The sequence below is a fragment of the Deinococcus sp. QL22 genome (genome assembly GCF_023370075.1).
In the GTDB taxonomy this organism is placed as follows: Bacteria; Deinococcota; Deinococci; order Deinococcales; family Deinococcaceae; genus Deinococcus.
The window spans coordinates 1,920,001-1,974,122 of the sequence record NZ_CP097149.1 but is presented as its reverse complement, the minus strand read 5'-3'; the positions used below and the strand labels follow the sequence as shown (position 1 = coordinate 1,974,122).

The following is a 54,122-nucleotide window of genomic DNA, read 5'->3' as shown; positions in this document are numbered from 1 at the left end:
AGACCACGGTAAGCGCCGATATCCATCAGGCGCTTGATGTTCTGGCCAACTTCGCTGCGGAGATCGCCTTCGACCTTGTAGGTCTTCTCGACGGCTTCACGCAGGGTGGACTGCTCGGCTTCGGTCAGGTTCTTGACGCGGGTATCGGGGCTGATTCCGGTACGCGCCAGGACTTCCTTGGCACGGGTCAGGCCGATGCCGTAGATGTAGGTCAGACCGATTTCGATCCGCTTTTCGCGGGGAAGGTCGACGCCTGCAATACGGGCCATTAGCCTTGCCTCTGCTTGTGCTTGACATTGGTGCAGATGACCAACACGCGCCCGTGGCGGCGGATCACCTTGCAGTTGTCGCACATTTTCTTGACACTGCTGCGAACTTTCATGCTTCCTCCTCGCGCCGCCGAACCGCCACCCATCTTGGTGACCGCTTAGCTGCGCTCGACCCTCTGGCCCTGCACGCTGGCAGAACGAAAGAATCTATTTGGGCAACAAACCCCTGAACCTACGTGTGCGCCGTTTTCAGTGGGGGCTTTTGGCTATGGCCTAGGCCCCAACTGCAACCGCGCCTCCTCAAATCCCGCCCTAAGCCGAAGCTTGTGGAGCGTTATTTGCGGTAGACGATGCGCCCACGGCTGGTGTCGTAGGGGCTGATTTCCAGAACCACACGGTCTCCGGGCAAAATACGGATGTAGTGAATTCGCATTTTGCCGCTGATGTACGCCAGCAGGTCATGTCCAGTGTCCAGCTTCACGCGGAACGTGGTGTTCGGCAAAGCCTCCTCCACGACGCCCTCAGCCCGAACGGTATCGGACTCTTCCTTCTTACGCTTTTCCCGCTGTTCCGGCATTTTTCGTCTTGCCACGCAACCTCCAGGCTTGATGCAAGCCAAACGTAAAGGTATCACAGGTAGGCGCAAGGGGCAAGAGTGAAGGAAGGTTAAAGTGAAGCGGCATGGGGGTGTCCAAACCAAACGGACATCCACGCGCCCAGCATCAGAGAACCAAGGTCATCCCGCTTGCCAAACGTCCTGCATCACGCGCCACAGCAGTTCCGGCACGGTTTGAAAGCTGTACGGCGCGTGAATCCGCTCTAACCGCTGGTGATAATCGCGTCCCCAGGGGCCAATATTGACGATGGGAAACTCTAAGGCGTCAGCTGGGACGGGGTCGACGTGGGCCGGATGCGGCGTGTGCCCCCGCAGGCAATCCTGTTCGGGCAAGTTGGCGGCCTGTCCCAAAAAGCTCATGTCGGAGATTCCGGCGAAGTGGCCGCGTACCCGAAGAGTCAGGCCGGTTTCCTGTTCCAAGTCCTGTGCGTGCCGCACGATGGCCGCCTTCAGTGCAGTGTCAGCGGCATGGTCGCCCAGATGAGTATGCGGGTAGTGCAGCGCCCCGAATCCGAGAATGATCGCCGGGCCGTCCAGCCCGGCAAGGCCCATCAGCGCCACTGTAATTTCACGGCTGGCCCGCAGGGGGTCAGGGCCAGACAGAGTAGATTCGATCCGCACTTGCACGGCGTCTGCTCCGACTCTGGCGTCGGCCAACGCACGCAATTCGCCGTAAGTCAGCACTTTGGGGTGCTGCACCATCAGGCGCGGGGCGTTCAGACTGCCCGCTCCCGCTGCCCGCCGTGCAAATTCGGCCTGTGCCGAGGCCGCCACTTCTTCGGCAAGGCTGCGGAACAGGGCCAGAACCTCACTGGGCTGGCGCTGAACGGTCAGCACATTGAAGGCGCACCAGACCCAGGCGGGCGTGGTTACGTCGTACTGGGTGCGGCTGTCGCGTAACTCCAGGCACGCGGGCGCGGCGGCCTCGCCCAATTCCGAGCGGTCGGCCAGTTCCGGGTTGGCTTCCACACGGCGCAGCAATTCAGCGGTCATCAGGCTGGCACTCACGCCGTCGAAGGGATAGGCGGCGTGAGTGGGACAGCCCACCACCAGCGCCGACAGCAGCACTTTACCCACCGTGCCGAGGTACGCCGCCCGTCCCTCCGAGCCGTCTCCCACATCGGCGGTGGCGTCCAGATTCAGGCCCGCAACGAGTTTCAGGTTGCGTCGTACGGCAATGTCGGGCAGGTCATGGGCCACCGCCCGCGCTCCGCTGGAACGGCCTTCTTCGTCAGGAGTCGTTACAAAGAGCAAGTTGCCGGGCCGCTGCTCTGGGGGCAGTTGGCTGTAGTGTTCCAACACAGCCAGCCCCGCCGCCAAGCCACCTTTCATGTCCAGCAGGCCGCGTCCCGGCAGGAATTCACCAGATTGAAGATCAGCGAGAGCCAACCGTTCCGACGCCTCCAGGCCCCGGCTCACCGATTGGGTTTCCAGGGTGTGGCACATGGCCTCCTGCAGCGCCTCGGCTTCTCCGGCCAGCGGTTGCCACGCGCCGTAATCGTCGGTGCTGACCGTGTCGTAATGGCCTGCCAGCAACACAGTCTGCGTGCCATGGCCCTCTACCAGTGCGTACACGTTCCAGGCGTCATGACCGGAACGGGCGCGGCCCAGCCACACGTTCTCTGGGTGGGCGGCAAAAATGGGCCAGCGCCTCAGCTCGGCTTCCAGCAAGCCTGCAAAAGCCGTTTCTCCAGGTTGTCCGGTCACGCTGGGCCAACTGGTCAGCAGCAGCGCCAGTTCGCGGGCACGCACAAACCAGTCGCCCTGCACGGTAGGGGTCAAGAGTAGCGCAGTCATACCGTCCGCCTGCCGCCACGCCACGCCCACACATTCGTCAATGGCCCGCTGGCACTCACGAGCAACCCTAAGAGGAACATAAAGCTTAGTTTAAGCGTTCTGTATCATTTCTTCTAGCGCCTACCTATTCGACTGCCGCGTCATTAAACTTTAGTTCTCCCCAGGCGACCCCATGGACAGGCGGGCAGAGGAATCTCCCCCACCCGCTGATTTACGATTCACTTCCAGAAAAACTCAGTGCAACGTACTCAAAATCCGGCTATAAACGTCGTCCATCGTGCCCACGCCGTCTACCGTTTTCAGGTGGCCCCGCGCCGCGTAGTAATCGATCAGGGGGCGGGTCTGCTCGCGGTACACGTTCTGGCGTTCACGGGCCACCGCTTCGGTGTCGTCGTCGCGGCCACTGGTTTTGCCGCGCTCTACGATGCGGGAAATCAGGAGGTCATCAGGAACCTCCAACAAGGGCACAGCGCTGATCGGTGCGCCAAGTTCCTCCAGCAGCATGTCGAGTTCCTGTGCCTGTGCGGTGGTGCGCGGAAAGCCGTCGAAGATCACGCGCACGCTGTCCATGCTGGCGAGGCGATCACGGATCAGGGCCATCAGCAGATCATCGGGCACCAGTTTTCCGGCCTTCATCAGTGGCCCGGCTTGCTGTCCCAGCTCGGTGCCGCGCTCGACATGGTCGCGCAGAATGTCGCCCGTGCTGATCTTGACGAGGTGTTGCTCCTGGGCCAATCGCTCGGCCTGCGTGCCTTTGCCTGCACCGGGCGGGCCGAGGAAAATCACGACTTTGTTTTTGGATGTGGTCAACGTAGTCCCCCTTCTTTGGGTGTACAGCATAAGGTGAACTGGGCACTTATGGGGCGGGCCTGACCAGAAGTGTTCCCCGATAGGTGACGCAAAGCAGTATGGGCCAAGGCAAAACCGCCCACCCAGACCAGGGAGAGCGGTTGTATAGAGCGCGTATTCAGTTGTTCAGTCTGCCGCGAATCCGGCCTTTGGTAATGAACCCGTCGTAACGGCGAACCGTCAGTTGGGCTTCCAGTTGCTTCAGGGTTTCGAGCGCCACACCGACGATAATCAGCAGGCCCGTCCCCGAAAATTGGAAGGTGGTGATACCGGTAGCCCGCTGCACGATCTGCGGAAACACCGTCAGGACAACCAAGAACACCGCGCCCCACAAGCTCAGGCGGCCACTGATACTGCCCAGATACTCGGCAGTCGGCACGCCGGGACGCACCCCCGGAATGAACCCGCCCGCTTCACGCAACTGCTCGCTGATCCGCTTGGGATCAAACTGCACGCTGTTGTAGAGGTAGGTAAACCCGAAGATCAGTAACGCCTCAAGTGCCAGATAAAAAGGCTGACCAAACACCAGATTCGATTGAATCCAGGCGTTCACGGCGGGCGCACGGGTGGCCGTAGCTGTGGCGATCAGGTTGGGAATGATCAGCATGGCACTGGCGAAAATGACCGGAATCACGCCCGCCTGATTGACCTTGATGGGCAACCAGGTGGCCTGCCCGCCCATGTTGCGTGCGGCCCCACCTGTGGGTGTACCGCCCCGCGCACGTGCGTAGGTGACAGGTACACGCCGTTCGCCCTGATACACATACACGATGCCTGCGATGGTAATCAGAATAACAGCTGCGAAAATCAAGATACGCAGGATGCTGGTCTGCTCTGTGTTGAGCAGTTGCCCAGTGGCCGCAATTTCACGCGGGTAGTTGGCAATGATGCCCGCCGTGATGATTAGGCTGATGCCGTTGCCCACACCCACTTCGGTAATGCGCTCGCCGATCCACATGGTGAAGGCAATGCCCGCAACCTGCGTCAGTACCATCACGACGGTGGTAAAGATGCCAGGATCCCAGCCGACGGCCACATACGCCGGGTTGCTGGTAATGAACAGCGAGAAGAACAGGGCCTGCACCGCGCCAAGGCCAACAGCGGCGTAGCGCGTGAACTGGTTGATCTTCTTGCGCCCTTCCTCGCCCTCTTTACTGAGCTTCTCCAGGGCGGGCACGGTGGTGGTCATCAGCTGGATCACGATGCTGGCCGTGATGTACGGCAGCACGCCCAGCGCAAAAATCGAGAACTGCGAAAGATTGCCGCCCGAAATCAGGCTGATTAACCCGAAAAGGCCACCTGAGGTGGCCGATTCGAGTGCTGCGGTGTTGACGCCGGGCGTAGGAATGGTGCTTCCCAAGCGGTACACCGCCAGCAGCAGCAGGGTGAAGACAATCTTCCGCCGAAGGTCCGGAATCCGGAACGCGTCGCGGAAGGCGCGGAGCATTTAGCCCGCCTTCTCGTCGTTTTGGGCTTCGCTGCCCTTGGCCACAGGCAAGATAACCTTGCCGCCCGCCGCTTCCACAGCTGCAATAGCTGAGGCGCTGGCAGCGTCCACATATACAGTCACGGCGCGGGTCAGTTCGCCACTGGCGAGCAACTTCACTGGCCAGTTCTTGCGGCGCACCAGACCGGTCAGTTCCAGCGCCTCGCGGTCCAGCACGTCCATGCCGGTTTCCTCAAGGTGCGAGAGCTTCACGATTTCGTAGGTGGTGCCGACGTTGTTGAAACCACGCTTGGGCAGACGGCTGATCAGGGTGCTGCGGCCACCTTCAAAGAAGGAACCTTTGCCAGCACCGCTGCGCGACTTCTGACCCTTGTGACCGCGTCCGGCGGTCTTATCGGTGCCGCCGGGGCCGCGTCCAACGCGTTTGCGGTTCTTGCGGCTGCCTTCTGAGGGCTTCAGTTCATGGAGCTTCACCCTTCCACCTCCAACATGTGCTGCACGGTCTTGACCATGCCGCGAATGGCGGGCGAATCGTTGAGGACACGGGTGTCGCCAATTTTACGCAGGCCCAACGCTTTTACAGTAGCGACCTGACTGGCGCGGCGGCCAATCACGCTGCTCTTCAGAGTGATCTTGATGGATGCCATTATTGAGCACCTCCGGCGGGTTGCGCGGCTGCGGCAGGGTCGCCGCGCAGGGCGCGAACTTGCTTGGCCGTACGCAGGTTCTTGAAGCCGTCGAACACGGCGTACGCCACGTTGATTCGGTTCCGGCTTCCGAGTTCCTTCGAGAGCATGTTGGTGATCCCGGCCAGTTCGGCAATCGAACGGGGCACGGTGCCCGCGATGACGCCCGTACCGGGGCCAGCCGGTTTCAGCAGCACGCGGCTGGTCGAGTTCACACCGACGATGTCGTGCGGAATGGTTCCGTTTTCGACAGGTACAGTGATCATGTTCTTGCGGGCAATCGCTTTGGCTTTCTCGATGGCCACAGGAACTTCTTTGGCCTTGCCGATGCCCATGCCCACGCGACCATTGCGGTCACCGAGAATCACGAGTGCGGCGAAGCGGAAACGGCGTCCACCCTGGTAGGTTTTGGACGTGCGGTTCACGAACAGCATCTTCTCTTCGAATTCGCTGGTTTCGCGTTCGCGGTCATTGCGACGATTAAAAGTCAAGGCCACCCTCCCGCGCCGCGTCTGCGAGCGCTTTCACGCGTCCGTGGTAGCGGTACTGACCACGGTCGAACACAACCTGCTTGACGCCTTTGGCGGTCGCGGCTTCGGCCAGGGCCTTGCCCACTGCGGCGGCGGTGTCGGTTTTGGTGCCGGTTTTGAGGGCGCTGCTGCTGGCCGAAGCCAACGTGGCGCCACTGGCATCATCGATAATTTGAGCGTAAATGTGCTTGCTGGAGCGGAACACGCTGAGGCGTGGGCGCTCGCCAGCAGCGACGCGTACCTTGCGGCGGGCGCGAAGCTTGCGGCGGATGGTGGTCTGGGCTGCCATTATTTCTTCCCTTTCCCGCCCGTCGCACCGGCTTTACCGGCCTTCAGGGCAATTTGCTCGCCAACGAAACGCACACCCTTGCCGTGGTAGGCGTCGGGCTTGCGAACTTTGCGGACATTGGCGGCCACTTGGCCCACCAGTTGCTTGTCGATACCGCTCACGTCGATTTTGGTGGGTTCAGGCACCGCAAAAGTTACGCCAGCAGGAGGATCGATGATGACGGGGTGGCTGTAGCCGATAGCCAGTTCCAGCACCTTGCCGTTCAGCTTGGCACGGTACCCCACGCCACGCAGCTCAAGGTTGATGGTAAAGCCGTCGCTCACGCCTTTGACGGCGTTGGCAACCAGCGTGCGGGTCAGGCCGTGGAGGGCGCGGTGCCGCTGGGCGTCGCTGGGACGCTCGACGAGCAAGGTACCGTCTTCGTGCTTGATGGTCAGGTCTTGATTGAAGGGAACGGTCAGTTCACCTTTGGGGCCCTTGACCTTGAACACGCCATTGGCGGTGCTTGCGGTCACGCCGTTGGGTACGGCGATGGGTTGTTTACCGATACGGGACATCTTGTCTCCTTAAATGCAGAGCCGGGGCTTGCTGTGTGGCTCCGTGGTCAGGGGGTGAGGTAAAGACCGAACAGCGATGGATCAGGTGAATTGGCAGACGCTGGAGCGTTTACCAGAGCACACAGATAACTTCGCCGCCGATTCCCTGTTTGCGGGCTTCGCGGTCAGGGAGCAGGCCTTTGCTGGTGGACACGATGGCCACACCGAGGCCGCGCTGGATGCGGGGCAGGCTGTCGGCGCTCACGTAAGCGCGGCGGCCAGGACGGCTGATGCGCTCAATGTGCTTGATGACCTGTTCACGCTTATGACCGTATTTCAGGGTCACGCGCAGGACATCAAACTTTTGGCCTTCGGGACGGGTGCGCTCGACGGAAGCAACGTAGCCTTCCTTGACGAGCAACTTGGCAAGCTCTTCTTTGAACTTAGAGGCCGGGATGTCCACGGTCTCTTTGAACGTGCGCGTCGCGTTGCGAATGCGCGTGAGCATGTCGGCGATAGGATCACTCAGCATGTTTTTCCTCCGGGGGCGTATGAGGGCACAGAGGCCCCGGCGGGTGGCCCGTCACCTGTCTGATGGCGGGCCGAGTCTTCCCTTGAAAATTAGGTTCGGCAGCCAAAAAGACACCTTTACCGTTTCTTCTGTTGGGTCATATCCCAGTCCCAGACGATCACCGCCCAAATGCCCTGTCTTGCTATTCAGCCTGTTGGCCTTATAGCTACGGGGCGGGCGGTTCGTATCCGGGTGGGGCCTACAAGGTTCACATTCCAGCTGGGGTTAAACCCGTGCCAGAGTGCGAGGTCTTACCAGCTGCTCTTTTTGACGCCGGGCAATTCGCCCTTGTGTGCCAATTCGCGGATGCAAATGCGGCACAGGCCAAAAAACCGGTAGTAGCTGCGGGCGCGGCCACAGCGGGAGCAGCGGTTGTAGTTTTGCACGGCAAATTTCATGCCGCGCTCTGCCTTCACAACTTTAGAGGTGTTCGCCATATGCTTCCTTATTTACCGGAGACTTACTTCCGGAACGGGAGACCCATCGCCTGGAGCAGTGCGCGGGCTTCCTCGTCGGTCTTCGCGGTGGTTACGATAGTGATATCCATACCGCGCACCTTGTCTACCATATCATAGGTGATCTCTGGGAAGATCAGCTGCTCTTTGATGCCGAGGTTGTAGTTGCCACGTCCGTCGAACGCGTTGGGGTTGATCCCACGGAAATCACGGATGCGGGGCAGGCCGATGTTGATCAGCTTCTCGAGGAAGATGTACATGCGCTCGCCACGCAACGTGACCTTGATCCCCACTGGCATGCCCTGACGGAGCTTGAAGTTGGAGATGCTCTTCTTGGCCTTGGTGATGATGGGCTTCTGAAGGGCGATCAGCGCCAATTCCTTGGCGGCTTTGTCGATGGCCTTGCTGTCTTCTTTGGCAGCGCCGAGGCCCTCGTTGATCACGATCTTTTCGATACGGGGGGCAGCCATTATGGACGAATATCCAAACTGCTGCACCAGCGCGGGCCGGACTTGCTCGTTGTACTTGCCTTTCAAGGTCTGCATGCTGCCTCACGGGGTTCGGGCGATACTCTTACTCACGTAAAAGCCGCCCAGGTCACGCATTGGGCGCGTGACCCTGAGATTCAGTCGATGACTTTGCCGCTGCCCACAGCGACGCGGACTTTCTTACCGTCCACGATCTGCTTGCGGATGCGGGTCGCCTTGCCGGTTTCGGGGTCAACGAGAGCCACTTTGCTGGCGTGCACTGCACCTTCGCGCTTTTCGATGCCGCCCTGAGGGCTGCTGGCGCTGGGTTTCACGTGCTTGGTGACCATGTTGACGCCTTCCACGACGACTTTGGCGTCACGGGGCAGGGCCATCAGAACCTTACCGGTCTGGCCCTTGTCCTTGCCGCGCAAAACGATGACGGTGTCACCCTTTTTAACGTGCAACTTGTCGTTGTGGTGAGAGCCTGCGCTGGGAAGAGGCATTACAAGACCTCCGGAGCGAGCGACACGATTTTCATGAAGCGGCGGTCACGCAGCTCGCGGGCCACTGGCCCGAAGACGCGGGTGCCGCGAGGCTCGCCCTGATTGTTGATGATGACGGCGGCGTTCTTGTCGAAGCGGATGGTGCTGCCGTCGGCACGTTTGATGGCGTGGCTGGTACGAACGACCACAGCCTTCACCACGTCACCGGCTTTCACGGCACCACGGGGCGCGGCGTCTTTGACGCTGGCCACGATGATGTCGCCGACGCCGGCGTAGCGTTTGTTACCGCCGCCGCCCGTCGTCAGGCCTTTGCCGCCGATACCGCTGTTCAGCACGCGGATGCACATGATTTCGCGTGCGCCGCTGTTGTCCGCCACGTCAAGGCGGGATTGGGGCATGATCATGCTTGGCCGCCTTCGGTTTCAACCGCCGTGGTTTCGATGCCGCGGGGGCGCTCGATCAGTTTGGTGACCTTCCAAGTTTTGGTCTTGGAGATAGGGCGCACGGCGATAATCTCGACGCGGTCACCGGTCTTGTATTCGTTGGCTTCGTCGTGGGCAGCGTATTTATGGCTGCGGGTCACGATCTTGCCGTACAGGGGGTGGGCGAAACGGCGCTCGACCTTGACGCTGACGGTCTTGTCGGCCTTGTCGCTCACCACGACGCCTGTGAAGGTCTTTTTCATTTCTGCTCTCCAGCGGCGCTCAGCTGACCACGGATGGTATTCAGCTGGGCGACTTCGCGGCGGAGTTGCGTGACGCGGTGGGGCTGGGCAAGCGTGCCCATGGCCGCCTGAAAGCGCAGCTCCATCAATTCTTTCTTGCGGGCGTCGATTTCTTTCTTGAAATCGGCAGCCTGCAAACTACGCATGTCACTGGGCTTCATCGTAAACCTCGCGCTTGACCATCTTGGTCTGGATGGGCAGCTTGTGTCCGGCCAAACGGAAGGCTTCCTTGGCCTGCTCTTCAGTCACGCCCGACACTTCGAACATGACGCGGCCCGGCTTCACGACACTGACCCAGAATTCCACGGCGCCCTTACCTTTACCCATTCGGGTTTCGGCGGGCTTCTTGGTCACGGGCTTGTCGGGGAAGATACGGATGTAGATCTTGCCCCCACGGCGGAAGTGACGGCTCATCACGATGCGGCAGGCTTCGATCTGGTTGGAACGAACCCAGGCGGCCTCGAGGGCGATCAGGCCGAAGTCGCCGAAGGCAACGTAGTCGCCGCCCTTGGCGTCACCGGTCATCCGGCCGCGGTGCTGCTTACGGTACTTGGTGCGCTTCGGGAGAAGCATCACTCACCTCCGCGCCGCGCGGTAGGACGGCGGCGGTTCGTGCGGGGACGGTCTCCGCCTTCGGGGCGGCGATCATCGCGGCGGGGGGGACGGGCCAGCGTTTCCGTGCGGCCACCGATGACTTCACCGTTGAACACCAGGACTTTGATGCCCAGGATGCCGTAGGTGGTGCGGGCCAGCGCGGTGCCGTAATCGATATCGGCACGCAGGGTGTGCAGGGGCACGCGGCCTTCCAGCACTTTTTCGGTGCGGGCTTGCTCAGCTCCGCCCAGACGCCCGGACAGGATGATCTTGACACCGCGTGCACCAGATTCCATCACGCGCTGTGCGGCCTGCTTCATGGCGCGGCGGAAGGCAAAGCGGCGCTCGATCTGCTCGGCGATTCGCAGGGCCACCAGAGGCGCACTGATGTTGGGATTGGGGATTTCCGCGACGTTGACAGCCACAGTGCCAGCAGACACCAGTTTCTCGATGTCGCCGCGCAGACCCTTGATGGAGTCGCCGCCCTTGCCGATCACGATGCCGGGTTTAGCGGCGCTGATGATCACGTTGACCTGTTGGCCAGCGCGCTCGATTTCGATGCGGGCGATTCCGGCGGCAGCCAGCTTCTTGTTGACGAGGTTACGAATCTTCTCGTCTTCTTTCAGCAATTTGGCGTACTGCTTTTTGCCCGCGTACCAGCGGCTGTTCCATCCACGGGTAATACCGAGGCGAAAGCCGTTCGGGTTAATCTTGTTACCCATTACTTGTTCCCCTTCCCGGTGCTCTGTTTCCCAACACTGCGAACCGTGGCAACCCGCTCGCCCACGATGATGGTGATGTGGCTGGTGCGCTTTTTCAGGATGTTGGCGCTGCCACGGGCACGGGGAATCAGGCGCTTGAGGGTCGGGCCGACGTCGACGTAAGCCGCCGTGATGACCAGACGCTCTTCGAGCATGTCGTCGTTGTGCAGAGCGTTGGCTTTGGCACTGTTCAGCACCTTGGCGACCGGCTCGCTGGCGGCGCGGGGAATGAAGCGCAGCAAGTCTTCGGCGTCACGGACGCTCTTGCCACGGATCACGTCAACGACCAAACGCACTTTGCGGGGGCTCATGCGCACGTAACGGGCGATGGCCTTGCCGGGGGTGCGCAGTTTGACGTTCTGCTTGCGTTCCTTCTTGTTACGGAAGGTCTGTTCTGGGGCGCTAGGAGCGGTCATTTCTTCTTGCTCCCCTTGGTGTTCTTGTCTGCGCCGTGACCCCGGTAAGAGCGGGTGGGCGAGAATTCACCGAGTTTGTGGCCGATCATCTGCTCGTTCACGAACACGGGCACATGCTGCTTGCCGTTGTGCACGGCAATGGTGTGACCGATCATTTCGGGAACGATGGTGCTGCGGCGGCTCCACGTCTTGATGACGCGCTTTTCCTTGCGGTCGTTCTGGGCGTCCACCTTTTTCAGGAGGTGGTCATCCACGAACGGCCCTTTCTTCAGGCTACGGGGCATGTTCTACCCTCCTTACTTCCCGCCGCGGCGGGTGATGATAAAGCGGTCGCTGACCTTGCGCTTACGGCGGGTCTTCAGACCCTTAGCAAGTTGACCCCAAGGGCTGACGGGCTGGCGGCCTGCACCAGTACGGCCTTCGCCACCGCCGTGTGGGTGATCCACCGGGTTCATGGCGCTTCCTCGTTGGTGGGGCTTGCGGCCAAGCCAACGGCTGCGTCCTGCCTTACCAAGGTTGATGTTCTTGTGCTCGGCGTTGCCGACTGCGCCGATAGTGGCGTAGCACTCAGTATGCACGCGGCGGAGTTCACCGCTGGGCAGACGCAGGATGACGTACTCGCTTTCCTTCCCCTGCAACTGAATGCTGGTTCCGGCGCTGCGGGCCATCTGTGCGCCCTTACCGGGAACGAGTTCCACGGCGTGAACGACTGCACCCACAGGCACGAAACGCAGGGGCAGCGCGTTGCCGACCTTGGGTTCTGCTTCGGGGCCGGTGCCGACTGTCATACCGACGACCAGACCTTCGGGAGCCAGGATGTAACGCTTTTCGCCGTCGGCGTAAGCCAACAGGGCAATGCGGGCGCTGCGGTTGGGATCGTACTCGATAGAGGCGACCTTGGCGTTCACGCCCGACTTGTCACGGCGCTTGAAGTCGATGATGCGGTACAGGCGCTTGTGGCCGCCGCCGATGAAACGGCTGGTGATGCGTCCACGGTTGTTGCGTCCGCCGGTCTTGGGGAGGGCTTCTGTCAGTGCCTTTTCGGGGCGCTTTTTGGTCAGTCCGCTGAAGTCCGCCGTCGTCATCTGGCGACGCGACGGGGTATAGGGACGGTATTTCTTGACGGCCATATTCAACGTCTCCTTAGATCTGGCTCTCGAGCGCGTCGATCTTCTGGCCGTCCGCGAGGCGCACGATGGCCTTCTTGCGGTCTGCACGGTGCCCGATAAACTTGCCCACACGCTTACGCTTGCCGGTCACGTTCATGGTGCTGATGCCCACGACTTTTACGCCAAACACGTTCTGTACGGCGGCCTTGATCTCGGTCTTGGTCGACGAAGGATTCACCCAGAAGGTGTATACGCCGCGCTCCATGCCCGCGTAGGCTTTCTCGCTGACCACAGGCTGCTTCAGGATGTCGTAGTGATTCACTCTGCTACCCCTTCTTCCATTTCTTCTTGGGCAGGCTCAAGCGCCACAGCATCGATAATCAGACGGTCATGACGCAGGATATCGTAGGCGTTCAGGCCTGCGACAGGCATCACGGTGGCCCAGGGCACGTTGCGAGCGCCCTGACGGGCCTGCATATCATCGGTCACGAGCAACACGCGCTCGGTTCCGTCAAGGCCGTTCTGAGCAGCCCAGGAGACGAAGCTCTTGGTCTTGCCGTCGAGGTTGAAGCCGTCTACAGCCATCAACTTGCCCGTTTCCTGGCGGTCAGCGAGGGCCATAGCGAGGCCCAACTGACGCACCTTGCGGGGCAGGGTGTACTCGTAGCTGCGGGGCTTGGGGCCGAAGGCCGTACCGCCGCCCACGAACGTAGGCACGCCACGGTCGCCGTGACGGGCATTACCGGTGCCCTTCTGGCCGTACATTTTCTTGCCGGTCGCGCTGACCTGAGCACGGGTTTTTGTACTGGCGGTGCCACGGCGGCGGCTGGCAAGCTGCCAGGTCACCACATCGTGCAAGATATTGACATTGACTTCGGGCAGGTCGAGGTCAATGGTGCGACCTCCGTTCTGACCGATCACGTTGATCTGCGCCACGTTACTTGCCTCCCTTGGCGGCTTGGCGCAGCACCACGAGTCCACCGTTCGCACCGGGCACTGCGCCCTTCACGAGGATGATGTTCTCACTGGCACGCACTTCGACCACTTCGAGGTTTTGCACGGTGATGCGCTCCATCCCCATGTGGCCCGCCATTTTCTTGCCCTTGTACACACGGCCGGGCGTTTTGCGCTGGCCGATGGAGCCGGGGCGACGGTGCCATTTCTTGGAACCGTGGCTGGCCGGGCCACCCTTAAAGTTCCAGCGCTTCATGACGCCCTGGAAGCCTTTACCCTTGCTGGTGCCGGTCGCGTCGATCTTCTCGCCTTCAGCGAAAATATCCACGTTGATGGTGTCGCCGTCGGGGTTGAAGTCGCGGAATTCACGCAGGAAGCGCACGGGACTGACCCCGGCTTTCTTGAAGTGACCCGATGCGGGGCGGTTGACGCGCTTCTCGCTCTTGGGCGCAAAGCCGATCTGCACGGCCTCGTAGCCGTCACGCTGCGCAGTCTTGCGCTGCACGACGGGGCAGGGGCCAGCCAGAACAACCGTCACGGGAACGGCGCGGTCGCCCTTCCAGATCTGGGTCATGCCGATCTTGGTACCGAGGATGCCCTTGGTCATGCGCGGCCACCCACGGTCTTGATCTCGATGTCCACGCCCGTAGGCAGGTCGAGGGTCATCAGGCTGTCAATCGTCTTTTTGGTGGGGTTCATGATGTCCACCAGACGGTTGTGCGTGCGGATTTCGAAGTGCTCGCGGCTGTCCTTGTTCACGAAGGGCGAGCGCAGCACGCAAAAGCGGCGGATGCGGGTGGGCAGCGGCACAGGTCCGCTGACATCCGCCCCGGTGCGCCGAACCGTGTCCACGATTTTGCTCGCGGACTGATCCAGCGCCTTGTGGTCGAAACCACGCAGTTTGATACGAATCTTCGGGGCGACCATGATTTACTCCAGAACCTTAGCGACGACGCCGGCACCGACGGTACGTCCACCTTCGCGGATGGCGAAGCGCAGGCCTTCTTCCATGGCGATGGGCTTGATCAGTTCGACCACGAAGGTCACGTTATCGCCGGGCATCACCATTTCCACGCCTTCGGCGAGTTCCACCACACCGGTCACGTCCGTGGTGCGGAAGTAGAACTGGGGGCGGTAGCCACCGAAGAACGCGCTGTGACGGCCCCCTTCATCCTTGGACAGGATGTAGACGCTGGCTTCGAACTTGGTGTGGGGCTTGATGCTGCCGGGCTTGGCCAACACTTGACCGCGCTCGACGTCATCCCGGGCCACACCACGCAGCAACACGCCGACGTTGTCGCCGGCCATGCCGGAGTCGAGCAACTTGCGGTGCATTTCGATACCGGTAACCGTGGTCTTCTTGGTGTCGCGCAGGCCGATGATTTCGACATCGTCCTGAACCTTGACGATCCCGCGCTCCACACGGCCGGTGGCGACAGTGCCGCGTCCGGTGATGGTAAACACGTCTTCGACGGGCATCAGGAAGGCTTTGTCGGTGTCGCGCTCAGGGGTGGGGATGTAGCTGTCCACCGCGTCCAGGAGTTCCCAGATGTAGTCGACCCATTGTTGGTGCCGCGCTCCATCTTGGGGTTGGCGACCAGGGCGTCGAGCGCCTGCAGGGCGCTGCCTTTGATCACGGGCAGGTCGTCGCCAGGGAACTCGTACTTGGAGAGCAGCTCGCGCACTTCCATTTCCACGAGTTCGAGCAACTCTTCGTCGTCGACCATATCGACCTTGTTCATGAACACGACGATGTGGGGCACACCGACTTGCTTGGCCAGCAGGATGTGCTCGCGGGTCTGGGGCATCGGGCCGTCAGCGGAGCTGACGACCAGGATCGCGCCGTCCATCTGCGCCGCGCCCGTGATCATGTTTTTGACGTAGTCGGCGTGCCCGGGGCAGTCGACGTGGCTGTAGTGGCGCGCCGCGGTGTTGTACTCGACGTGGGCGGTGTTGATAGTGATGCCACGGGCCTTTTCTTCGGGGGCCTTGTCGATCTGGTCGTAGCGCTGGGTCTCGATGCTCGGATCAGCCGACGCTGCCGTGAAGGTGATCGCCGCCGTCAGCGTGGTTTTGCCGTGGTCGACGTGTCCAATCGTGCCCACGTTCACGTGGGGCTTCGTGCGCTCAAACGTTCCCTTTGCCATGATCTGTACTCCCTCCAAGAGGTGGATTCACACGCAAAACCGGCCCTTTGATCGGGTTTCCCCTGCGCATACCGCAGGGTTCGGGTGGTGTGTGCCCACATTGGGTTGATTCTCGCCAGGGCAGTGTCCCGCCATGCTGGCACGCTGCACCGGAACCGCGCGGATAAAACTACCCGCGAAAGCTCACGGCGCACCGACTAAAAATGCTACCAAAAACTTGGTCAAGGTTCAAGGCCCTCTTCATGCGGCGCTCGGACGACCGCCAGATCGACGATGACTCCCGGCTCATCCGTGTTCGGCCTTTCAAACCAACTCTCGAACAGAGCCAGACCTGCGGCATCTATCAGAAAGGTTCCTGCTTCTGCCGCTGCGTTCCGGGCCTCCAAGCGGCGCTGGAGTTCTGGCAAAGGCACATCCAGGAAGACGATCTGGCAGGACGCGCCCAGTTCTCTGGCACGTTGTCGGTACAGGTCGCGTTCGGCCAAGCGCCAGAATCCTTCGTCCAGCACCACATTCAGCTCCAGCCGCAGCAGACGGGCAGCCAATTCCCATTGCAGATCACGGATGACGGCCAGCCGGGCATCGAACACTTCTCGCGGCATGTGCTGACCAAAGAGCGGCACCATCCAGTCATCAGAGGACAGCCGGAGCGTTTGTCCCCCCCTCTCTGATCGGGCCTCCAATTGCCGGGCCAGCGTGGTTTTGCCGCTTCCGGGCAGGCCACATAACAGCGTCAGCGTGGGTGTCATCGAGCAACCTGCTACTTATTGGTGTAGGCCTGCACATCCTTGTCAAAGGCTCCGATGAGCATAAAGATGCCCAGCACGGTGCCGATGGGAAATAGCAGCAGACTCAGCACGCCGATGACGATGCTGGAGACTCGGCCCCAGCTTCGGCCTTCCAGTAGGGCGCGGCGCGTGAAATACAGCAGCAGCACGATGGCGGAGGTAATCGCGAAAGACACCCACAGCACTGTCGTGACCAGTTCGGGTGTCATGGGCGTCATGGCCGCGCCCAGCGTTTTCTCGACTTGCAGCACCGTTTCGTTGATGGTATCGCCGGAAAACGGCAGTGTCAGCAGCGATATAGCGTTGTAGATCAGCGCGATGAGCAGCGGCGTGGTCACGAAGGTCAGCCGAGAAGGGCGGGTCGCAGTGGGCGGGGGCGTAGGCAAACTCATCACGCCCAGCCTAGCCTATGGGGGATGTGCCGGTGAGGAGGTCGCCCGACTCCAAACGGAATGAGGCGGCCCAGCGGGTCAGCACGGTTTAGCGCCTGTGTTTACCGTTTACCGGCTGGCAAAGCTTTGCACGTCCGGGTCAAACGCGCCGATCAGGATCAGCACACCCAAAATGGTGCCGATGGGGAAATTCAGCAGGCTCAGAATGGCAATGACGATGGCGGCGACTCTGGCCCAGCCTCTCCCCTGCCCCATCGCCCGGTAGGTCAGAAAAGTAAATGCTGCCCAGGCCGCCGCAATAACAAAACTCACCCAGAGTGTCGCCCCTGTAAAAACCCGCAGCAGGCTCAACTGATCTGCAGTGATGCCGCTGGTCGGATCGGTGGCCGCCTCGCTCGTGATGCTGTTAATCAGCGGAGCCAAGAAAGGCAACACGGCCAATCCCAACAACTGCAAAATGAACATGATCAACAGTGGCGTGGTGACCCAAGACAGTTTTTGCGGCTTCATGGCGTCAAAGTAACATGCAGTAAGAAGGGCACCGGCGCAGAATCATCAAAAAGCCCCCACCAGTTAAGGCAGGGGCTTTTTATCTAGACTGAGCTAGAGCTTGGTGTTTACTTCTTCATCAACTGCTGAGCAATGTTGTTGGGCACCTGGCTGTAGTGGGCGAAAAACATGGAATAGCTTGCGCGGCCCTGCGTCATCGAGCGCATGTCGGTGGCGTACCCGAACATTTCGCTGAGGGGAACGAAGGCACGGACGATCTGCGCGTTGCCGCGTGCTTCCATGCCCTGAATCTGACCACGGCGGCTGTTGAGATCGCCGATGATGTCGCCCATGTAGTCGTCAGGCACGGTCACTTCGACGCGCATGATGGGTTCGAGGAGAGCAGGTGCGCCCTTCTGAACGGCTTCCTTGAGGGCCATCGATCCGGCGATCTTAAACGCCATTTCGGAGGAATCCACTTCGTGGTAAGAGCCGTCGTACAGGCTGACTTTCATGTCCACCACGGGGAAGCCCAACATGGGGCCGCTCTGCATGGCTTCTTCGATGCCCTTCTGGGCGGGGTTCACGAACTCGCGGGGCACGGTGCCGCCCACAACGGCGTTCTCGAAGATAAAGCCTGCACCGGGTTCCAAGGGCTCGGCCTTGATCTTGACGTGACCGAACTGGCCGCGTCCACCCGACTGACGAACGAATTTGCCTTCCACGTCTACGGCGCGGGTGATGGTTTCGCGGTAGGCCACCTGAGGTGCGCCCACGTTGGCTTCCACTTTGTACTCGCGCTTGAGGCGGTCTACGAGGATTTCGAGGTGAAGCTCGCCCATGCCCGAAATGGTGGTCTGGCCGCTCTCCTGATCGGATTCCACGCGGAAGGTGGGATCTTCTTCGGCCAGCTTCTGAAGGCCAATGCCCATTTTTTCCTGGTCGGCTTTGGTCTTGGGTTCAATCGCCAGCTTGATCACGGGCTCCGGCACGTCGATGCTTTCCAGCAACACGCGGTCATCGCCGTCGCCGATCAGGGTGTTGCCCGTTCCGGCGTCCTTCAGCCCGATCACTGCGCCGAGTTCGCCTGCACGCAGCTCGGTCACTTCTTCACGGCTGTTGGCGTGCATACGCAGCAAACGGCCCACGCGGTCGCGCTTTTCCTTGGTGGCGTTATACACGTAGCTGCCTGACTGCATGGTGCCGGAGTAGATACGCACGAAGGTCAGGCGGCCCACGTAAGGGTCGGCCATGATCTTGAACGCGAGGGCGGCCAGTTTGCCGTCAGGGTCAGCGGGGAACTCGACCGTCTCTTCGCTGTCTTCGAGCTTGCCCTTGATGGCAGGCACTTCGAGCGGGCTGGGCAGATAGTCCACCACAGCGTCGAGAAGGAGCTGCACGCCTTTGTTCTTCAGGGCGCTTCCGCACAGCACAGGGAAAATGCGCTTTTCGATGGTGCCTTTGCGAATGGCGATGACCATTTCTTCAACGGTCGGCTCTTCGCCTTCCAGGAACTTCATCATCACGGTTTCATCGACTTCGGCAGCCGCTTCGATCAGTTGGGCACGCATTTCGCGCACTTTGTCCATGTACTGCTCAGGAATATCGGATTCCGTGATGTCGGTGCCGAGGTCGTTGGTGTAGGTGTGGGCACGCTGGCGAACGAGGTCGATGATTCCCTTGAAATCGCTTTCCTGACCCATGGGGTACTGGATAGGCGCGGGGATGGCGCCCAGACGCTCTTTGATGTCGCTCAACACGAGTTCAAAGCTTGCGCCGGTCTTGTCCATCTTGTTAGAAAACGCGATGCGGGGCACGCCGTAACGGTCGGCCTGACGCCATACGGTTTCGCTCTGAGGCTCGACGCCCTGAGAGGAGTCGAACACAGCCACTGCGCCGTCGAGCACGCGCATGGAACGCTCGACTTCAATGGTGAAGTCCACGTGTCCAGGCGTGTCGATGATGTTGACCGTGTACTCTTCGCCCGTGGCGCTGTGCTTCCACTTGGCGGTGGTGGCGGCAGCGGTAATGGTGATGCCGCGCTCGCGCTCCTGTTCCATCCAGTCCATCGTCGCTGCGCCGTCGTGCACTTCGCCGATGTTGTGCGTGCGTCCCGTGTAGTACAGGATGCGCTCGGTGGTGGTGGTTTTGCCTGCATCAATGTGCGCGGCAATCCCGATATTGCGGAAGTGGTGAAGGTAGGTCTGGGATTTGGTGGTCATAAGACTCCCTGATTCTGAAGGGCAACGTGTCACGTCACCGCAGTGTTAACACAATTCTGAATTGATCCAAGTTTAAGCCATAGGGGTCAGTGAAGTGGATCAGGGCTGACTGCTGGTACAGATCGGTAAAAAAAGATGGAACAGCGAGGCTGACGCGCCGCTGTCCATCTTCGTCCCCGTTTGAACCGCCTCGCAGCGGCGCAAGGGTGGGGTATTACCAGCGGTAATGCGCGTAGGCGCGGTTGGCTTCCGCCATGCGCTCGATATCGTCTTTCTTCTTGATGGCTCCGCCACGGCCCTGTGCGGCGTCCATGATTTCACCGGCGAGGCGCTCGATGGCGGTGCGCTCGGGGCGACCATCCACGGCGCTGATCATCCAGCGGAGGGTGAGGCTTTGCTGACGGCGCACGCTGACTTCGACGGGCACCTGGTAGGTGCTGCCACCCACGCGGCGGCTACGAACTTCAACGCGGGGCTTGATGTTGTCGAAGGCCTGCTTGAAGACCTTGAGGGGCTCCTGACCGGTGCGCTCCTGAACGAGGCGGCAGGCCCCGTAAAAGATGCGGCTGGCCAGGTTCTTCTTGCCGTCTTCCATGATGCGGTTGATGATGGCGCTGACCAGGACGTCCTGATAAACAAGATCGGGCTGGATCGGGCGCACTTCTGCTTGGCGGCGACGTGCCATGTTGACTCCTTAAAAGCGCCTGTAATCAGGCAAACTGAGAGTGGAACTGAAACTGCTGTATTGGCCTCACCTCTGGCATAACGCCGAAGTAGAGGGGCGGCACCTGCACAAAAAGAACCCGGTGGGCGGAGCTGCAAAGTCACCCTTGCGCTTCTACACCCGGTGGGGATTACTTCTTCTTGCCGCCGGTGGCCGGTGCGCCCTTGCCAGCCGCGCCCGCTTTGGGCTTCTTGGTGCCGTACTTGGAGCGGCTCTTGTTGCGGTCTTTCACGCCCTGAGTGTCGAGGCTGCCGCGCACGATGTGATAACGCACACCGGGCAAGTCCTTCACACGTCCGCCGCGAATCAGAACTACGCTGTGTTCCTGAAGGTTGTGGCCTTCGCCGGGGATGTAGGCAGTCACTTCGAACTGGCTACTGAGGCGCACACGGGCAATCTTACGAAGTGCCGAGTTGGGCTTTTTGGGCGTGGTGGTCTTAACGACCGTGCACACGCCGCGGCGGAAGGGGCTGCCTTTGAGGGCAGGAACTTTGCTCTTCTTCTGAAGCGCGGTGCGCCCCTTACGAAGCAGTTGCTGGGTGGTAGGCAGGGTAAATCACTCCTCTGTAGAACCAGATCAAACTTCTGAGATTGCGTGCGTGGAGTCCCGCCCACTCCTGGGGGCAGGTTCGGGTTGGCTGTGGGGCCTGAGGTGATCTGCGCGTACTTAGACGGGCCGCTGGCTTGGAGAAGCCGTCAGCATCGGCCTCCTTGCAGGGCCAAACATTCGTAAACCGCGCGTGCCGAGAAACCCCCCGGTGCAACCCTGTACCGAGGCAGTTTTCAACCGAAGTAGCATAGCGCGAGAAGGGGCAGGGGCGCAAGGCGTGGTCTAACTCAGTGTGGTGAGCATAAGGCTGTGAGCAGAGAGGTCATATAAAGCAGCTTTTAAAATTTAGAAATCGCGCTCCATTTCAACGATTCGCTGCTGACTGAATCTGTGTACCCAACCGTCTTCAGGATCGTATTCAGCTTCAAGTGCGTCCGTAAAGTCGTAGGGCGATCTTTCTACCCCTTCTTCCTCTACCTTCAGCAGAATCCTGTCCAGCCGCTCGTCAAGCAATTGTAAGACTATCCTTAAAGTCTCGTCTACGATGCAAGGTAAAAGAGCCGCAAAAGCCTCTTTGGAATCATCACCTATGCCTTGATATATGCCATTAATAAATTGTCCATACTTTCCACCCGGCTTATCTGAAGTGTATCTATCGTAGTTAGATATAGTTGCATCCCTTGCATCCACAAATAAACGTCCAATTCTATCTAGGACTGCATCCGATACATCCATCACATCTCCAATGCAAAACAGAGTGTTTTAACTTATTACTTGCCTGCAATCCGTCTACGCTTCACCCTGCCGCTTCCCCCACGCCCCCTTCTTCATCCACCCAGATCTTCGCCGCGCCGAAACGCACCTCCAGTTTCAGGCCCGCCAGATACGCCTGCAAATAGTCGGGCAATTCGGCCACGGTGAACGGCGTGCGGGGCGCGGCTACCAAGCGGTACAGGCCCACTTCACCCGGAATGTGGTCGTACACGTAGGCTCCCCGGCGTTGGGGCGGCGTCAGGTGTTCGTCGAAACCGCCCGCTGGCGCGTTGGGTTCCTCGGTTTCGGGGCGAACGTCGATCCAGACGTGCAGGGCTTCCAGCAGTTCCTCGGAAGCGAGGGCGGCGGCGGGAACGGTGGGATCGCCCGCCGCGAGGAACTGGGCGACATGGCCCGCCTGGTCAGCAGCGAACCAGTCGAATTCCACATCCGTAATTTCCTCGCGGGTGATGATGGTGTGCGTGCTGAGGTCGGGATTCACACTGAATCTGTCTGTTTTGGTCATACAGACCCCAAGGCCGCCGAAACTACCTTGCGGGCTTCTTCCATCACCGTTTGCAAATGATCCGCGCCCCGGAAGGATTCGGCGTAGATTTTATACACATCCTCGGTGCCGCTGGGACGGGCCGCGAACCACGCCTGATCGGTGGTGACCTTGAGGCCGCCGATGCCTGCGCCGTTGCCGGGAGCGCGGGTCAGCTTGCCCGTAATCGGGTCGCCGCCCAGCGTGGTGGCCGTGACCTGTTCAGGGGATAAGTTGCCCAGAACCTTCTTTTGTGCGGCGTTGGCGGGCGCGTCCTGACGGTCATAGGCGGTTGCGCCGTATCGCTCCGTCAGGGCAGCAAAGCGTTGCCCCGGCGTCTGCCCGGTTTTGGCGGTCATCTCGGCGGCCAGCAGGCCGGGAATCAGGCCGTCCTTGTCGGTGCTCCACGCGCCGCCGTTCATACGGAGAAAGCTCGCGCCCGCCGATTCCTCGCCGCCGAAGCCGAGAGAGCCGTCCAGCAAGCCTTCCACGAAGTATTTGAAGCCCACCGGAACCTCCACCAACCGCCGCCCGATACCCGCCGCCACACGGTCTATCAGCGCACTGGACACCAGCGTTTTGCCGATGCCCGCATCTGCCCGCCAGCCGGGGCGATTCTGGAACAGATATTCGATCATGACGGCGAGGTAATGGTTAGGATTGAGAAGGCCGGACGCCGTGACGATACCGTGACGGTCAGCGTCGGGGTCATTGCCGATTGACACGTCAAAATCGTCTTTCAGGCGCAGCAGGCTCGCCATCGCGTAGGGGCTGGAGCAGTCCATTCTGATCTTGCCGTCGCGGTCTACGCTCATAAAGGCGAAGCGCGGGTCAACGGCAGTATTGACAATCTTGAGGTTCAGGTTGTATTGCGCCTGAATCGCTTCCCAGACGGGTAAACTGCTGCCGCCCAATGGATCAATGCCGATGTGGACGCCGCTCTGGCGGATGGCGTCCAAGTCCACCACTTCGGGTAGTTGATCCACGTAAGGCGTGATGAAATCAAACGTTTCCAGGGCTTCCATCGCCTCGGTCAGGGTCACGCGCTTCACGTCGCGCAGGCCGTTTTCCAGAATGGCGTTGGCGCGGGCCTGTACCACACCCGTCACGTCGGTATCGGCGGGGCCGCCGGACGGTGGGTTGTACTTGAAGCCGCCGTCTTGGGGAGGATTGTGGCTGGGCGTGATCACGATGCCGTCGGCGAGGCCGCCCACACCAGCGCGGTTGTGGGCCAGAATCGCGTGACTGATCAGGGGCGTGGGCGTAAAGAATCCGGGCTGCACGCACACGCGCACGCCGTTGGCCACCAGCACTTGCAGCGCTGTACTCCACGCGGGTTCGCTGAGGGCATGGGTATCGAGGCCCATAAACAGCGGCCCCGTGATGCCCACCGACACACGGTGTTCGGCCACCGCCTGCGTAACAGCCAGAATGTGCGCCTCGTTGAATGACCCGTTGACACTGGTTCCCCGGTGCCCGCTGGTGCCGAACGCCACGCGCTGGAGGGGATCGGCCACATTCGGGCGGGTTTCGTAGTAATGCGCTATCAAGCGCGGGATGTTGGTCAGCAGGGATTGCGGGGCGGGGAGGCCAGCCAACTTACTGAGGGTCATACGTCAGTTTAGGACAGAGAAACCCTCTGAGGCTTTGGACACACTTCAAGAATGTCTTCAGCACGGTGAGCCACCACGCAAAACGTCCCGCCCTCCTCCTGTTACCCTACAGCCATGCGGGAATTTTTGAACGACTGGTGGAGACTGCTCAAGCTGATCGTCGGCTCGCTGGCTATTCCAGTGGTGCTGTGGCTGCTGCTGGTCTGGGCCGGAGTGCTGCGCTAAAAGCCTGATGTGGGGCAGGGGTCTGAGCCGTGAGTCTTGGCCCACAACTTTTTCCCCACTGCCGGCTCACCACTTCCTCCTCACAAATGCTCTAGGCATCTGGGCGCTGCTTTCCCGGCAGCACGGGTGGGTTGCCAAATTGCGTGCGGCGTAACTCTGCCATCTTGATGTCGTTGCGGCCCTGCCGCTTGGCGGCGTACATGGCGGCGTCGGCGCGGGTCAGGATGTCGTCGGGATGGTCGCCGGGCCGGGCGGTGGCGACCCCGAAACTGGCGGTCAGGCCGTCGACTGCGCCGTAACGCTGTTCGCGCAATTGGGCACGCAACAGGTCGAGCATGGCCCGCACCTGCAAAGCGGGCAGCGGGGGCAACACCAATAAAAACTCCTCGCCGCCCCAGCGGGCTGCCAGACCCTCTGAGGGGAGGTGGCTGCGGGCCGCGCTCGACACGCCCTTCAGCACCAGGTCGCCCGTGGCGTGGCCGTGCTGATCGTTGACCGATTTAAAGTGATCGAGGTCGAACAGCACCAGCGTGAACGGCTGTTTGCGGACGTAGAGGGCGGTCAGATGCTCCTCTGCGGCGCGGCGGTTGGCCAGTCCGGTCAGGGCGTCGGTGTAGGCAGCGGCGCGGGCGGCCAACAATTGCATCCGCTGAAAGCTGAAGGTGCCCTGCACAGCCACCATGACGCCGCCGACCAGCAAAAATTGCACCACCGCGCCCACCAACCGGGGATTTGGGCCGGCCTGCAACATGCTGTACAGGTGCCCGCCACTGATCAGGGCAGACAGCCCAAAAAGTGCGCCCGCCACGACCACAGCCCGGCGAGTCGGAAAGGTCAGGAAGGCGGCGGCGTACAACACCGGAAACCAATACGTGTTCTCGCTGAGGTTGTTATGTATGGGCACAAAGACCCGGAATTGTTGGTGCAGAGCCAGTAAAAGGTAGATGGACGTTGCGATGTAAATGGTGCGGAACGCCAAGCTGAGGCTGATGCGGCGCAGGGTCAGGCCCAGATCGAGCCCCACCAACATCAGGGCCAGCAGCGGCAAGGCCACTTTGTCCAGCGGATCGAAATCGGGGGCCTGTACCCACAGGGCCGCGCCCACGCTCACCGTACCGAGCAGCGTCAGCACCAAAAACATCCGGCGCTGCGTCAATATCCAGCGTTCGCCTTCGGAAATGGGCAGAGGGCGCACCGGCTTCATGCGCCTCCAGCCAGAGCGGGGCGGGGCACAATCTGGCGGGGGCTGAGGAAAAAGTTCAAGGACGCCAGCAGTATAACTTCTTCCCACATCAAATCATTTATAAAACCCAAGTAACCCGTTCACGGCCTTCATCTACACTTGCCGCGGAGCCATAACGTAATTGGGAAGGAGCAGGCAACTTCCGGAGAGCCTGTTTACTCAGTTCGCCACTTCATGATGAACCCGGCAGCGGGCCTCATAGCTTTCCTGTGCGCCGACCAAGACCACCGGATCGTCGAAACGGGCGGGGCGGTCGCCAATAAGCCGCTGGGAACGGGTGGCCGGAGCGCCGCAGACGGTACAGATGGCGGTCAGTTTTTCTACACTTTCGGCGCGGGCCAGCAGTTCGGGCATGGGGCCAAAGGGTTCGGCGCGGAAATCAAGGTCTAAGCCCGCCAGAATCACACGCACACCCTGACCCGCCAATTCCAGCGCGAGCGGCACGAGACCGGCTCCAAAAAACTGCACTTCGTCTATGCCCACCACATCGGGCAGGACGCCACCAGGCAGGCCCAACAGGGTGGTTTCGCTGCCTCCGTCTAGCGCCAGATTGCTGCGAATGCCCGCCGCATCGCGCACGGCGACGGCATCTACGGTGCGCCCTGCATGGCTCGCCACTGCCGACAGGTGGTAGCGGTCATCCAACAGCGGCTTGAAGACCCGAACCCGCTGCCGCGCAATCACGGCCCGCGTGATGCGGCGAATCAGTTCCTCGCTTTTGCCGCTGAACATGGGGCCGACAATGACCTCGAGGTGGCCGCCGTGATAGGGGGACTTGAGCACGCGGCCAAGTATAGGGGCGCGCCGTGCCGGGAACGTGGTGGGTAGATCGGAGAACGTGGGAAAAGCGTGGGTGGGCGTGTGCATCGGGCTATTGGCTTTAAACCTTGGCAACAACGCTAAAGCTTCATTTCACATCTCCACGATCATATATCCACGGTTCACAGGTTTACGATCAACAATCCACTTCCCGCCCTCCTATTTCTGCACGATCCACTTGTTTAGCAGCTTCTGATATTCCCCGTTGGCTTTCATTTTGGCGAGGGTGCGGTTGGCGGCAGCGGCCAGATCGCTGTTTTTGGCGAACACCATGCCGTAATCTTCGGCGGCCAGGTCTTTGCCTGCCTGTGCAAATTGCCCCGGCAACCGTTTTTGCAGGTCGGTCACGGTGGGCGCGTCTCCGATCAGGGCGGCGATTCGGCCTACACGCACATCGGTCAGCCCGGCGGCGAAGTCGTCGTACACCTTCAGAGTCGCGCCTTTGGGCTTCAGCACGTCGCCTGCCACGTACTGCCCGGTGGTATTGGCCTGCACGCCAATAGTTTTTCCTCTTACGTCGGCGGGCCAGGCGAACTTGTTGGGATTGCCGCCCCGCACGATAAACACCTGTGCGCTGCGGTAATACGGCTGGCTAAAACTGACCACTTTGGCCCGCTCCGATGTGATGGTAATGGCGCTCATGGCCATGTCCACGCGCCCAGACGTGACCGATTGCGGCATCAGCGCCCCGAAGCCCACCGCCCGAATCTCCAATTTGACGCCCAGATCGCGGGCCACCGCACGGGCAATATCGATGTCGAAGCCCTGAATCTGGCCGTCCGGCCCCTTGAACTCGAAGGGATTGAAGGTGGGATCGGTGCCCAGCACCAGCACGCCTTTGGCCTTGACCTGCGCGACGGTGGCGGCCACAGCAGAAGACGACAGGAGCAGGGCCGACAGCAGCAAGACAGGTTTCATGGGTTCAGAATAGACCCGCACTACACAGGCGGTACGCTGCATACATGGACAGACCCGCGCCCTTGCCCTGGCCCGCGCCCAGCGATTTTGTGCATGGCGCACCCGTACCGCCGCCCGCCCAGTGGACTCGGCCCGGTCTGGTCATGACCTTCAATCTGGAATGTCCGGGCTGTGTGTCGCGTGGAATTCCCTTTCTGAAGCGCCTGCACGCCGAATTTGGGAAGCGGGTAGAGGTACTGGCGCTGCATACCAGCCTTGGCCACCGCCTGCTGGAGCGGGCTGACGTGGAACCGACGCTGATCCGCTTTGCCCAACACTTTGCGCGGCTGCCGTTTCCGGTGGCACTGGACGTAAGCGGCGAGTTGGCCCGCGCCTGGCAGACGGAAGGCACGCCCCATACTCTGGCATTTTCAGCGGGCGGCGAACTGATCCGGAGTGTGTACGGCAGTCAGGAAAACGCTCAGACGCGGCTGTGGTATCTGTTGGAAGAACAGGTGCAGGCACAAGAGGAAGCGCCGAGATGACAGAGGCTTTAAGAGCAGACGGCTGGATGCTGGAAGCACCGCGAGTCAAGTTGCCTGCAACGGCGCTGGACGCTTTCCAGGCGGCTTTTGAAACCCGCGACCTCACGCACCTCCCGCCGGGTGTTCCCCGCTGGCTGTTTCTGGAATGGTTGGCCCGTGAAGGCTGGCTGCTGCACGGTTCTTCCCGCGCCGATATTCAGACCTTCGAGGCCCGGACTCCCCATGACCTGAGCGGCGACCCGTTCAGTGGCCGTACCGGGGTGTTTGCCAGTTCCGATGGCCTGTGGGCACTGATGTACGCCCTGCGCGACAAATCAGAGGTCAAGCGGATGCTGAATATGGTAATGCAGCGGCGCGGGCCAGAGGGCCAGTGGTCTACGACGCGCTACTTCTTGTCGCTGGCTCCGTATGATCGGGGCGGCGAGGTGCAGCCGACAGACGGCAGAGCGCTGCTGAGGCCCGGCAGCGTGTATGTGCTGCCGCCAGAGGGCTTTGAGGAGATGCCGCCCTACCAGTGGCCCGGCGTAGGCGAGGTCAGGGAACCGCAGTGGATCAACCCCAACCCGGTGCGTCCTGTGCTGTGCGTGCCCATGTCTCCCGCTGACTTTCCTTTGCCGGTGCGCACCCACCACGCCGACACCATTGATGCGCGGTGTATGGCCGATCCTTGGGGCTTTCCGTGGCTAGATTGAGGCAGCACGGGGGCAGAAAGCGGGAGAGAATGACCGGATGACTTCCTCTCCCCCCACCCGGCAGGCCCGCCTGAAGACCCTGCTTTCGCTGAGTGCCGCCGATGCCCTCGGCGCGGCCACCGAATTTAAGACGCCCGAGGCGATCCGCTCCCACTACGGCGACACATTTAACGACTACCAGCCCGGCAGCGTGTTCGGCTTTGCGCCCGGCGAGGCGACCGACGACAGCCAGATGGTGGCGGCCACCCTGCTGGGCTACTCCAAGCAGAATGGGCTGGAAGGTGTGCTGGCGGGCCTGCAAGACTGGATCGCCACCGGCCCGCCCGATGTGGGCAACCTGACCCGCGACGCGCTGCACAGAGGTGGGCTGCACGGGGGCGGTCTGGACGGCGGAGCACGTGCCTGGGCCAGCAGCAACTTTCAGAGTGCAGGCAACGGCGGTCTGATGCGAATCGCGGCGGTCTGGATTGCTGGCTGTACCGAGGAAGCATTGGCCCACGAATCGGCGTTGGTGACGGCCCTGACGCACGCCGATCCCCGCTGCGTGCATGCCAGCGTATTCTTCACCGCCTTCTTGGACGCCCTGCACGGCGGCACGGAGTACACCGACGCCGCAGAATTGGGCCTGAAGGTGATGGACAGCCTGGACGCCCGCGCCGTGCTGCTGGAACGCGATATTTTCACCGTGAACGGCAGGGACGCCAACACTACTTTTCACGCCCAGGACCGCGACGCCCGCACCCAGGTTCGCGCCCGTGTGCGGGACGGCTTGGCGGGCAAAATACACTCTCAGAGCGGCTATGTGCTGGATACCCTGCAAGCGGCGGTGGCCCACGCCCGCGCCGAAACGTGGCAGGCCTGCGTGGAACCCGCCGTGCTGCTGGGCAACGACAGCGACACCGTGGCCTGCGTGGTCGGCGCGGTTGCCGGGGCGCGTGGCCTGGAGGTGCCGCCCCATCTGCTGCCCCCACTGCGGTTGGGCCACTCCTGGGCAGGCTGGCAGCGCGACTGGAAGTGCGTGGAACGGTTCGGGGAATTGGTGAGGTAGAGGGTGGCCCATGACTGATTCGGAATTCCTTCACCTCGTCAGGCTCAATCTAGTCAATGCGGCCATTTTGGATCGCCTGGCGCAAGTGGAACCGTTCGCGCCGCAAGTTCATCTGGTGGCTGGGGCACTATTTCAGACCGTGTGGAATGTGCAGAGTGGGCAGGCACCGCAGGCAGGCATCCGCGACTACGACCTGTTTTACTGGAATCCAGACACCAGTTACGAGGCCGAAGACGCCGTGATTGGCCGTGCCGCCGACCTATTCAGCGACCTCAGTGTGCGGATCGAGGTCAGGAATCAGGCCCGCGTTCACCTGTGGTTCAGAGAAAAATATGGCCTGTCGCGCCCGCCGCTGACCAGTGCCCGCGACGGTGTGCTGCAATTTCTGGTGGAATGCACCTGTGTGGGCATCGACGCGGCGGGCAAACTGTACGCACCGTATGGCCTGCACGATCTGGCGGCGGGTGTGCTGCGGCCCAATCCCCTCAACCACACGCCCGAACTGTACGCGGCCAAGGCCCACGATTACCACCAGCGTTGGCCGTGGCTGCGGGAGGCCCAAACTCAGTCGGGGGAAACCGGGCCTCAGCCGGGATGACGCGAATCGGCGAAGCTCTGCTGGGCGCTGAAATCTCCGCGTAGTTTTTCGTACTGGCCGTCTCCTTGCAGTTCCCACGAGCCGCGTGTGTCGGCCCATTCGGTGTTCAGAATCCGCAGGAACTGATCGCGGTGGGTGTCGTCCAGCACGGGCGCAATCACTTCTACACGGCGGTCTAAGTTGCGGCTCATCCAGTCGGCACTGCCGAAATACACTTCGGGCTGGCCTGCGTTGCCGAAAGCGTAGATGCGGGCGTGTTCGAGGTAGCGCCCCAACAGACTGCGGACGCGAATGGTTTCCGACAGGCCCGGCAGGCCCGGACGCAGGCAGCACACGCCGCGCAGGATCAGTTCTATGCGCACGCCCGCGCCCGCCGCCCGGTACAGCGCCTCGATCATGCCGGGGTCGGTCAGGCTGTTCACTTTTATTCGTGCCCAGGCCTCCTGCCCGGCGCGGGCGTGCTCAGCCTCGCGGTCAAGCAGCATCTCGAAGCCGCTGCGGGCAGTGTCGGGGGCCACCAACAGGTGCGTATATTCGGCCTCGGCGTATCCGGTCAGGTGATTGAACAACTCGGCAATGTCGGCCCCCAGGTTCGGGTCGGCACTCAGTAGGCTGAGATCGGTGTATAGGCGGGCGGTTTTGGGATTGTAATTGCCGGTGCCCACATGCACGTAACGCCGTAATCCACCCTCCTCGCGCCGCACGATCATGGTCACTTTAGCGTGGGTTTTCAGGCCTGCCATGCCGTACACCACGTGCGCCCCGGCCCGCTCCAGCTTGCGTGCCCAACTGATATTGCGCTGCTCGTCAAAACGGGCCTTCAGTTCGATCAGGGCCACCACCTGCTTGCCGTTTTCGGCGGCGGTTCGCAGCGCACCCAGCAGGCGCGGATCGTCGCCCGTGCGGTAGAGGGTCTGCTTGATCGCCAGCACCTGCGGGTCACGCGAGGCCTCCTCCACAAAGTTCAGCACGTTGGAAAAGCTGTCGTAGGGATGGTGCAGCACCACGTCGCCCCGGCGGATGGTGTCGAACATGCCGTCTTCATCGTCGCCGTCGAGGTCAGGCACGGCGGGGATGAAGTCGGGGAAGGCCAGATCGGGGCGCTTGACGGGCAGGAACATCAGGTCTGCCGTTCCCAGCGGGCCTTCCAGCATAAAAATGTCTTGGGGGGCCAGCCGCAGCCGCTCCTGAAGGAAACCGATAATCTCGGCGGGCGTCTCACGCATCATTTCCAGCCTCACCGCCGACCCGAAACGGCGGCGGCGCAATCCGTCCTCGATGGTTGCCAGCAGGTCTTCGGCTTCCTCTTCCTCGAACTCGTAATCGGTGTTGCGGGTCACGCGGAATACATGCGCGGCCAGCACATTCCGGCCCTTAAACAGTTCCCCGATGTGGGCGGCAATCACGTCTTCCAGCAGCAGGAGGGCGTCGCCTACCGGCACGATGCGGGGCAACACACCCACCGGAATTTTCACGCGGGCAAAATCGGGGTCTTCGCCCTCTCCGGCGTCCAGAAGCACGGCCAGATTCAGGCTCAGGTTGCTGAGGTACGGAAAGGGATGGCTGGGGTCGACGACCAGCGGCGTGAGTACGGGCTGAATCTCGGAGAGGTAATGCTCGCGCAGTTGCGCCCGCGCCCGCTTGCCCAGCTCGGCCACGCGCACCAGCCTCACACCCTCGGCAGCGAGGTCACGCAGGGTTTTGCGGGCGGCCTTCTCTATCTCGCGCAGCATGGTATGCGTCCGGTCACGCACCATATCCAGCGTCTGACGCGGCGAGAGTCCATCGGGGCCGGGGGTCTGTACGCCCGCCGCAATCTGGCGATGTACGCCCGCCACGCGCACCATAAAAAACTCATCCAAATTACTGCCGCAGATGGCCGCGTACTTCAGGCGCTCCAGCGGCGGGTTGCGCGTGTCGCGGGCTTCCGAGAGAACGCGCTCATTGAAGGCCAGCCAAGACAACTCGCGGTTCAGAAACTGGCTGCCCTCGTTCGCCACCGTGGACATCGTGCGAATCGCGGCAAGCAGCGTATCGGGCGCGGCGGCAACTTTGCCTGCCTTTTTGCCTGCGGCCTTGGCGGGGCCTTTGCTGGGCCCCTTCTTGGCAGGCGCAGCGGCCTTCAGGGCAGCATTGTTGCTGGCAGGAGCAGTGGCAGGAGTGGCAGGCGCGGGGTGGGCAGTCGCAGAATCGGCGGACACAGTTCTCTCTCCTCGGTAGGCGGCGCTCCTTTTGACAAAGCGCACCGCACGCGGTACAGGTGTAACCCAATACAGGCCCAACAAAGCACAGCCGCGTCAACACGGCGTCAGTTGCGTGTGCTGAGCGTACCAGAGGGAGAATGAAAAAACGCGCAGGAGGCTAAAAAGAACCGTCTGCGCGGGAGAAAGGTAAATGGTTCGTCAGGTTGGAAAGTGTGCTTACACCCGGCGGAACAGCAGCGCCGCGTTTTGCCCACCGAAGGCGAACGAGTTGCTCAGGGCGTATTCCACTTGCGTTTGCCGCGCCCCTTCCGGGATGTAATCCAAGTCCAGCGCTGGGTCTTCATCGCCCGCGAGGTTGATGGTGGGGGGCAAGATGCCGTCTTTGAGGGCCTGCGCCACGGCAATAGCTTCGATGGCTCCCGCCGCGCCCAGCAGGTGCCCGGTCATGGATTTGGTGGACGACACCGCCAACTTGTGGGCATGATCGCCAAACACGGCCTTGATGCCCTGCGTTTCGTGGAGGTCGTTAAAGTGCGTGCTGGTGCCGTGCGCGTTGATGTATCCCACCTGATCGGGGTTCACGCCCGCCGTGGCGAGCGCCATCCGCATGGCGACCTGTGCGCCGCGTCCTTCGGGGGCAGGCATGGTGATGTGGTGCGCGTCGGCGCTGGTGCCGTAGCCCACGATTTCGGCGTAGATGGTGGCCCCGCGTGCCCTGGCCTTTTCGTATTCCTCCAGAATGACCACGCCCGCGCCCTCGCCCAGCACGAACCCGTCGCGGCCCGCAGCAAAGGGACGGCTGGCGGTCTGGGGATCGTCGTTGCGGGTACTCAGCGCCTTCATGTTGGAAAATCCGCCAATGGCAATGGGCGTAATCGCTGCTTCCGAGCCGCCCGCGATCATCACGTCGGCCAGACCGAGTTGGATATAGCGGGCCGCGTCACCGATGGCTCCGGTTCCGGTGGCGCAGGCCGTGACCACCGTGCTGCTTGGCCCAGTGGCTCCAAACCGCATGGACACGTGCCCGGACGCCATATTGGCAATCATCATCGGAACGAACATGGGACTGATTCGGCCTGCACCGCGCTCCACCAATACCCGCGACTGGTCTTCAAAGGTTTTGACGCCGCCGATGCCGCTGCCCAACAGCGTTCCAGTGCGCTCGCCCCGCAATTCTTCGGCGCTCAGGCCGCTGTCGGCCACGGCCAGGTCTGCCCCCGCCAACGCCAGTTGCACGTAACGGTCCATCTTGCGGGCCTCACGCGGGTCTATGTAGGCGTCCAGGCTCTCATTGACCTCGCCCGCAATCTTGCTGGCTGTGCTGGACGCATCAAAATGCGTGATGGCCGCGATGCCACTCCTGCCTGCCCGCTGCGCCTCGGCATAGGCCGCCGCGCCCAAACCGATAGGCGTCACTGGCCCAACTCCCGTAATAACCACCCGTTTTAAGCCTGTAATTGCCATGCTGTACCTCCGAAATCGGGGGCCAGCCGAGGCCCCAGCCTGTATGACTTTCAGTCTTGCACCCAACAAAGCCTGCCCTACAACAGCGGGCGGGAAACGGCTCTCACCGCGCCCGCCCTGCCCGCTCGCACTCCAGATCAACAATTCAGATCAAACTGCTCTCTGAAACGCTGGCGGCCTGTTTACTGCTTGCCCTCGATAAAGGTCACGGCGGCCTGCACGGTGCGGATGCTTTCGGCATCTTCATCACTGATGGTCACGCCGAACTTGTCTTCCAGACCCATGATCAGTTCCACGGTCTCGAGGCTGTCTGCACCCAAGTCTTCTACGAAACGCGCTTCAGGGGTTACCTTTTCCGCGTCTACACCGAGTTTCTCCACGATTACTTCTTTTACGTCATCAAAAGTTGCCATAGTCAAATACCTCCCTAGATTGAAGTCTGCGCCAGTCTACACGCGGCGCACCGACGAACACACTTTTCTGAACGGGGTTCAAAGGTGGACAGGTGGGCTTGTCGGGCCAGTTTCCCCGACTCAGTGCGGATACAGCCCGCCGTCTACCCCGATCACCTGCGCGGTGATGTATGCGGCGGCGTCGCTGGCGAGGAAGGCCACCACTGCCGCCACCTCGTCCGGCTGACCGAAACGGGCCAGCGGAATGCCGCCCAGATAAGCCGTGCGGGTCGCTTCCGGCAGGGCCGCCGTCATATCGCTTTCTATGAAGCCGGGGGCCACCGCGTTCACGGTAATGCCGCGTCCGCCGTACTCCTTGGCCAGTGCTTTGGTCAGGCCGATCAGTCCGGCTTTGCTGGCGACATAGTTGGCCTGTCCGGGGTTGCCCATCAGCCCCACCACGCTGGCAATGTTGATGATCCGGCCAGCGCGGGCACGCATCATGTGCTTCAGGGCAGCGCGGCTGGCGGTAAAGGCGCTGGTCAGGTTGGTGTCTAGCACGGCGTTCCAGTCCTCGTCCTTCATGCGAATAGCCAGGGTGTCGCGGGTGATTCCGGCATTGTTCACCAGCACATCCAGGCGGCCAAACGCGGCGATGACCTGTTCCACCAAGGCTCCTGCATTGGCGGGCGTGGTCAGATCCGCTCCGAACACCTGCGCGGTCACGCCGTGTGCGCGGGCGGTATCGGCCACTTTTTCGGCTTCGGCGGCGTTGCGGCCATAGTGAATGGCGACATCAAAACCTGCGGCAGCCAGTTGCAGGGCCATAGCGCGGCCTAAGCCCCGGCTGCTGCCAGTCACGAGGGCGACTTTGCGGGTTGAGGTGGGTTGAGCATCGGTCATGCGTTCTCCATTTGAGTTCTATTTTGCACGCCCACCCTATGGTGCGCGTTGTGGTACAGCGTAAACAACAGCATTTCCCGCACGCTGAGGAGGCCGAGAGCGGGATGCGCCAGCGTATAGGCGTCCAGATCGGCGTCGTTCCAACCCTGCACTTGAACCCGCAAGGCGTCCAGCGTTTGCCTGTATCCAGCCACCAGTTCGGCCTGATTTCCCTGCGGATCGGGCAGAAAGCGGCCAGACGCTTTGACGCCTGTGGCGAGGGCTCCCCGGTACAGCGCCTGCATTTCAGGGTAAGAGCGGGAAGGCTGCGTGGCAATCCGGGCGGGCAGGCGGTCACGGGGAAGACCCAACGCCCTGCCCACCGGGGCATTGGAAACAATCAGGTGATGGAGATGGTGGGCAGGCGACCACGTTTCCGCGTTGCCGTGCATGAATTGTCCGGGGGCCAGGCCCGCAAAGTACGCGCCGACTTCTTCCTGAGTCTGTCCCAGCGCTGCCACAATTTCGGCCTGCGTAAAAGGCTCGCTCACAGCGTGAAGGCCTCTAACTGAGCGGCGGTGCCCACATTGATGGTGCGGGCGTCGGGCAGGATGCGCTTGACCAAGCCCGTCAGCACCGTGCCGGGGCCAAATTCGATGAACACATCCGCGCCCGCGTCGGCCAAAGCGCGAATTGTTTCCACCCAGCGCACGCTGCCCGTGATCTGGGCGGCCAGCAGTTCGGGCAGGGCGGCGGGGGCGGCTCCGGCTTCGGCGGTCACGTTGGCATACACCGGGAAAGCCAGCGGCGCAAACGGCGTGTCGCTGAGGGCCGGGGCCAGTCCAGCGGCGGCAGGCTGCATCAGGGCGCAGTGAAACGGGGCGCTGACCTTCAGGGGAATGACCTTCAGGCCGCGTGCTTTCAGTTCGGCGCTGGCGGCGTCTACTGCGCCCTTCTCGCCCGAAATGACTGTTTGGGTGGGCGCATTAAAGTTGGCCGGTTGTACGATGCCCGAATTGGCTGCGCAGACTTCCAGCACGGCGGCAGGATCGCCCATCACGGCGCACATGGCCCCCACACCCACGGGCACGGCCTGCTGCATCCGCTCGCCGCGTTCGCGGGTCAGGCGCAGGGCGTCGGGCAGGCTCAGCGATCCGGCAGCCACCAACGCCGAATACTCGCCGAGGCTGTGGCCCGCGCCAAAATCGGGGGTCAGGCCCGTGTGCGCCACCCACGCCCGGTACGCAGCCACCGACGCGGCCACCAGTGCAGGTTGCTGATTGGCGGTCAGGGTCAAGTCTTCTAGTGGGCCAGTTTCGATCAGGGCACGCAGTCCGGGCAACGTAGCTTCGGCCTGCGCGTACACGGCTTCGGCGGCGGCGGAGGCAGCGGTCAGGTCAGTGCCCATACCCACCGAATGCGATCCCTGACCGGGGAACAGTGCCGCAATTCTGGGCTTTGCAGAGGTCATACCGACACTGCTTCAGGCTCCGCTTTGCCTGCCCAGTCGCGGGCCTGCACGCTCGGCGCACCGCTCCACCATTTCAGGGTGGCCGCCGCCCAACTCAGGCCGCCGCCAAAGGCCACCAGCAGGATTTGCTGCCCGTCCTTCACGCGCCCGTCGTCCACGGCTTCCTTCATGGCCAGCGGCACAGTGGCGCTGGAGGTGTTGCCGTAGCGGTCTAGATTCATCACCATTTTGCTCATGGGCACGCCAAAGCGCTGGGCGGCGGCCTCAATAATTCGCACGTTGGCCTGATGGGGAACCACCCAATCCACATCGTCGCTCTTGACACCACTCTTGGCGAGGACTTCCGCACCGCTGTCGCCCAGCACCCGCACGGCAAATTTGAAGACTTCGCGCCCATTCATGCCCGTCCATTTGCCCATCGGAAAGCCGCCGGGAAGTTGGTGGGCCAGGAAGGGGGAATAGAGGCTGGAAGCACCCGCGCTGTCTGCCCCCAGCACGAAATCCTGAAAGCCGTAGCCCTCGGGCACGGGGCCGACAACCACAGCGCCCGCACCGTCGCCAAACAGAATGGCGGTGTTGCGGTCATCCTGATCCACGATTTTGGTAATCGTTTCGGCGCCGATGACCAGCACGCGGCGGGCCATCCCGCCCTTGATCAGCCCCTGCGCCATGCCCAGGCCATACACGAATCCGCTGCACGCTGTGGACAGATCGAACGCGCCCGCACCCGCCAGACCCACCTGTCCGGCAATCAGCGCCGCCGTGGAGGGGAACATGGCGTCGGGACTGGCGGTGGCGCAGATCACCATGTCCACGTCTTTCAGGCCGTCCGGGTCGCGGGCCAGCAGATCACGCACCGCGCCCAGACCCACATCCGAGGTAAATTCGTCGGGCGCAGAAAACCGGCGTTCCACAATCCCGGTGCGGGACTGAATCCATTCGGCGGTGGTGTCCATCCGCGCCTCGAATTCCTCGTTTTTCACCACGCGGGCAGGTGCGAAAGAGCCGAGGGCAGTGATGCCAATGCTGGGGCGAGAAGCGTCAGGGTCGGTCATGCTTCATACCGTAGCATTCTTTGAACGGACGTTCAATCAATTTTTGACGAGTCTGAACGGGGTTCAAAATGGCTGGGAAGATGGGGCGGTTGTGCGATGTGCGGAAGGCGTCTAAGGGTCGAGGGTCTAAGAAGAGATGATTGCGGCACGCTCCTTAGAAGGAACAGAAGAGATTCAGCAACTTTACCGCCCCAGCACCTTAGACCCACTAGCCGATCCCAGTTTCAAATACCAAAAGAAAAGGCCCGCCCCATCGGACGAGCCTGCTTCTGTTTACTCACGTCTCCCCTGCTCGGCTTTCACCCCACAGACTTGACGTTCAAGCTGAATTACTCGGTTTTCTGGCCTTCGCCTTCGGTCTGCTCGGCTTCGGTCTGGGCAGCTTCCGGCGCGTCGGCCTGAGCTTCATCAGACTGAACTTCCTCGGCTTGGGTGGGTGCAGCGTCAGCTTCCGCAGCAGGAGCCGTCAGTTGCGCGATCGCCATTTGCAGGCCTTTTTCGCGCATGATCGAGGCGTAGTAGTTGTTCAGGCCGTTTGGCCCAAGCTGCGTGCGGAGTTGCTGGGCGGTCATGTTGTTGGCCTGTGCAAGGCCGTTCATGGTCTGGTTGAACTCGGCGTCGCTGACCTGCACTTTCAGGTCGGCGGCCAGTTGCTCCAGCGCCAGATCACGGCGCACGCGGGTTTCGGCGTTCTTGGCGAGGTCGGCCATGAATTCGTCGAGTTTGCCCTGCTCCTGCATAAAGCTCTCGTACTCGCCCCACTGGACGCCCTGGCGGCTCAGATCGTCCTTGATCTCTTCCATCATGCTTTCGCGGCGGTTGTCCAGCAGTGCGCGGGGAATTTCGACGGTCATGCCTTCCACGAGTTGAGTGATGAACTCTTCGCGGCGGGCGGTGTCGCCTTCTTGCTGGGCACGGCGCTCCAACTCGGCCTTCAGGTCAGTGCGTAGACGCTCCAAGTTGTCAAAGTTCAGGCTGGCGGCAAACGCATCGTCAAGTTCCTGAAGTTGCTTGGTCTTCACGTCTTGCACAATGACTGTCACCGTATGCTCGGCGTGCTCATGGTCGCCGTGCTGGTGGGCAGGCACAGTGATTTCTACGGTGTCGCCCTTGTGCTTGCCCAGCAGGGCTTCGCGCACGTGAGCTTCGGCCACGTCGAGGTACACGGGGTACGTGCCGCCCTCTTCGCCCTGCTCCTCGATGGTCACCTGATCGGTGGCTTCGATGGCGCGGTCAACGCTTTCAAAGGTGGCGTTGCGCTCCTGAAGGTCGGCCAGCGTGCGGCCCAGCACTTCGTCGGTGATTTCGGGGGAAGTGGCCGTCATCTGCGCGGCCTTCCAGTCACCCAGCGTGACGGCGGGGTAGGTTTCGCCCTTCACGGTGAAGTCGAACGACTGCCCACTGACCACGTCGGCGGGGTCGATGGTGGCGTCCACGAGGTTCAATTGCAGGTCGCGCGCGCCTTGCGGGTAATGCACCTGAAGAAGCCGGTCACGCACTTCCTGCTCTACATAACCCTTCCCAACGCGGCCTTCCAACACCTTGCGGGGGGCTTTGCCGGGCCGGAAACCGGGAACGCGCACGTCACGGGCCAGGCCCGCCCACACTTGCTCGTAAGCGCGGTTGACCTCGGCAGCGGGAACCGTGACCTTAAACTCGACTTTGTTGCCTTCTTTGCTGATCAGCTCTGCCATACGTCTCCCGTCTTGGTACCGGACACGCGGCCCCGTGTGGGGGCGGCCCGGCACCCTCGTTGTGTGTGATTCTGCCGCCTGCGCCACCTCAGACCCCAGGACATGGTTCTTCCTAGGGCCTGCATCGTGGGCGCGGCATGCCCGGCGCATCATAATGCTTTTCTGGTAGGGGGCGCTGCTATGACCCCGGCCATCAGGTTTATTGATAATACAAAGGCCGTCAAAGAGTTTAGCCGAAAATGGTGGGCGTGGGCCACAGGGCAAAGAGAATCTCAAGAACGGGGCGGCTTTCCCAAGTGGAAAAACCGCCCATGTCGTTCAAACTCCTGTTTCTTTGTGGTGCGAGAAAAGGGACTTGAACCCTCACTCCTTCCGGAACCAGATCCTAAATCTGGCGCGTCTACCAATTCCGCCATCCCCGCACGGGATACTTTGTGAAGCCAAAACCAATGAAGCTGAGCCGACTGCTGAATTAAATAAAGAAACCCCGGCGCAGACCTTCGCCTGAGCCGGGGCATTTTGGGGTGGATTATGGGACTTGAACCCACGGCCTCCGCTGCCACAGAGCGGCGCTCTAACCAACTGAGCTAAACCCACCACAGCCAACATCTGTCAGCCAACACTTGCCTTGCCGCCTTCACAGGCTTATACATCTTAGGGAAGCGGGGCGCGACTGTCAACGGGCAGGGCAGGGCATAGGCCAATCGGCGTGCGTCAACACCTGTTAAGAGTCTTCCAAAATCTCCAGGCGGTTGCCCCATGGATCGCGCAAAAACACGCGCCGGATGGGGGCCAACTCTTCGTCTGGGGTACAGGTAATGCCGCAACCACTGGCCCGCTCGGTCACGGCGCTCAGGTCAGGACAACGCAGGGCCAGATGACCTTTATCACGTGGCACAAAGTTGGGCGTGACACCAATGTGCAGCTGGCGTCCATCGGGCAGGCCGAACCAGACGCCGCCGCGTGCTGCCAGTGCCGCAGGTTTGGGCAATTCGGGGAGGCCCAAAAAGCCGCTGAAAAAGGCGCGGGCCTCTCCCTCACAGCCCGCAGGCGCTTCGATCAGGACGTGGTCTAGGCCAGAAATCAGCGGGCGGGGTTGGGTTGACATACGGCCAAAGTACCCCCCGCCGAGGCTTCTCTCCCGTCCCTATGTGCGGAACAAGTCAACCCCGCCCACTCTTTCCCGCCGCCGCTTTGCCGTACCCTGTAGGCACACATGAACTTTAATTTGCCGGAAGACCTGCGCGACGTGCAGGACACCATTCGCGACTTTATGCTGAATGTGGTCGAACCCCGTGCCCACGAAATCGAGGACACCAACCGCGTGCCGCCTGAACTGATGGCGCAGGCGGCGGCGCTGGGACTGTTCGGCCTGAGCATCCCCGAGGAATACGGCGGCGCAGGCCTGGGCATGCTGGGGCGCTGCGCGGCCTACGAGGCGCTGGGGCAGGGGCACATGGGCTTTGGCGGCGTCATCAGCGCCCACGCTTCTATCGGCACCAGTGGCCTCGTGAAGCTGGGCAACGAGGAGCAAAAGCAGCGCTTCCTGCCGCGTATGGCGTCGGGCGAGTGCGTGGCCGGATTTGCTATCACCGAGCCCACCAGCGGCAGCGACGCCGCCAACATTCGCACGCGGGCCGAGCGGCGCGGTGATATGTACGTGCTGAACGGCACCAAGCACTACATCAGCAACGCGCCTATTGCGGGCCTGCTGACCGTGATCGCCATTACCGACCCCGCGCAGGGCACCAAAGGCATGAGCGCATTCTTGGTGGAGCCGCAGACGACTCCTGGCGTGCGCGTGGGCAAAATAGACGAGAAAATGGGCCAGAAGGGGGCGCTGTCGGCAGAAGTGATCTTTGAAGACGCCGAGATTCCGGCTGGCAACCTGCTGGGGCCGGAGCATCTGGGCTACCGCGAGGCGCTGGGCATCCTGACTTCCGGGCGGGTGGGCATCGCGGCCCGCAGCACCGGGGCCATGCAGCGCCTGCTGGATCTGAGTGTGCAGCACGCCAAAACCCGCGAGCAGTTCGGACAACCGATTGGCGAATTTCAGGCGGTGCAATTCATGCTGGCCGAGATGGATATTGCCCTGCAAACCAGCCGCGTGCTGTGGCAAAAAGTGGCCTGGATGGTAGATGAAGGCCAAGACGTGCGCCGAATGGCAAGCATCGCCAAGTATCACGCCACCGAAATGCTGTCTCAGGTGGCCGACAAAGCCGTGCAGGTGGCGGGCGGCATGGGCTATATGAAGGATTACCCGGTGGAGCGTTTTTACAGAGATCAGCGGCTGCTCAGAATCTATGAAGGCACCAGCGAAATTCAGAAGCTGATCATTGCGCGGGCCTTGCTGGCGTAGGCGGGAAGCTCAAGCCGGTAGGGAGAGTGGGGGCAGGAATGCCTCTGCTCTTCTTTGGTCTGAGCGGGAGTGGAGCTTCTGGACGTGGAAAGGCAAGCGCGGTTGCCTCTCACCCCCGGCCCCATCAATCCTAAACCTCCCATCAGGCAGCGCAAGGGTTGTGTCAGGGCATGCGGAGTAGCGTTGAGATGTGGTACAGACTGCGTGGGCCACACGGCAAAGGCAAGGGGTGTATCAAGGCACGGCGGGGCTGAGGGCGCTTGCCCCCTCTCTCTAAACTTGATATAGTTGCACTCAAGTTTCTTGGTATCAGGTAAGAATTAAACCGGACGCCAAACCCCCAGTTCAATGCACACTTCTCAATGCAGAGCCGCCCCCTAGGACGCGCCCTGTTGCTGGTCAAAAGGAGCAATCATGACCACCGACATCCTCCAACTGCCCGCCAATGTTCCCGTCTGCCCCGTGCGTGGCAGCGTTATTTACCCGACGATGGTGCAGCACATCGATGCCAGCCGTTCCCTCTCGATCAACGCGATTGAGGCAGCCATGGCAGGCGAAAAAGTCATCCTGATCGTGTCTCAGCGCGATAAAGATGTGGATGATCCTCAGGGCGCTGACCTGTACGACGTGGGCACGGCCTGCAACGTGCTGCGTGTTCGCAAGAATCCCGACGGCACCGTGCAAATGCTGGTGTCGGCAGTGGCCCGCGCCCGCGCCAAGAACTACACCCGCGACGAGTACCTCCGCGCCGATATAGAACTGATGCCCGAAGTGGCCGCCGATCCGGTGGAATTTCAGGCGTTGGCCCGTGAGCTGCGCGAAAAGTTTGACATTATCGCCGCCAACGGCAAGGTCAGCGCGGAGAGCGTGCAGACCATTCAGGGCAAAGAGGAAGCGGGCGAGATGGCCGACCACATCGCCTTCAACCTTGATTTTAAGCTGGAAGACAAGCAGGCACTGCTGGAAGCCGCCAGCCCGGTGGCCCGTATTCGTAAGCTGCTGACGCTGCTGGACACCGAGCAGGAAGTGCAGGCCGTGCAGGCCCGGATTCGCGCACAGGTGAAAGAAGAGATCGACAAGAACCAGCGCGAATACTACCTGCGCGAGCAGATGAAGGTCATTCAGAAGGAGCTTCAGGGCGGTGAGGACGGCGAAGAGGGCGACGAGGCCGACGCCTTCCGCACCAAGATCGAGGCGCTGGAACTGAAGCCCGACGTGAAGAAGGAAATTGACCGCGAAGTGAACCGCCTGGCCCGGATGCACCCTGACGCCGCCGAAGCCAGCGTGATTCGCACCTACCTGACCTGGGTCACGGAACTGCCCTGGAACACCCGCAGCGAAGACCGTCTGGACGTACCCGAAGCCGCCCAGATTCTGGACGACGACCACTACGGGCTGGAAAAGGTGAAAGACCGCGTGCTGGAGTTCCTGGCCGTGCGTCGTCTGCGGAAAGAGCGTGCCGAGCGCGGAGAACTGAGCGCCGAGGACGTGAACAAGGGGCCGATTCTGGTCTTCACCGGGCCTCCCGGCGTGGGTAAAACCTCTATCGCGCAGAGCATCGCCAAGGCGCTGGGCCGCAAGTACGTGCGGATTGCCCTGGGCGGCGCACGCGACGAGTCCGACATTCGGGGCCACCGCCGTACCTACATCGGCGCGATGCCCGGACGCCTGATTCAGGGCATCCGCACGGCAGGCACCAAGAATCCCGTGATCCTGCTGGACGAAGTGGACAAGTTGGGAACGAGCTATCAGGGCGACCCCTCCAGCGCCCTGCTGGAAGTCCTCGACCCCAGCCAGAACCAGCACTTTACCGACCACTACCTGGGTGTGGCCTTCGACCTGAGCGAAGTGATGTTCATTGCCACCGCCAACTACCCCGAACAAATTCCCGCCGCCCTGATGGACCGCATGGAAGTCATCGACTTTTCCAGCTACATCGAGCAGGAGAAGCTGGAAATCGCCAAGCGCTACCTGATGCCCCGCCAGCTGACCCAGAACGGCCTGAAGGCCAATCAGATCAGCTTTACCGACGCGGCCCTGGAGCGTCTGATCAGCCACTACACCCGTGAAGCGGGCGTGCGCAACCTGGAGCGCGAAATTGGTACGGTGGCCCGCAAGGTGGCCCGCCGGGTGGCCACAGGCGAAGTCAAGCGCGTGAAAGTGACCGACAAGGAACTGGATCGTTACCTCGGTCAGGCCCGCCACACGCCCGAAACTGAGAACCGCGAAGACATGGTGGGGGTCAGCACCGGCATGTTTTACACCCCGGTGGGCGGCGACATCCTGTTCGTGGAAACCAGCGTGATGCCCGGCAAGGGTCTGGTACTCACGGGGCAACTCGGCGACGTGATGAAGGAGTCGGCCCGCGCCGCCCTGACCTACGCCAAAACCAACAGCGAGCGCTTCCACATCGACAAGTCGCGCATCGATGACAGCGAAATTCATGTGCACGTGCCCGCCGGAGCCATTCCCAAAGAAGGCCCCAGCGCGGGCGGGGCAATGGCCACCAGCCTGATCAGCGCCCTGACCGGCATTCCCGCCCGGCACGATGTCGCTATGACCGGCGAGATGACCCTCACTGGCCGTTATCTGCCCATCGGCGGCCTGAAAGAGAAGGTGCTGGGCGCACGCCGCGCCGGAATCAAGCACATCATCATGCCCAAAGCCAACGAACCCGACCTGCGCGACATTCCTCTGCACCTCCGCAGCAGCATGCGCTTTCACCCCTGCGAAACCGTAGACGAAGTGCTGGACGTGGCCCTGGTGGGCGGTCTGAAGGCACTGGAACGCGGCGCAGGCCTGAGCAATATAGGCAGCAACGCAACCCCCGAAACGCCCAAGCGCAAAACGGGCCGCCGGGGTGCGGGAGCCAGCGCCTAAATCTGTTCCCACTCCTCAAATACACCCTGGTCTTCATCCGACAGGGTGTATTTTTGTGGTGTATGGACATTTTACAGCACAGGTGGTCAGTCAAGTTTCTCTTCTGGGGTGTTGTTCTGAGTATCGGCTCGGTTGAGGCCAGTTGGTGTGCCCCGGATCCCTTTGAAGTAGGTTTCCCAGTCGCAGTGGGCTTCCCGCAAGAGACCTATCGTGGGAAACCCATCCGCGTGAACTGGACTGCTTCAGACCCTTCCCAAGGCAAAGCAGTTACACAATGGGAGCGCACAGATTTTTTTGCCAACAACAATATCTATAAGACGATTTGGTATAAAGATTTAAGTAAAACCACATACTTCTATCTTTACAAGGAAAATAAACCTGTCGGCGGATTCTGGAAGCAGACGAAGCTTCCTATTATGGAGCTCTTTGAAGAGAAGAGTGCAAACCAATTCCTGCTCAGTCTCGAACAGCACGATTCCAAGAACACATCAACCTCACCTCTGTTGGCTGCCTATGATAAAGAAAAACGACCTAGCACTCTAACATCATTTATCTTATCTATCAGCAGTCTGGAGAAAATCTCGGTTCGTTATTCCTGTAACTATAATAACGGCGGCTCAATCACCGAAACCGAGGATATGATTATTAACGGTACGGTTATTCATAGCGACATAGCACAGATCACGCTTAACACATTAGGGTGGCCGTTGAAGAGAACGCTATTCGCTAAATCCCCACAGAATGCCGAAGCAACATTCCTGGAAGAAACTGTGTATACGTACAATGCACAGGGCGAATGGACTGGGGCGGTGAGCAAGGACGTCAGTGGGGCGACTCTGGGCACCAGCAAAGTCTTGGTGACCACGAAAGGCCAAACCAGTCAAATTCAGTCACAGACCGTAGGAAAAACACATCTGAGCAAATTTACCTACGACGCCTGGGGAAACTGGGTCACTGCGATTTACACCTCAGAAGGCCGAACCACGCTCAGCATTCAGCGAACCATTACCTACTGACTTTAAGCTTCCTTCCTCAATGGGGGTTCTAGTTTTGCTCCATCTCCCCCGTTATCCTGTAGCCGATGTCTGTTCCGCTCACGTTTTTGGTGGCCAGCCCGCACCTGCGCGGCGGCATCTTCGAGGGCGCGGTGATCTTGCTGCTAGAGCACGACACCAAAGGCGCAATGGGCCTGATCGTTAACGCGCCCATGTCTCAGTCAGTGTCGGATTTGTTGCCCGATATGCCGGAGCAAGCAGGCCCGGCGTGGCGCGGCGGCCCGGTAGACCGCACGCTGGGCTGGTGTCTGTACCGCACGCCGCTGAACCTGGACGGAGAAGTACGCCTGAGTGCCGACCTACTGGTGACCAGCAGCCTAGATGTGCTGCGGGCCGTGATCGAATCGGGCCAAGAGTACATGCTGGTACTGGGATACGCCGGATGGGACGGGGGCCAACTGACCGAAGAGGCCCGCGTGGGCATGTGGATCTGGGTAGAACAGGACACCCCCGACCTGATCTGGAAGGTCAATGCCGAAGACCGCTGGGCCGAAGCCTTGGCCCAATTAGGCGTAACGCCGGGAACCATCATGCCGGGTGGAGCGCAGGCCTAAGCCCATCGGCTGAGACCCGTTTTGGGGGTACTGTCCATTTGGGCTGGGCGGGGACTTGCGTGCTTCCGGGGGCCATGCTACTATCCCTCTCGCGCCCGAAAAAGGCGCAAGGCTCTGGCCTAAGCTGTGGACACCGTTCTACACGGAATCACAGATATTCGGCAGTAGCTCAGCGGTAGAGCGTCCGACTGTTAATCGGATGGTCGTAGGTTCGATCCCTACCTGCCGAGCCAATAAAAATTCCCCCGCCCAGTGCGGGGGTTTTTGCTGTTGGGCTACTCAATGAAAATGGACTCGAATCTTTACCGTGCCCAACCTGTGCCCAATGGATTCCGCAGCTCGAATGCTTGATGGACATGTGAACCTGAATCTAGTAGGTCGAGCGTTTGCGCTTTGCTTCCGACATTGACCGCCTTCTGCCCTTGTTATAGTTTCAACCGCAAACTCACAACAACCCGGCGTCAGCGGCAGCGTTATGTCCAGTCAGTACCAAAACTGCGGGACTCAATTCAGCGCGTTTTTGTGACCTTGCTCAGCAGCGGGGGCGCGTCTGGATTGAGGCCCCGGTGCAGGGCCAGATGCGCGCCGTACAGGTAAAAGGCCAGTCCACTCGCCACCGGATCGGTCAGGGCGTGCCCGGTCTGCGGCGTGGTCAGGGTGCTGCCCAGTGCCGGGCCGATGGTACGGAGGTCGGCTCCAGCAGCCAGCAGATCGGCGTAAGCGGCAGCCGTCGCCCCTTGGGCGGCGTCGGCGGAGGCAAAACCCAGCAGCGGCACACCCTCGGCCAGCAGGCGCTTGGGGCCGTGACTGAACTCGGCGGCAGAATAGGCTTCGGCGTGAATGCCCGACGTTTCTTTGAGCTTCAGCGCGGCTTCTTGAGCAATCCCAAAGTGAAGCCCCCGCGCCAGCACCAGCAAATTGTCGGCAAACCGGTAGCGCTCCGCCAATTCGCTGGCAGCAGGTTCCAATTCCAGCGTGCGCGTCAGGGCGGCGGGCAGAGCGTGCAGGGCGGTGTTGAGGGCATCACCTTCAGTCAGGGCCGCCAGCACGGGCAAAAAGGCGGTGAGGCTAGCCAAGTAGCTTTTGGTGGCGGCCACGGCGCGTTCCTCGCCGCATTTCAGGGGCAACACGAACTCGGCGGCCCCCGCCAGATCGCTGTCTTCCACGTTCACGAGGGCCACTGTCAGCGCCCCGCCTTCGCGTGCCATCCGCACGTTTTCCACCACATCCGGGCTGGCCCCACTCTGTGACACCGCAATGACCAACGCGCTGCGCAGATCCAGCCGCGTGCCGTAGAGGGTATGCACGCTGGGGCCAAGACTGGCCACAGGCAGCGCCAATTGCGTCTCCAGCGCGTATTTCAGGAAGGTGCAGGCATGATCGCTACTGCCCCGCGCCACCGTCACGGCATACGGCGGTCGGCGCTGGCGCAGGGCCTCGGCCAACCGTGCGGCGGCCTCGGCATTCTCGGCCAATTGGCGGGCAATGACGGCGGGCGCCTCACGGGCTTCTTGCAGCATCAGCGGGTTGAGTGGGTTGGTCATACGTTGGCCTCGGTAGGGTGGGCTTGAAGAGGAATAGATTGGCCGCCCACATACACAGCTTTTACATTCAGGTCGGTGTCCAGCACGGTCAGGTCGGCCCGCAGGCCCACGCGCAACTCGCCCCGGTCGGTCAGGCCCAGCGAGGCGGCGGGGGCGGCGCTCAGCATCCGGCTGACTTCGGCCAGTGAAATGCCCAGCCGCACCGCGTTTCTGAGGGCCACATCTAGCGTCAGCACACTTCCGGCAATCGTGCCGTCTGGCAGGGTGGCCTTGCCGTCTTTCACGGTCACGGGTTGGCCGCCCAGTTCGCTGTCGCCGTCGCCCAGTCCGGCAGCCCGCATTGCGTCGGTGATCAGCAGCACCCGGCCCGGTGCAGCGGCGCGGGCCAGCAGAAAACTGGTGGGATGCACATGAATGCCGTCCAGAATGACTTCCAGGAAGGAGTGTGGGTCGGCCAGCAGCGCCCCCACCGGGCCGGGTGTACGGCCTTCTATCCCGCCCATCGCGTTGTAGAGATGCGTGGCAGAGGTCGCCGCGCCCAACTCTTGCAGTGTGTGCAGGAAAGTGGACACGGTGTCGGCGTCAGCACGGGTGTGCCCGATGCCGATGCGGACGCCCCGGCTTGCCAGAGTGCGGGCCAATTCCAGTGCTCCGGGCAGTTCGGGGGCCAGCGTGACGGCGCGGATCACGTCCAGATCCAGCAGTTCGGCAGTCAGAGCAGGCTGAGGCAAGATGGCGTGCGGCGGTTGCGCCCCCAGCCGCCCTGGACTGATAAACGGGCCTTCCAGATGCGCCCCAATGATGTCCGCGCCACCCACGACGCCCCCCGAATCCATCACCTCGCGCACGCCGCGCAGAGCGGCCAACACTTCGGGCCAGCGGTGGGTGATGGTGGTGGGGAGCAATGTGGTCGTGCCGTGCTGGGCGTGCAGGCGGGCCAGTTGCCGCACTCCGGCGGGGCCGTCCATCGTGTCGCCGCCCGCGCCGCCGTGAACATGGGTATCTATGAATCCGGGCAAGATCAGCAGGTCAGCAGGGGCGTTTTCGGTGATCAGGCCTGAAATCTGCGGGCCGAAGCTCAGCGCACCGGGCCGAAATATGCCGTCTGCGTGCAGAATGTGGCCGCGTAAGGTGTGACCGTGTAAGTTTTGCAGTGAGCGGGCAATCATGGGCGCTCCTTGGGCGGGATGTCTGGCGGGGAACAGCAGAAGCTTTGGCCCCAGCGTACTGCCTGAAAATAATTTCTGTCAATGTGGGCAGAGTCTGTAAATTATTTTCATATGTAGAGGCGGGCCCGGCTGCATGGGCGCGAGCACAGCGGTTGTGCTGTCTTAACTCCTTCGGCGCTCTTCCCACCAAATGCTCTAGGCTGCGTCCATGTGGGCTTCTCAGCGGGCACAGGGCGTGCCGACCAGCGTATTTTCCTTGATGGATGCGGCACTTGGGCGGGCGCGGGCGGCGGGCCTGAAGGTGATTGACCTGAGCATCGGCTCCAGCGACCTTGCCCCCCCGGTGCAGGCGCTGGATGCCCTGCGCGACGCCACATACGACCCCAGTTCCTACCGCTACCCCCTGTTTTCGGATACCCGCCCGCTGCGGGAAGCGGCGGCGGCGTACCTGGAACGGCGGTTTGGCGTTCTGCTGGCTGCTGAGCGGGAAGTGTTGCCCCTGATCGGCGCACAGGAAGGGCTGGCACATCTGCTGCTGGCCGTCACTGATCCCGGCGACATATTGCTGCTGCCTGATCCCTGCTACCCGCCGTATCTGGGCGCGGCGGCGGTGGCCGGATTAGATGTGATTCCGCTGCCGCTGAGGCCAGAGCGCGGTTTTTTACCCGATCTGGCGAGTTTGCCCGCCGACCTGTGCCCCCGTGTGCTGCTGCTGAATTACCCCAATAATCCGACTTCAGCGGTGGCCGACGCAGCCTTTTTTGCCCACGCTGCCGCCTGGTGCCGGGCGCGGGGCACGCTGCTGATCCACGATCACCCCTACGCCGAACTGACCTTTGGCGACTACCACGCGCCGAGTGCGCTGGAAGCGGGCATAGAAGGAATCGTAGAGTTGCATTCGCTGAGCAAAACGCACCATATGGGCGGGTTCCGGGTGGGCTTCGCGGCGGGCGACGCCGGGGCCATTGCCGCGCTGGGCCGCGTGAAAGGTGCGGTGGATTTCCACCCCTATCTGGGCATTCAGCGGGCCGCAACGGTGGCGCTGGGCCTGCCCGATCATCTGGGCCGCGAGGGAGCCAGAGTGTTCCAGCAACGCCGTGACGCGCTGCTGCCTGCCCTGCGTGATTTGGGCTGGACGGTGCAGACGCCGCAGGCAAGCATGTACCTGTGGGCGCGGGTACCCGGCCTCACCGACAGCGTGGCCTACGCCGTGCGCGTGGCCGAGACGACTGGAGTGGCTCTCAGTCCGGGCCGGGCCTTTGGACAGGGTGGAGAGGGCTTTGTGCGTTTTGCGCTGGTGCAGCCTCCGGCAGTGCTGGTGGAGGCTGCCCGGCGGTTGGGCGAAGTTACGCTGACAGCCCCGGCCCCGGTGATCGACCACGTTCCCTCTTGAAGGGAAGCAATCAGCACGAGGGGTGGAGGCCAGTTCAACGTGGGTATGGACTGGCCTCCGCCCCAATGACGTGCCTTACACCACCGCCGTCGCCGCCAGCCGTTCCAGTACGCTGGGGTCTTCCAACGTACTCGTATCGCCCTCTATCTTGCGGCCCGCTGCAATTTGCCGCAAAAACCGCCGCATGATCTTGCCGCTGCGGGTTTTAGGCAGGGCGTCGGCAATGTAGATGGCGTCGGGGCGGGCCAGTGCGCCGATCTGAGACACCACGTAGGCTCGCAGGGCCACCGGGTCTACCGTCTGGCCCGCCTGGGGCAGCACGAAGGCCACCACGCACTCGCCCTTCAGGTCGTCGGGTTTGCCCACCACGGCGGCCTCGGCCACGCTGGGATGGGCCACCAGTGCGCTTTCTATTTCCATGGTGCCCAGGCGGTGGCCTGATACGCTCAGCACGTCGTCCACGCGGCCCATCACGGTGATGTACCCATCGGCGTCTTTGCGTGCGCCGTCTCCGGCAAAGTACACGTGCGGAATCTCGCCCCAGTAGGCTTTGCGGTAGCGTTCGTCGTCGCCGTACACGGTGCGGAGCATGGAGGGCCAGGGCCTCCGGATCACCAGCAGGCCGCCCTCATCGGGGCCAAGCTCCTCGCCTTCGCGGTTCACGATAGCCGCCTCTACGCCGTACATGGGCAGGCCCGCCGTGCCGGGTTTGGCCGGATGCGCCCCCGGCAGCGTGGTCAGCATGATCGCCCCCGTTTCGGTTTGCCACCACGTATCGATGACCGGGCAGCGGTCGCCCCCGATCACGCGGCGGTACCACATCCACGCTTCGGGGTTAATCGGCTCGCCCACCGACCCCAGTAAGCGCAGGCTGCTGAGGTCATAGGCCGCCGGAATGGCGTCGCCCTGCCGCATAAAGGCACGTATGGCGGTTGGAGCGGTGTACAGAATGGTGACGCCGTGTTTCTGGATGATCTGCCAGAAGCGCCCCCAATCGGGATGGTTGGGTGCGCCCTCGTACATCAGCACGGTGGCTCCGTTCAGCAGCGGGCCGTAGACGGTATAGCTGTGGCCCGTGACCCAGCCGATGTCGGCGGTACACCAGAACACGTCGTCGGGTTTAAGATCAAACACCGTTTTGGTGGTCAGGTAGGTGCCCACCATGTAGCCGCCTGTGGTGTGCAGCACGCCTTTGGGCTTGCCCGTACTACCGGACGTATACAGCACAAACAGGGGGTGCTCGGCGTCCAATGCGGCAGCTTCGTGTTCGGCGGCGGCGGCGGCCAAGGCTTCGTGCCACCACAGGTCGCGGCCTGCCTGCATCTCCACGGGCGTTCCGGCGCGGCGCACCACCAGCACATGCTCCAGCGTGGGCGTGCGGGCGGCGGCCTCGTCGGCGTTGGCCTTCAGGTTCACGGGTTGGCCGCGCCTATAACCTGCGTCGGCAGTAATCAGCAGCTTGCTCTGGGCATCGTTGATCCGGTCTGACAACGCGCCCACGCTGAAGCCCCCGAACACCACCGAATGCACCGCGCCAATTCGGGCGCAGGCCAGCATGGCAATCGCCGCTTCGGGAATCAGGGGCAGATACAGCGTCACGCGGTCTCCGGCTACCACGCCCAACGCGGTCAGGGCATTGGCGGCCCGCTTCACCTCGGCCAACAGTTCGCTGTAGGTGAGGGTTCGTACCTCGCCGTCCTCGCCTTCCCAGATCAGCGCCCGCTTGCCACCTAATCCCTGCGCCACATGGCGGTCTAGGGCATTGAAGGCGATATTGGTCTGACCGCCCACAAACCACTGCGCGTGCGGCTCCTGCCAGTCCAGCACCTGCTCCCAGGGCTTCATCCACGCCAGCTCGCCCGCCACTTCGCCCCAAAAGCCGTCCGGGTCTTGCAGGCTGCGTTCATAGCGGGTCTGGTATTCGGCGGCAGTCAGGCTGGCGGTAGCGGCAAACTCGGCGCTGGGAGCGAACACGCGGGTTTCATGTAGCACATTGTCAATTTGGTCGGTCATGGGCAGGGGTTCTCCACGGGGAATAGGAACGGAACGGCTGGGGCCAAATAAACTGGGGCCGGGTAAATTTTGATTGGCCGGAGTCTAACGCCCACAGCCGGCCACACGGCAAACTCAGAGGGTCAAACAGAGCCGCAGCCCGAATTGCCGCCTGCCTCCCGCTGCCCTGGCTCTGGGGCGCGTATGTTGGGGGCAATGAGCCTGCCTCCGCCGCCATTTTCTTCCCTGACCGATGCTTTCGGGCGGCCTCTGCGCGACCTGCGAATCAGCGTGACTGACCGCTGCAACCTGCGCTGCACGTACTGCATGCCCGCCGAAATCTTCGGGCCGGACTACGCGTTTTTGCCGCGTACCGAACTGCTGACCTTCGAGGAAATAGAGCGGCTGGCGGCGGCGTTTGTGGCCCTGGGCGTAGAAAAACTGCGGTTGACGGGTGGCGAACCCCTGCTGAGGCGCGACTTGCCAGATCTGGTCGCCCGCCTGACCCGCCTGGAGGGCGTGCAGGACATTGCCCTGACCACCAATGGCCTGCTGTTGCCCCGGCTGGCGGCTCCCCTGAAGGCGGCAGGGTTGCAGCGCGTCACCGTGAGCATAGATAGCCTCGACCCCGATATTTTTGGGCGCATGAACGGGCTGGGCACCCACCCAGACCGCGTGCTGGACGGCATAGAGGCAGCCCTACAAGCCGGACTGGGCGTCAAGGTGAATACGGTGGTGCAGCGCGGCGTGAACGATGCGGGCCTGCGCGACCTGTGGCTGGCCCTGCGGGGCAAAGCGGTGGTGCGCTTCATCGAATTTATGGATGTGGGCAACCACAACGGCTGGAATATGGACGCCGTCGTCCCTTCCTGCGAGGTATTGGCCCGCCTGAGCGAAGACGGGCTGGGCAGCGAATTTGTACCCGCTCAGGCCAACTACCGGGGCGAGGTGGCGGCGCGGCACCGGGGCGCACAGGGACATGAGGTCGGCCTGATCTCATCGGTCACGGCCCCCTTCTGCGGCGATTGCTCGCGGGCGCGGCTGTCGGCAGTGGGCATCCTGTATACCTGCCTGTTTGCTGGAAGCGGAACAGACCTCCGTGCGCCGCTGCGAACTGGGGCATCAGGTGACGACTTGCGGACGCAAATCGCAAATGTCTGGCAAATCAGACGCGACCGCTACAGTGAGGAGCGTGGAGAAGTGACGCAGCGCCGGAAAGTTGAGATGTCGCATATTGGTGGCTAGACTCGGCCTAGGCGTGAAAAATCTAACGTTCATATATCCTGAACTTGCCTCTTATTTTTGTTACCATACCAGTCACAAGTCAGACAACCTTGTGTACTCCTGACACAAACTCTAAGATAGGCGACCAGAGGCTCAGCAGGAACGCTAAGTTTGAGCCTGAAGGGGATGCATGGCGAAGTACCCGCTCATCAAAAGCACACTGAAAGACCGGCTCCTTGGGGGCCACTACCCAGAAGGGCTACCGCTCCCCAGCGAACCGCAACTTGCCCGCGAATTTGAAGTGTCGCGGATGACCGCCCGCCGCGCTATAGACGAGCTTGAACGCGAAGGATACGTCTACCGCGTGCAGGGCGCAGGCACCTTCCCCACCGGAAAACGATTCCGGCAAGGCATGTTCCGCATTCGTCCCTTCAAGGAGTGGGCACGGCATCCCGACCACCGCACCACGGTTCTCCGGGCCATGCAGATCGAGGCCACGCCCGAAATCGCCATCGTGCTGCAAATCCAGCCGGGCGACCCGGTGATTTTTGTTCACCGCCTCCGTACAGCGGGCGATGAGGCCCTGGTCATCGAGAAGCGCTATATCAACGCTGCCATCGTGCCTAAGCTGCTCGATCACAACCTCAGCGCCGAAAGCATCCACGAAACGATGGTCAGCATGGGCATCCCGCTGGCCCGCGTCGAGCAGAATCTGGAAGCCGTAAATCTTCGACAGGAAGAAGCCGACCTGCTCCGGGTGTCGCTGGGCACGGCGGCCTTCCTGCTGCGCCGCACCACCTACAGCGGCCCCAAGCGCGTGTCTTATGTCAATTACTGGGTACGCGGCGACCGCTACGCCTTTCAGGACAGCTTCGAGCCGTAAACGCTGGCGAGCAGGAAGTGCTTGTGGGAGCTTTGGCATAGG

At 61.7% G+C, this 54,122-nt stretch carries 62 protein-coding genes, 3 tRNA genes and 1 pseudogene (1 of these 66 running past the window's edge); 12 read left to right on the top strand and 54 right to left on the bottom strand.

Features of this window, described 5'->3' with window-relative positions; genetic code table 11:
• From rpsM to M1R55_RS09665, 40 genes and pseudogenes are all read right to left on the bottom strand, one after another.
• A protein-coding gene (gene rpsM, locus M1R55_RS09860; protein WP_019012074.1) for a 30S ribosomal protein S13 crosses the window boundary here: on the bottom strand, positions 1-269 show its 5' portion. It extends 112 nt beyond the left edge of the window; 269 of the gene's 381 nt are visible here — the first part of the coding sequence; the start codon lies at positions 267-269; its stop codon lies beyond the left edge, outside the window.
• Positions 269-382, bottom strand: coding sequence for a 50S ribosomal protein L36 (rpmJ, locus tag M1R55_RS09855; RefSeq protein ID WP_019012075.1), 114 nt, complete (start codon positions 380-382; stop codon positions 269-271). The genes rpsM and rpmJ overlap by 1 nt, the downstream gene beginning before the upstream one ends.
• Positions 383-603: 221 nt before the next feature.
• Entirely contained in the window at positions 604-846 is a 243-nt protein-coding gene (gene infA / locus M1R55_RS09850) for a translation initiation factor IF-1 (RefSeq protein ID WP_019012076.1), read from the bottom strand.
• 159 nt (positions 847-1,005) lie between these two features.
• Positions 1,006-2,682: a M20/M25/M40 family metallo-hydrolase gene (locus tag M1R55_RS09845; protein WP_249391605.1), complete on the bottom strand. Its 1,677-nt coding sequence runs from the start codon at positions 2,680-2,682 to the stop codon at positions 1,006-1,008.
• A gap of 234 nt (positions 2,683-2,916) precedes the next feature.
• Positions 2,917-3,492, bottom strand: a complete 576-nt coding sequence (locus M1R55_RS09840) for an adenylate kinase (protein ID WP_249391604.1) — start codon at positions 3,490-3,492, stop codon at positions 2,917-2,919.
• Between the two features lie 157 nt (positions 3,493-3,649).
• Positions 3,650-4,978, bottom strand: coding sequence for a preprotein translocase subunit SecY (gene secY, locus M1R55_RS09835; RefSeq protein WP_249391603.1), 1,329 nt, complete (start codon positions 4,976-4,978; stop codon positions 3,650-3,652).
• Positions 4,979-5,452 (bottom strand): 50S ribosomal protein L15, encoded by a 474-nt coding sequence (gene rplO / locus M1R55_RS09830; RefSeq protein WP_249391602.1) that lies wholly within the window; start codon positions 5,450-5,452, stop codon positions 4,979-4,981.
• Positions 5,449-5,616, bottom strand: coding sequence for a 50S ribosomal protein L30 (gene rpmD / locus M1R55_RS09825; protein ID WP_026299134.1), 168 nt, complete (start codon positions 5,614-5,616; stop codon positions 5,449-5,451). Before rpmD ends, rplO begins: the two co-directional genes overlap by 4 nt.
• 8 nt (positions 5,617-5,624) lie before the next feature.
• Complete coding sequence (gene rpsE / locus M1R55_RS09820) at positions 5,625-6,155, bottom strand: 30S ribosomal protein S5 (RefSeq protein ID WP_168733365.1); 531 nt, start codon at positions 6,153-6,155, stop codon at positions 5,625-5,627.
• Entirely contained in the window at positions 6,145-6,483 is a 339-nt protein-coding gene (gene rplR, locus M1R55_RS09815) for a 50S ribosomal protein L18 (protein WP_249391601.1), read from the bottom strand. The genes rpsE and rplR overlap by 11 nt, the downstream gene beginning before the upstream one ends.
• Positions 6,483-7,040 (bottom strand): 50S ribosomal protein L6, encoded by a 558-nt coding sequence (gene rplF, locus M1R55_RS09810; RefSeq protein WP_249391600.1) that lies wholly within the window; start codon positions 7,038-7,040, stop codon positions 6,483-6,485. The genes rplR and rplF overlap by 1 nt, the downstream gene beginning before the upstream one ends.
• Before the next feature lie 109 nt (positions 7,041-7,149).
• On the bottom strand, positions 7,150-7,551 hold the full coding sequence (gene rpsH, locus M1R55_RS09805; protein WP_019012085.1) for a 30S ribosomal protein S8: 402 nt from the start codon (positions 7,549-7,551) through the stop codon (positions 7,150-7,152).
• A 290-nt stretch (positions 7,552-7,841) separates the two neighbouring features.
• Entirely contained in the window at positions 7,842-8,027 is a 186-nt protein-coding gene (locus M1R55_RS09800; RefSeq protein WP_019012086.1) for a type Z 30S ribosomal protein S14, read from the bottom strand.
• A gap of 23 nt (positions 8,028-8,050) precedes the next feature.
• The gene (gene rplE / locus M1R55_RS09795; RefSeq protein WP_249391599.1) at positions 8,051-8,590 is read right to left on the bottom strand and encodes a 50S ribosomal protein L5; all 540 of its coding nucleotides are present in this window, start codon (positions 8,588-8,590) and stop codon (positions 8,051-8,053) included.
• A gap of 80 nt (positions 8,591-8,670) precedes the next feature.
• Entirely contained in the window at positions 8,671-8,979 is a 309-nt protein-coding gene (gene rplX / locus M1R55_RS09790; protein WP_249394186.1) for a 50S ribosomal protein L24, read from the bottom strand.
• 38 nt (positions 8,980-9,017) lie between these two features.
• On the bottom strand, positions 9,018-9,422 hold the full coding sequence (rplN, locus tag M1R55_RS09785) for a 50S ribosomal protein L14 (RefSeq protein ID WP_064015344.1): 405 nt from the start codon (positions 9,420-9,422) through the stop codon (positions 9,018-9,020).
• Positions 9,419-9,703 carry a 30S ribosomal protein S17 gene (gene rpsQ / locus M1R55_RS09780; protein ID WP_064015345.1) on the bottom strand — a complete coding sequence of 95 codons (285 nt, stop codon included), beginning with the start codon at positions 9,701-9,703 and terminating at the stop codon, positions 9,419-9,421. The genes rplN and rpsQ overlap by 4 nt, the downstream gene beginning before the upstream one ends.
• A complete protein-coding gene (rpmC, locus tag M1R55_RS09775; RefSeq protein WP_064015346.1) occupies positions 9,700-9,903 on the bottom strand; it encodes a 50S ribosomal protein L29 in 204 nt (67 codons plus the stop codon). The genes rpsQ and rpmC overlap by 4 nt, the downstream gene beginning before the upstream one ends.
• Positions 9,890-10,315, bottom strand: coding sequence for a 50S ribosomal protein L16 (rplP, locus tag M1R55_RS09770; protein ID WP_064015347.1), 426 nt, complete (start codon positions 10,313-10,315; stop codon positions 9,890-9,892). Before rplP ends, rpmC begins: the two co-directional genes overlap by 14 nt.
• A complete protein-coding gene (rpsC, locus tag M1R55_RS09765) occupies positions 10,315-11,058 on the bottom strand; it encodes a 30S ribosomal protein S3 (protein WP_019012092.1) in 744 nt (247 codons plus the stop codon). Before rpsC ends, rplP begins: the two co-directional genes overlap by 1 nt.
• On the bottom strand, positions 11,058-11,513 hold the full coding sequence (gene rplV, locus M1R55_RS09760; RefSeq protein WP_249391598.1) for a 50S ribosomal protein L22: 456 nt from the start codon (positions 11,511-11,513) through the stop codon (positions 11,058-11,060). Before rplV ends, rpsC begins: the two co-directional genes overlap by 1 nt.
• Positions 11,510-11,797: a 30S ribosomal protein S19 gene (gene rpsS / locus M1R55_RS09755; protein ID WP_019012094.1), complete on the bottom strand. Its 288-nt coding sequence runs from the start codon at positions 11,795-11,797 to the stop codon at positions 11,510-11,512. Before rpsS ends, rplV begins: the two co-directional genes overlap by 4 nt.
• A 12-nt stretch (positions 11,798-11,809) precedes the next feature.
• Positions 11,810-12,643, bottom strand: coding sequence for a 50S ribosomal protein L2 (gene rplB / locus M1R55_RS09750; protein WP_064015349.1), 834 nt, complete (start codon positions 12,641-12,643; stop codon positions 11,810-11,812).
• Between the two features lie 13 nt (positions 12,644-12,656).
• Positions 12,657-12,944: a 50S ribosomal protein L23 gene (locus M1R55_RS09745; RefSeq protein ID WP_064015350.1), complete on the bottom strand. Its 288-nt coding sequence runs from the start codon at positions 12,942-12,944 to the stop codon at positions 12,657-12,659.
• The gene (gene rplD / locus M1R55_RS09740; protein ID WP_249391597.1) at positions 12,941-13,558 is read right to left on the bottom strand and encodes a 50S ribosomal protein L4; all 618 of its coding nucleotides are present in this window, start codon (positions 13,556-13,558) and stop codon (positions 12,941-12,943) included. The genes M1R55_RS09745 and rplD overlap by 4 nt, the downstream gene beginning before the upstream one ends.
• Before the next feature lies 1 nt (position 13,559).
• Complete coding sequence (gene rplC, locus M1R55_RS09735; RefSeq protein WP_064015352.1) at positions 13,560-14,183, bottom strand: 50S ribosomal protein L3; 624 nt, start codon at positions 14,181-14,183, stop codon at positions 13,560-13,562.
• A complete protein-coding gene (gene rpsJ / locus M1R55_RS09730; RefSeq protein WP_014685998.1) occupies positions 14,180-14,503 on the bottom strand; it encodes a 30S ribosomal protein S10 in 324 nt (107 codons plus the stop codon). The genes rplC and rpsJ overlap by 4 nt, the downstream gene beginning before the upstream one ends.
• Positions 14,504-14,506: 3 nt before the next feature.
• Positions 14,507-15,723: pseudogene (gene tuf, locus M1R55_RS09725) on the bottom strand (elongation factor Tu).
• A gap of 221 nt (positions 15,724-15,944) precedes the next feature.
• Entirely contained in the window at positions 15,945-16,472 is a 528-nt protein-coding gene (locus M1R55_RS09720; protein ID WP_249391596.1) for an AAA family ATPase, read from the bottom strand.
• Between the two features lie 11 nt (positions 16,473-16,483).
• Positions 16,484-16,903, bottom strand: coding sequence for a hypothetical protein (locus M1R55_RS09715; protein WP_249391595.1), 420 nt, complete (start codon positions 16,901-16,903; stop codon positions 16,484-16,486).
• A gap of 108 nt (positions 16,904-17,011) precedes the next feature.
• Positions 17,012-17,413, bottom strand: a complete 402-nt coding sequence (locus M1R55_RS09710; protein WP_249391594.1) for a hypothetical protein — start codon at positions 17,411-17,413, stop codon at positions 17,012-17,014.
• A gap of 107 nt (positions 17,414-17,520) precedes the next feature.
• Entirely contained in the window at positions 17,521-19,614 is a 2,094-nt protein-coding gene (fusA, locus tag M1R55_RS09705) for an elongation factor G (RefSeq protein ID WP_249391593.1), read from the bottom strand.
• A 214-nt stretch (positions 19,615-19,828) separates the two neighbouring features.
• Positions 19,829-20,299 carry a 30S ribosomal protein S7 gene (rpsG, locus tag M1R55_RS09700; protein WP_019011246.1) on the bottom strand — a complete coding sequence of 157 codons (471 nt, stop codon included), beginning with the start codon at positions 20,297-20,299 and terminating at the stop codon, positions 19,829-19,831.
• 169 nt (positions 20,300-20,468) lie between these two features.
• Complete coding sequence (gene rpsL / locus M1R55_RS09695) at positions 20,469-20,888, bottom strand: 30S ribosomal protein S12 (protein WP_026299016.1); 420 nt, start codon at positions 20,886-20,888, stop codon at positions 20,469-20,471.
• A 345-nt stretch (positions 20,889-21,233) separates the two neighbouring features.
• A complete protein-coding gene (locus tag M1R55_RS09690; protein WP_249391592.1) occupies positions 21,234-21,623 on the bottom strand; it encodes a hypothetical protein in 390 nt (129 codons plus the stop codon).
• A 61-nt stretch (positions 21,624-21,684) separates the two neighbouring features.
• Positions 21,685-22,167 (bottom strand): hypothetical protein, encoded by a 483-nt coding sequence (locus M1R55_RS09685; protein WP_249391591.1) that lies wholly within the window; start codon positions 22,165-22,167, stop codon positions 21,685-21,687.
• Complete coding sequence (gene pgm / locus M1R55_RS09680; RefSeq protein WP_249391590.1) at positions 22,164-23,798, bottom strand: phosphoglucomutase (alpha-D-glucose-1,6-bisphosphate-dependent); 1,635 nt, start codon at positions 23,796-23,798, stop codon at positions 22,164-22,166. The genes M1R55_RS09685 and pgm overlap by 4 nt, the downstream gene beginning before the upstream one ends.
• A 316-nt stretch (positions 23,799-24,114) precedes the next feature.
• Entirely contained in the window at positions 24,115-25,227 is a 1,113-nt protein-coding gene (locus M1R55_RS09675; protein ID WP_249391589.1) for a diguanylate cyclase, read from the bottom strand.
• Positions 25,228-25,425: 198 nt separating this feature from the next.
• On the bottom strand, positions 25,426-26,049 hold the full coding sequence (locus M1R55_RS09670) for a thymidine kinase (protein ID WP_249391588.1): 624 nt from the start codon (positions 26,047-26,049) through the stop codon (positions 25,426-25,428).
• Between the two features lie 195 nt (positions 26,050-26,244).
• Positions 26,245-27,003 carry an ABC transporter substrate-binding protein gene (locus M1R55_RS09665; protein ID WP_249391587.1) on the bottom strand — a complete coding sequence of 253 codons (759 nt, stop codon included), beginning with the start codon at positions 27,001-27,003 and terminating at the stop codon, positions 26,245-26,247.
• Between the two features lie 44 nt (positions 27,004-27,047).
• Here M1R55_RS09665 and M1R55_RS09660 point away from each other — a divergent pair, with 44 nt between their 5' ends.
• From M1R55_RS09660 to M1R55_RS09645, 4 genes are read left to right on the top strand one after another with little or no spacing between them, the layout of a single operon-like run.
• Positions 27,048-27,527 (top strand): TlpA disulfide reductase family protein, encoded by a 480-nt coding sequence (locus tag M1R55_RS09660; RefSeq protein ID WP_249391586.1) that lies wholly within the window; start codon positions 27,048-27,050, stop codon positions 27,525-27,527.
• Positions 27,524-28,219 (top strand): hypothetical protein, encoded by a 696-nt coding sequence (locus tag M1R55_RS09655; protein WP_249391585.1) that lies wholly within the window; start codon positions 27,524-27,526, stop codon positions 28,217-28,219. Before M1R55_RS09660 ends, M1R55_RS09655 begins: the two co-directional genes overlap by 4 nt.
• 37 nt (positions 28,220-28,256) lie before the next feature.
• The gene (locus M1R55_RS09650) at positions 28,257-29,267 is read left to right on the top strand and encodes an ADP-ribosylglycohydrolase family protein (RefSeq protein WP_249391584.1); all 1,011 of its coding nucleotides are present in this window, start codon (positions 28,257-28,259) and stop codon (positions 29,265-29,267) included.
• 10 nt (positions 29,268-29,277) lie between these two features.
• Positions 29,278-29,865, top strand: coding sequence for a nucleotidyltransferase family protein (locus tag M1R55_RS09645; RefSeq protein WP_249391583.1), 588 nt, complete (start codon positions 29,278-29,280; stop codon positions 29,863-29,865).
• On the opposite strand, the gene ppk1 is transcribed toward M1R55_RS09645, so the two are convergent.
• The 11 genes from ppk1 to M1R55_RS09590 form a co-directional block, all read right to left on the bottom strand.
• On the bottom strand, positions 29,853-31,874 hold the full coding sequence (ppk1, locus tag M1R55_RS09640) for a polyphosphate kinase 1 (protein WP_249394185.1): 2,022 nt from the start codon (positions 31,872-31,874) through the stop codon (positions 29,853-29,855). The two genes, M1R55_RS09645 and ppk1, sit on opposite strands and share 13 nt — an antisense overlap.
• Positions 31,875-32,285: 411 nt before the next feature.
• Positions 32,286-33,533 carry a beta-ketoacyl-ACP synthase II gene (gene fabF / locus M1R55_RS09635; protein WP_249391582.1) on the bottom strand — a complete coding sequence of 416 codons (1,248 nt, stop codon included), beginning with the start codon at positions 33,531-33,533 and terminating at the stop codon, positions 32,286-32,288.
• 182 nt (positions 33,534-33,715) lie between these two features.
• Positions 33,716-33,946, bottom strand: a complete 231-nt coding sequence (acpP, locus tag M1R55_RS09630; RefSeq protein ID WP_249391581.1) for an acyl carrier protein — start codon at positions 33,944-33,946, stop codon at positions 33,716-33,718.
• A gap of 120 nt (positions 33,947-34,066) precedes the next feature.
• Positions 34,067-34,828 carry a 3-oxoacyl-[acyl-carrier-protein] reductase gene (gene fabG / locus M1R55_RS09625; protein ID WP_249391580.1) on the bottom strand — a complete coding sequence of 254 codons (762 nt, stop codon included), beginning with the start codon at positions 34,826-34,828 and terminating at the stop codon, positions 34,067-34,069.
• On the bottom strand, positions 34,825-35,358 hold the full coding sequence (locus M1R55_RS09620; RefSeq protein WP_249391579.1) for a DinB family protein: 534 nt from the start codon (positions 35,356-35,358) through the stop codon (positions 34,825-34,827). Before M1R55_RS09620 ends, fabG begins: the two co-directional genes overlap by 4 nt.
• The gene (gene fabD, locus M1R55_RS09615) at positions 35,355-36,278 is read right to left on the bottom strand and encodes an ACP S-malonyltransferase (protein ID WP_249391578.1); all 924 of its coding nucleotides are present in this window, start codon (positions 36,276-36,278) and stop codon (positions 35,355-35,357) included. Before fabD ends, M1R55_RS09620 begins: the two co-directional genes overlap by 4 nt.
• The gene (locus M1R55_RS09610; protein ID WP_249391577.1) at positions 36,275-37,333 is read right to left on the bottom strand and encodes a beta-ketoacyl-ACP synthase III; all 1,059 of its coding nucleotides are present in this window, start codon (positions 37,331-37,333) and stop codon (positions 36,275-36,277) included. The genes fabD and M1R55_RS09610 overlap by 4 nt, the downstream gene beginning before the upstream one ends.
• Positions 37,334-37,662: 329 nt before the next feature.
• Positions 37,663-39,027, bottom strand: a complete 1,365-nt coding sequence (gene tig / locus M1R55_RS09605) for a trigger factor (protein ID WP_249391576.1) — start codon at positions 39,025-39,027, stop codon at positions 37,663-37,665.
• Positions 39,028-39,364: 337 nt separating this feature from the next.
• Positions 39,365-39,449, bottom strand: a tRNA-Leu gene (locus tag M1R55_RS09600).
• 98 nt (positions 39,450-39,547) lie between these two features.
• A tRNA-His gene (locus M1R55_RS09595) sits at positions 39,548-39,624 on the bottom strand.
• Positions 39,625-39,751: 127 nt separating this feature from the next.
• Positions 39,752-40,135 carry a VOC family protein gene (locus M1R55_RS09590; RefSeq protein ID WP_249391575.1) on the bottom strand — a complete coding sequence of 128 codons (384 nt, stop codon included), beginning with the start codon at positions 40,133-40,135 and terminating at the stop codon, positions 39,752-39,754.
• A gap of 108 nt (positions 40,136-40,243) precedes the next feature.
• On the opposite strand from M1R55_RS09590, the gene M1R55_RS09585 reads away from it, so the two are divergent.
• From M1R55_RS09585 to M1R55_RS09565, 5 genes are all read left to right on the top strand, one after another.
• Positions 40,244-41,386: an acyl-CoA dehydrogenase family protein gene (locus M1R55_RS09585; RefSeq protein WP_249391574.1), complete on the top strand. Its 1,143-nt coding sequence runs from the start codon at positions 40,244-40,246 to the stop codon at positions 41,384-41,386.
• 414 nt (positions 41,387-41,800) lie between these two features.
• Positions 41,801-44,266, top strand: a complete 2,466-nt coding sequence (gene lon, locus M1R55_RS09580; protein WP_249391573.1) for an endopeptidase La — start codon at positions 41,801-41,803, stop codon at positions 44,264-44,266.
• Positions 44,267-44,328: 62 nt separating this feature from the next.
• Complete coding sequence (locus M1R55_RS09575; protein WP_249391572.1) at positions 44,329-45,282, top strand: hypothetical protein; 954 nt, start codon at positions 44,329-44,331, stop codon at positions 45,280-45,282.
• A gap of 65 nt (positions 45,283-45,347) precedes the next feature.
• Positions 45,348-45,875: a YqgE/AlgH family protein gene (locus tag M1R55_RS09570; protein WP_249391571.1), complete on the top strand. Its 528-nt coding sequence runs from the start codon at positions 45,348-45,350 to the stop codon at positions 45,873-45,875.
• Between the two features lie 158 nt (positions 45,876-46,033).
• Positions 46,034-46,108: transfer RNA gene (locus M1R55_RS09565), tRNA-Asn, on the top strand.
• A 276-nt stretch (positions 46,109-46,384) separates the two neighbouring features.
• Here M1R55_RS09565 and M1R55_RS09560 read toward each other — a convergent pair.
• Positions 46,385-47,419, bottom strand: a complete 1,035-nt coding sequence (locus tag M1R55_RS09560; RefSeq protein WP_249391570.1) for an SIS domain-containing protein — start codon at positions 47,417-47,419, stop codon at positions 46,385-46,387.
• Positions 47,416-48,588, bottom strand: coding sequence for an N-acetylglucosamine-6-phosphate deacetylase (gene nagA / locus M1R55_RS09555; RefSeq protein WP_249391569.1), 1,173 nt, complete (start codon positions 48,586-48,588; stop codon positions 47,416-47,418). Before nagA ends, M1R55_RS09560 begins: the two co-directional genes overlap by 4 nt.
• A 208-nt stretch (positions 48,589-48,796) precedes the next feature.
• Here nagA and M1R55_RS09550 point away from each other — a divergent pair, with 208 nt between their 5' ends.
• Positions 48,797-49,981: an aminotransferase class I/II-fold pyridoxal phosphate-dependent enzyme gene (locus tag M1R55_RS09550; protein WP_249391568.1), complete on the top strand. Its 1,185-nt coding sequence runs from the start codon at positions 48,797-48,799 to the stop codon at positions 49,979-49,981.
• Positions 49,982-50,056: 75 nt separating this feature from the next.
• On the opposite strand, the gene acs is transcribed toward M1R55_RS09550, so the two are convergent.
• Positions 50,057-51,994 (bottom strand): acetate--CoA ligase, encoded by a 1,938-nt coding sequence (gene acs / locus M1R55_RS09545; RefSeq protein ID WP_249391567.1) that lies wholly within the window; start codon positions 51,992-51,994, stop codon positions 50,057-50,059.
• A 195-nt stretch (positions 51,995-52,189) separates the two neighbouring features.
• Here acs and moaA point away from each other — a divergent pair, with 195 nt between their 5' ends.
• Together moaA and M1R55_RS09535 are read left to right on the top strand one after the other, a co-directional pair.
• The gene (gene moaA / locus M1R55_RS09540; RefSeq protein WP_249391566.1) at positions 52,190-53,218 is read left to right on the top strand and encodes a GTP 3',8-cyclase MoaA; all 1,029 of its coding nucleotides are present in this window, start codon (positions 52,190-52,192) and stop codon (positions 53,216-53,218) included.
• Between the two features lie 169 nt (positions 53,219-53,387).
• Complete coding sequence (locus M1R55_RS09535) at positions 53,388-54,080, top strand: GntR family transcriptional regulator (RefSeq protein WP_249391565.1); 693 nt, start codon at positions 53,388-53,390, stop codon at positions 54,078-54,080.
• Positions 54,081-54,122 lie beyond the last annotated feature (42 nt).

Coding starts and splice junctions, on each gene's coding strand:
- rplV (WP_249391598.1), bottom strand. CDS start 11,513: ATGACCGCTCCTAGCGCCCCAGAACAGACCTTCCGTAACAAGAAGGAA.
- M1R55_RS09845 (WP_249391605.1), bottom strand. CDS start 2,682: ATGACTGCGCTACTCTTGACCCCTACCGTGCAGGGCGACTGGTTTGTG.
- M1R55_RS09610 (WP_249391577.1), bottom strand. CDS start 37,333: ATGACCGACCCTGACGCTTCTCGCCCCAGCATTGGCATCACTGCCCTC.
- acpP (WP_249391581.1), bottom strand. CDS start 33,946: ATGGCAACTTTTGATGACGTAAAAGAAGTAATCGTGGAGAAACTCGGT.
- ppk1 (WP_249394185.1), bottom strand. CDS start 31,874: ATGTCCACGGTGGCGAACGAGGGCAGCCAGTTTCTGAACCGCGAGTTG.
- nagA (WP_249391569.1), bottom strand. CDS start 48,588: ATGATTGCCCGCTCACTGCAAAACTTACACGGTCACACCTTACGCGGC.
- M1R55_RS09650 (WP_249391584.1), top strand. CDS start 28,257: ATGACTTCCTCTCCCCCCACCCGGCAGGCCCGCCTGAAGACCCTGCTT.
- M1R55_RS09710 (WP_249391594.1), bottom strand. CDS start 17,413: ATGAAGCCGCAAAAACTGTCTTGGGTCACCACGCCACTGTTGATCATG.
- rplE (WP_249391599.1), bottom strand. CDS start 8,590: ATGCAGACCTTGAAAGGCAAGTACAACGAGCAAGTCCGGCCCGCGCTG.
- M1R55_RS09665 (WP_249391587.1), bottom strand. CDS start 27,003: ATGAAACCTGTCTTGCTGCTGTCGGCCCTGCTCCTGTCGTCTTCTGCT.
- rplB (WP_064015349.1), bottom strand. CDS start 12,643: ATGGCCGTCAAGAAATACCGTCCCTATACCCCGTCGCGTCGCCAGATG.
- M1R55_RS09535 (WP_249391565.1), top strand. CDS start 53,388: ATGGCGAAGTACCCGCTCATCAAAAGCACACTGAAAGACCGGCTCCTT.
- M1R55_RS09575 (WP_249391572.1), top strand. CDS start 44,329: ATGGACATTTTACAGCACAGGTGGTCAGTCAAGTTTCTCTTCTGGGGT.
- M1R55_RS09560 (WP_249391570.1), bottom strand. CDS start 47,419: ATGACCAACCCACTCAACCCGCTGATGCTGCAAGAAGCCCGTGAGGCG.
- rplF (WP_249391600.1), bottom strand. CDS start 7,040: ATGTCCCGTATCGGTAAACAACCCATCGCCGTACCCAACGGCGTGACC.
- M1R55_RS09800 (WP_019012086.1), bottom strand. CDS start 8,027: ATGGCGAACACCTCTAAAGTTGTGAAGGCAGAGCGCGGCATGAAATTT.
- M1R55_RS09585 (WP_249391574.1), top strand. CDS start 40,244: ATGAACTTTAATTTGCCGGAAGACCTGCGCGACGTGCAGGACACCATT.
- fabD (WP_249391578.1), bottom strand. CDS start 36,278: ATGACCTCTGCAAAGCCCAGAATTGCGGCACTGTTCCCCGGTCAGGGA.
- M1R55_RS09660 (WP_249391586.1), top strand. CDS start 27,048: ATGGACAGACCCGCGCCCTTGCCCTGGCCCGCGCCCAGCGATTTTGTG.
- lon (WP_249391573.1), top strand. CDS start 41,801: ATGACCACCGACATCCTCCAACTGCCCGCCAATGTTCCCGTCTGCCCC.
- fabG (WP_249391580.1), bottom strand. CDS start 34,828: ATGACCGATGCTCAACCCACCTCAACCCGCAAAGTCGCCCTCGTGACT.
- tig (WP_249391576.1), bottom strand. CDS start 39,027: ATGGCAGAGCTGATCAGCAAAGAAGGCAACAAAGTCGAGTTTAAGGTC.
- M1R55_RS09655 (WP_249391585.1), top strand. CDS start 27,524: ATGACAGAGGCTTTAAGAGCAGACGGCTGGATGCTGGAAGCACCGCGA.
- rpsJ (WP_014685998.1), bottom strand. CDS start 14,503: ATGGTCGCCCCGAAGATTCGTATCAAACTGCGTGGTTTCGACCACAAG.
- M1R55_RS09690 (WP_249391592.1), bottom strand. CDS start 21,623: ATGGATGTATCGGATGCAGTCCTAGATAGAATTGGACGTTTATTTGTG.
- rpsQ (WP_064015345.1), bottom strand. CDS start 9,703: ATGAAAAAGACCTTCACAGGCGTCGTGGTGAGCGACAAGGCCGACAAG.
- rplR (WP_249391601.1), bottom strand. CDS start 6,483: ATGGCAGCCCAGACCACCATCCGCCGCAAGCTTCGCGCCCGCCGCAAG.
- secY (WP_249391603.1), bottom strand. CDS start 4,978: ATGCTCCGCGCCTTCCGCGACGCGTTCCGGATTCCGGACCTTCGGCGG.
- M1R55_RS09645 (WP_249391583.1), top strand. CDS start 29,278: ATGACTGATTCGGAATTCCTTCACCTCGTCAGGCTCAATCTAGTCAAT.
- rpsG (WP_019011246.1), bottom strand. CDS start 20,299: ATGGCACGTCGCCGCCAAGCAGAAGTGCGCCCGATCCAGCCCGATCTT.
- rpmC (WP_064015346.1), bottom strand. CDS start 9,903: ATGAAGCCCAGTGACATGCGTAGTTTGCAGGCTGCCGATTTCAAGAAA.
- infA (WP_019012076.1), bottom strand. CDS start 846: ATGCCGGAACAGCGGGAAAAGCGTAAGAAGGAAGAGTCCGATACCGTT.
- moaA (WP_249391566.1), top strand. CDS start 52,190: ATGAGCCTGCCTCCGCCGCCATTTTCTTCCCTGACCGATGCTTTCGGG.
- M1R55_RS09685 (WP_249391591.1), bottom strand. CDS start 22,167: ATGACCAAAACAGACAGATTCAGTGTGAATCCCGACCTCAGCACGCAC.
- rpmJ (WP_019012075.1), bottom strand. CDS start 382: ATGAAAGTTCGCAGCAGTGTCAAGAAAATGTGCGACAACTGCAAGGTG.
- fabF (WP_249391582.1), bottom strand. CDS start 33,533: ATGGCAATTACAGGCTTAAAACGGGTGGTTATTACGGGAGTTGGGCCA.
- rpsH (WP_019012085.1), bottom strand. CDS start 7,551: ATGCTGAGTGATCCTATCGCCGACATGCTCACGCGCATTCGCAACGCG.
- rpsC (WP_019012092.1), bottom strand. CDS start 11,058: ATGGGTAACAAGATTAACCCGAACGGCTTTCGCCTCGGTATTACCCGT.
- M1R55_RS09590 (WP_249391575.1), bottom strand. CDS start 40,135: ATGTCAACCCAACCCCGCCCGCTGATTTCTGGCCTAGACCACGTCCTG.
- pgm (WP_249391590.1), bottom strand. CDS start 23,798: ATGACCCTCAGTAAGTTGGCTGGCCTCCCCGCCCCGCAATCCCTGCTG.
- rpsS (WP_019012094.1), bottom strand. CDS start 11,797: ATGCCCCGTAGCCTGAAGAAAGGGCCGTTCGTGGATGACCACCTCCTG.
- fusA (WP_249391593.1), bottom strand. CDS start 19,614: ATGACCACCAAATCCCAGACCTACCTTCACCACTTCCGCAATATCGGG.
- M1R55_RS09675 (WP_249391589.1), bottom strand. CDS start 25,227: ATGAAGCCGGTGCGCCCTCTGCCCATTTCCGAAGGCGAACGCTGGATA.
- M1R55_RS09720 (WP_249391596.1), bottom strand. CDS start 16,472: ATGACACCCACGCTGACGCTGTTATGTGGCCTGCCCGGAAGCGGCAAA.
- M1R55_RS09550 (WP_249391568.1), top strand. CDS start 48,797: ATGTGGGCTTCTCAGCGGGCACAGGGCGTGCCGACCAGCGTATTTTCC.
- acs (WP_249391567.1), bottom strand. CDS start 51,994: ATGACCGACCAAATTGACAATGTGCTACATGAAACCCGCGTGTTCGCT.
- M1R55_RS09715 (WP_249391595.1), bottom strand. CDS start 16,903: ATGAGTTTGCCTACGCCCCCGCCCACTGCGACCCGCCCTTCTCGGCTG.
- rplN (WP_064015344.1), bottom strand. CDS start 9,422: ATGATCATGCCCCAATCCCGCCTTGACGTGGCGGACAACAGCGGCGCA.
- rplP (WP_064015347.1), bottom strand. CDS start 10,315: ATGCTTCTCCCGAAGCGCACCAAGTACCGTAAGCAGCACCGCGGCCGG.
- M1R55_RS09570 (WP_249391571.1), top strand. CDS start 45,348: ATGTCTGTTCCGCTCACGTTTTTGGTGGCCAGCCCGCACCTGCGCGGC.
- rplC (WP_064015352.1), bottom strand. CDS start 14,183: ATGACCAAGGGCATCCTCGGTACCAAGATCGGCATGACCCAGATCTGG.